Here is a 56,529-nt window from a genome sequence, read left to right on the forward strand (position 1 = left end):
GCCAACTCGCGCAAGACTTGCAGGGCATCGCTGGCCAGCACCTGGTATTGAGCGAGGATGTCGGCCATGCCGATCCAGACGATCACCAGGCCCAGGGCCAGGGTCAGCGGGAAACCGATGGAGAAGATGTTCAGTTGGGGCGCGGCGCGGGTCATCACGCCGAAGGCCAGGTTGACCACCAGCAGCGCCGTGATCACCGGCAGCGACAGCAGCAGGCCCGCGCCCATTACCCAGCCGAGCTTGCCCGCCACTTCCCAGTACTGGCTGGTCAGCAGGCCGCCGCCCACCGGCAGGGTCACAAAGCTTTCCGCCAGCACCTCGAACACCACCAGGTGGCCGTTCATGGCGAGGAACAGCAGGGTCACCAGCATCAGGTAGAACTGGCCCAGCACCGGCACCGACACGCCGTTGGTGGGGTCGACCATGGAGGCGAAGCCCAGGCCCATCTGCGTGGAAATGATCTGCCCGGCCACCACGAAGGCATGGAAGAACAGCTGCAGCACGAAGCCGAGCAGAACGCCCACCAGCACCTGCTCCGCCACCAGCAGCAGGTTGCGCAGATTGATGGCGTCCACTTGCGGCATGGGTGGCAGCGTGGGCACCAGCACCACGGCAATCGCCAGGGCGAGGTAGAGGCGCACCCGCGTCGGCACCAGCTGCGTGCCGATCACGGGCATGGTCATCAACAGCGCAGCGATGCGGAACAGCGGCAGCACGAAACTGCCTACCCAGCCTCCGATCTGCGCGTCGCTGAGCTCGAGCATGTCAGCCGATCAGCAGGGGGATGTTCTGATAGAGCGTCGTGATGTACTCCATCAGTTGGCGGGTCAGCCAGGGGCCGGCCCAGATCAGGGTGCCCAGCATCACCAGCAGGCGCGGCAGGAAGCTCAGCGTCTGTTCGTTGATCTGGGTCGCCGCCTGGAACATGGCGACGATCAGACCGACCACCAGACTCGGCACCACCAGGATGCCGACGATCAGGCAGGTCAGCCAAAGGGCCTCACGGAACAGGTCGACAGCGATTTCCGGGGTCATCGCAAGCCTCCTACACGCCGCCGAAGCTGCCGGCGAGGGTGCCGATGATCAATGCCCAGCCATCCACCAGGACGAAGAGCATGATCTTGAACGGCAGGGAAATGATCAGCGGCGAGAGCATCATCATGCCCATGGCCATCAGCACACTGGCGACCACCAGGTCGATGATCAGGAAGGGAATGAAGATCATGAAGCCGATCTGGAATGCGGTCTTCAGCTCGGAGGTGACGAAGGCCGGCACCAGGATGGTCAGGGGCGCGGCGTCCGGGCTGGGGATGTCGATGCGCTTGGACAACCGCATGAACAGCTCCAGGTCACTGGCGCGGGTCTGCGCCAGCATGAAGTCCTTGATCGGCACTTCAGCCTTGACCAGCGCATCCTGGGCCGACATCTGTTCGTTGAGGTAAGGCTGCAAGGCGTCCTGATTCACCCGGTCGAACACCGGCGCCATGATGAACAGGGTCAGGAACAGCGACAGGCCGATGAGGATCTGGTTCGACGGTGCCTGCTGCAGACCCAGCGCCTGGCGCAGGATGGAGAAGACGATGATGATCCGGGTGAAGCTGGTCATCAGCATGACGAACGCCGGGATGAAGCTCAGCGCCGTCATGATCAGCAGGATCTGCAGGCTTACCGAATATTCCTGCTGTCCTTGCGGATTGGTGGAGAGGGTGATCGCCGGCACCGACAGCGGATTGTCGGCACCCAGGGCGAACGGCGCGGCCAATGCCAGCAGCAGCGCAATGAGGAGGCGGGGCATCAGTGCTTGTCCTTGCCGAGCAGTTCCATCAAACGTTTGGCGAATTCCGGGCTGGCGGCTTCTGCCTCGGCCAGCGGGACGGGTTCCTTCATCACATGCAGCGGCGCGATGCGGCCGGCGCTGATCCCCAGCAGGACCTGCTCGCCACCTACCTGCACCAGCACCAGCCGGTCACGCGGGCCCAGGGCCTGACTGGCCACCAGCTTGATCACCTGCCCGCCACGGGGGCCGAGTTGCTGAACCCGGCGTAGCAGCCAGGCCAGCAGGAAAATGAGCCCTACCACCAGCAGCAGGCCAACGGCCAGTTGCCCCAGTTGCGCAGCCATGCCGCTGCCAGCCTGGGCCGCGGCGGCAGCCGGCGCCTGCGCCGCAGTGGTGGCGGCGGGTTCGGCCGCGAGACCGGCCAGGGGCAGCGGGAGCAGCCCCGCAGTGAGAAGGCGGCGCATGGTCTCAGCGCAGCTTCTTGATGCGTTCGCTCGGGCTGATCACGTCGGTCAGACGGATGCCGAACTTCTCGTTCACCACCACCACTTCGCCGTGGGCGATCAGGGTGCCGTTGACCAGCACGTCCAGCGGCTCACCGGCCAGGCGGTCGAGCTCGATCACCGAGCCCTGGTTGAGCTGCAGCAGGTTGCGGATGGTGATGTCGGTGTTGCCCACCTCCATGGAGATGGAAACCGGGATGTCCAGGATCACGTCCAGGTTGGGGCCATCCAGGCTCACCGGAGCGTTGGACTTCGGCACGCTGCCGAACTCTTCCATCGGCGCACGCGGCGAACTCGGCGCGACGGCTGCCCCCTGGTTCATCAGCGCGTCGATGTCGTCCTGGCTGGCATCGCCAGCCTCGGCCAGGGCGGCAGCCCATTCATCGGCGAGGGCCTGTTCCTCGGGGGTGGGGGTGTCCATGTCGTTTGCCATCGGTTGACCTCGGCTGGCTCTGGATTCGTGGGTGGCGCGCAATCAGCGCTGGCGTTCGATTGGCTCGAGGATCTGCAGGGACAGGTTGCCCTTGTGCGATCCCAGCTTGGCCTTGAAGGCCGGCACGCCATTGGCGCGCATGATCATGTGTTCGGGCAGCTCCACCGGAATGACGTCGCCGGGCTGCATGTGCAGGATGTCCCGCAGCTTGAGCTGGCGGCGCACCACGGTGGCGCCCACCGGCACGCTGACGTCGAGGATGTCCTCGCGCAGGGCCTTGATCCAACGCTCGTCCTGGTCGTCGACGTCGGACTGGAAGCCGGCGTCGAGCATCTCGCGGATCGGCTCGATCATCGAATACGGCATGGTGATGTGCAGGTCGCCGCCGCCGCCGTCCAGTTCGATGTGGAAGGTGGACACCACCACCACTTCGCTGGGGCTGACGATGTTGGCCAGCGCCGGGTTCACTTCCGAGTTGATGTACTCGAAGTTCACGTCCATCACCGCGTGCCAGGCCTCGGCCAGGTCGACGAAGGCCTGGTCCAGCACCATGCGCACCACCCGCAGCTCGGTGGGGGTGAATTCGCGACCCTCGATCTTGGCATGGCGGCCGTCACCCCCGAAGAAGTTGTCCACCAGCTTGAACACCAGCTTGGCGTCGAGGATGAACAGGGAGGTGCCGCGCAACGGCTTCATCTTCACCAGGTTGAGGCTGGTGGGCACGTAGAGCGAATGCACGTACTCGCCGAACTTCATCACCTGCACACCGCCCACTGCCACGTCCGCCGAGCGGCGCAGCAGGTTGAACATGCTGATGCGGGTGTAACGGGCGAAGCGCTCGTTGATCATCTCCAGGGTCGGCATGCGTCCCCGGACGATGCGGTCCTGGCTGGTCAGGTCATAGCTCTTGACGCTGCCAGGTTCGGCATCGGTTTGGGTTTCCACCAGGCCGTCGTCGACACCGTGGAGCAGCGCGTCGATCTCGTCCTGGGACAGCAGGTCTTGAACAGCCATGGTCGTACCTTGCCTACTGCAATACGAAGTTGGTGAAGAGCACTTGTTCGACGGTGACGGCGCCGGTTTCCTGCTTCGCCAGTTCCTGCACCGTGGCGGTGGCCTGCTGGCGCAGCATTTCTTTGCCCACCGGCGTGATCAGGGTGTCGAAGTTCTGTCCGGAGAAGAGCATGACCAGCTTGTTGCGCAGCACCGGCATGTGCACCTTGAGCGCATCCAACTGGGCCTGGTCACGGGCCATCAGCGAGACGCTGACCTGCATGTAGCGCTGGCGGCCGTTCTGGCTGAAGTTGACCACGAAGGCCGGCGCCAGGTCCTGGTAGATCGCGGGTTGCCGGGCCGAGGCGGCCGTGGCGCCCTCTTCCTTGGCCGGCTCGGCGGACTTGTCGCCACGGCTGAGGAAGAACCAGGTAGCGCCCACCGACAGGGAAATCGCCAGCAACAGTGCGACCACCACCAGAATGATGAGCTTCAGCTTGCTCTTGCCGCCGGCTCCACCCTCTACCGGGGCCTTCGCTTCTTTCTTCGCCATGCCAATAATCCGTCGCCGAGCGGGAAAAGCCCGCCTTTTCCAGGGGAATGAGCAAGTGTTATGCCAGCTCGCCGGCCAACCGGCGGCTGCTGGCTACTGCTTCAGGGCTGCGGATATACCAGTGTCGGGGGGCGGCTGTCACGGGGGATTGCCGGAAATGTTGGCGCGGGGGCTTGCCCTCTCCCCCGGCCCCTCCAGGGAGCCGGGGGAGAGGATTGTCAGGCGTAGAAATCCACCAACCCGCGCCCACCACCCGCCGAGGCCGGGCGGATTTCGCTGTGGCTCACGGTGATCTCTTCATCGCCGCCGCCAAAGCTGGAACGACCGCCAGAGGACCGGCGCTCGCCATCACCACCCTGCCCTTGCCAGCCACGGTTGAGGGACTGGTCCGAAACGTTCACGTCCAGCTGGTTCATGCCCTGCTGGGCGAACAGGTCGCGCAGGCGGTGCATCTGCCCTTCCAGGGCGTCGCGAACGTTGGCGTTGGGGCTGGCGAAGGTCACCTGGGCCTGGTCCTGGGTCATGTGCACGCGCACTTCCAGGCGCCCGAGTTCCTGTGGGTCGAGCTGGATCTCGGCGGACTTGAGGTTCTGGCTGGAGAGCCACATCACCCGGTCCACCACCGCCTCGCTCCAGCCGCCCTGGTTCATTGCCACGGGCTGACCGGGCACCAGTGCCGGAGCACGTTGCGCCTGGGTGGTCTGCTGGCTGATGGCCTGGCTCAGGGCGTTGAGGCGGCTGGCGAGCATCTCGCTGCGCGCCTCGCCCTTGTTCTCGCCGAGGCTTTCCGTCATCCGTGCCGAGAGTTCGCCTACCGGCAATTCGCTGTCCAGCTTGCCCTCTCCGGCTTCCAGGGGCTTGTCGGCGAAGGCTTCCAGAGCGCTGGCAAAGTCCTGCTCCGCACTGGGCGCGGCCTGCGTCGCCTGGGCGGCATTCTGGGCCTGCTGAGCGGCCGCCTGGGCGGCCTGAGCTCCCTGGTCCAGGGCCATCTTCACCGCCGGCATGCCATTGAGCTGGTCCAGGTCGGGGTCGAGGCTGGCTTCGCTGAGGGTAGCCGGCGCTGCGCTGTTCACCTGCGGCGCGGCAGTCAGGGCCGACAGCTCTTCGGTGGCGCCTTCGGCGTCCGCCGGCACGGCATCAGCCGGGAGCTGGCCGGTCATGGCTATCAGCAGCATCGGGTCGACCACGGGTTCGTCCTGGGCCTCGGTGGCCTCCCCTTCCTCAGTCGGCAAGGGCTTGCCGCTTTCGGCAACGGCGGCCTGGCTGGCGGCAGGATCGGCCGCCGGCTGGTCAGCCTTTGCCGCTTCGTCTGACCTGTCCTTGGCCGATTTGGACGATGCCTCGTGGCGTTCGGCGGCCTTGGTCTGGCGTTCTTTCGCGTACATTTGGGCGAAGCTGGAAGCCTCGCCCTTGCTGGTTTCCGCCGGTTTCTCCGGGGCTTTTGCGGCCGGTGCTTTCGGCTTCACTTCAGGCCGGGCCTGAAGAAGCAGATCGGGGGCAACGGGCATGGGCACTCTCCGCTCGGTTTGGTTCGTGCCGTTGGGTTTGCAAGGGGCGGGCCAACATTCTGGCCAGTCGGTGAAGGCGCCGATCGGCGGGACTAGCCCCGGTGCTCCTGCTGGAGCAGGTCATGCACGACGAGGAATTCCTCCTCTATCTGCACGAGCAGGGCTGGCACGTCGGTGAGTTGCTCGCGCCGGGCCATGTCTTCCAGCTGCTTGCACAGACCGGCCAGAGAGGGGGCGCCCATGTTGCTGCAGCTGCCCTTGAAGCTATGGGCGGCAAGCCGCAGGGCCTGGCTGTCAGCGAGGTCACTGGCCTGCTGGATCTGCCGCAGGCGCTCGGCGGAGTCCGCCAGGAAGGTATCGAGCAGGACCGGAAATTCGTCCTCCATGACGTCCCGCAGGGCAGAAAGCACAGAATGGTCGAGATGGATATCGGACAAACCCGTCGCTCCCGTACTGAATCTGAACGTCCGAAAATTATGCCTTAACGGGCCAGCGGAATTCGACGTGGATACCTTGGCCACCCTCGGCGGACTCGCAACGCGCCGTGAGCTGGCTGACCAGGGTCAGGCCACGGCCACTGAGGCTATCCATCGACGGGCGGGCGGCAAGGACCTCGCTCAGGTCAAACCCCTTGCCGCTGTCTTCCACGCGGACCACCAGGCGCCCTCCCCGGCCTTCGGGGATCAGCTGCAGGTGAAAACGCACGTAGCCTTCTTCCAGGCTGGCCAGGCGCTCGGTGCGCTCCCGGTAGTAGCGGGCGAAGCCTTCGGCATTGCGCTTGAGGGAGGAATCCAGCCCCAGCACGCCGTGCTCCAGGGCATTGGAGTAGAGCTCGGCGAGCACGGTGTAGAGTGCGCCGCCCTGGTCACGCAGGCCCTGGACCTCCAACAGCAGCTGCAACAGGAAGGGCAAGGGATTGAAGCGTTTGAGGGTCTGTGCGCGGAATTCGAAGGTGGCCGACCAGTCCAGTGGGCTGGACTGGCCGCTGTCGGTGAAGGCCAGCTTGGCACGCTCGGTGACCTCCTCGAGCATGCGCAACTCGATCATGCTCACGTCGTCCTGGGCGTGCCCCCGGAAGGCGCTCAGGGCCAGTTGGATCTCGTCGAAGAGGCGGTTGCCGTCGCTGTTGGCATCGAACACGGCGCGCAGGCGCTGGTCGCCGAAGACCTCGTCGCTGTCGTTGCGGGTTTCCAGCACACCGTCGGAGACCAGCAGGATGCGATCATCGGTTTCGACGGGGAAGGACTCGAAGTGGGCATTGAAGCTGTTCTGGTCCAACACTCCCAGCGGCAGGTGGCGGGACACCAGCGGCACCAGCTCACCGCCGTCGGCACGCCGCAAGTAACCATCGGGCAGGCCGCCGTTCCATACCTCCACCATGCGCCGCTGGAAGCTCAGGTTGAGGAAGGTGGCGCAGCAGAACACGCCCACCGGCAGGATGCGTTTCAGCTTGGCGTTCATCTCCCGCAGGATGTCCGGCATGGCATAACCCTTGGCGGTCATGCCGTAGAACACTTCAGCCAGGGGCATGGCGCCGATGGCCGCCGGCAGGCCATGGCCAGTGAAATCGCCGAGCAGCACATGCATCCCGCCCGAGGGCTTGTAGGCAGCCAGCAGCAGGTCGCCGTTGAACAGCGCATAGGGCGATTGCAGGTAGCGAATGTTCGGGGCACTCAGGCAGCCGGAGTGGGCCACCTTGTCGAAGACCGCCTTGGCCACCCGCTGTTCGGTGACCAGGTGCTCGTTGTGCCGGGCGATCAGGTCGCGCTGCTGCAGCACCGTGTCCTGCAGCCGGCGCAGGCGGTCCAGGGCCTTGATCTTGGCTTCCAGGATGACCCGGTTGTAGGGCTTGGCGAGGAAGTCGTCGCCCCCCGCCTCGAGGCAGCGCACCAGCGCCTCGTTCTCGGTCAGGGAGGTGAGGAAGATGATGGGGACCAGCGCCTCGCCCGCCAATTGCTTGATCCGGCGAGCGGCTTCGAAGCCATCCATCACCGGCATCAGCGCATCCATCAGCACCAGCTGCGGCTGCTCCTGCTGGAACAACGCCACGGCCTCTCGGCCATTGGCGGCGGTCAGGGCGCGGTGCCCCTGGCGACTGACGATGGTGGACAGCAGCAGCCGGTCCGCCGCGTTGTCCTCGGCAATCAGGATCGTCAGCGGCGACGGCATGGCAGCAGACCTCAGGCGATCTGGAACAATTGTTCGAAGTTGGAAATGGCGAGGATCTTGCGAACGTCGGGGTTGCAGTTGGCAAGGCGGATCTGCGCGCGCTCGCCACCGGCGTGGTCACGCAGCAGGAGCAGCATGCCAAGGGCAGAACTGTCCAGGTAGGTCGTGCCCTTGAGGTCGACGACATAGCGCTTGGGGGTCACATTGATGCGCTCGTAGGCGTCGCGGAATTCCTGATGGGCGCCGAAATCGAAACGTCCCTGGATGTAGATGGTCAGCTCCTGCCCATCTTCAGAGGGCATCGAGGTGATGGCCATGCAAAGCTCCTTGTTCAAGTTCGGAATGCGCGTGGTGAAGATTTAGCACCGGCATCGGTGCTGGGCAACTGGAAAGCGGCAGTGGCGGAGAATTTATGGTTCTGAGATGACGTGCTGAAGAATGCATTCACTCGCTGGCGCAGGGTGCGCGGCACGCCAGCACTCACGCCCGATCGGTTGACGCGCGGGTCGCCCCCTACTCCCCACGCCGGGTCGGAAGGCGCTGGACCAGTTCATCCAGCAGCTTCTGTTCGCGCTTGTCTTCCGCCGCGCGGGCTTCGTCGAGGTAGCGCTGCACCAGTTTGCGCAGGCCCTCCAGGCGCGCATAGCGCTGCTGCCAGGTGGCGCGGGCCTTGTCGAGGTTATCGCGGCTCCATTTGACGCTCTGCATCTGCTGGCCGATGGCGGATTCCAGCTGGGAGAGGAAGCGCTGGTAGTTCATCAGCCACTGGCCGGAGACACCGCGCCGGCCTTCTTCGATCCATTGCTGCTGGTAGTCGGACCGGTAGCGCTCCAGTTCACCGAGCTTCATCTCAGCCTGGGTCAGAAGGCCCTGGCAGCGGCCAAGCACACGCGCCGCTTCGCGTTCGGCGCGCTCGGCCATCTCCACCACCGGCGCCAGACGCGCCGCGCGATTGCGAGACATGGGTTATCAGCCCTGGATGCCGAGGCTGGCGGCCAGGCGCTGGGCGCTCTGGGCGAGGCCTTCGCTTTCGTCCAGCCCCTGGCGCAGGAACGCGCTCATGGTCGGTTGCCGGGCGATGGCCAGATCAGTGTCGGGATCGCCGCCAGCGACATAAGCGCCGACGCTGATCAGGTCGCGGCTCTGCTGGTAGCGCGACCAGAGCTGCTTGAAGCGCTGGGCCATCTTCATGTGATCGGGGCTGACCACCTGGGGCATCACCCGGCTGATGGAGGCTTCGATGTCGATGGCCGGATAGTGCCCTTCCTCGGCCAGACGCCGGGACAGCACGAAGTGGCCGTCGAGCACGCCCCGCGCGGAGTCGGCGATGGGGTCCTGTTGGTCGTCACCCTCCGACAGCACGGTGTAGAAGGCGGTGATGGAGCCCCCGCCCTGCTCCGCATTGCCGGCACGCTCCACCAGCTTCGGCAGCTTGGCGAACACCGACGGCGGATAGCCCTTGGTGGCGGGCGGTTCGCCGATGGCCAGGGCGATTTCGCGCTGGGCCTGGGCGAAGCGGGTCAGGGAATCCATCAGCAACAGGACGTTCTTGCCCTTGTCACGGAAGTATTCGGCGATGCGCGTGCAGTACATGGCAGCGCGCAGGCGCATCAGGGGCGCATCGTCCGCCGGGGACGCCACGACCACGGAACGCTTGAGGCCCTCTTCGCCGAGGATGTGCTCGATGAATTCCTTCACTTCGCGGCCCCGTTCGCCGATCAGGCCGACGACGATGATTTCCGCCTCGGTGAAGCGGGTCATCATCCCCAACAGCACGCTCTTGCCCACGCCGGTACCGGCGAACAGGCCAAGGCGCTGACCACGGCCAACGGTGAGCAGGGAGTTGATGGAACGGATGCCCACATCCAGGGGTTCACTGATGGGGTGGCGCTTCAGCGGGTTGATGGTGGGACCGTCCATGGGCACCCAGTCCTCGGCCCTCATCCCGCCCTTGCCATCCAGGGCACGACCGGCGCCATCCAGCACGCGGCCGAGCATGGACATGCCCATCGGCAGGCGGCCGGTATCCGGCAAAGGCACCACACGGGCGCCGGGGGCGATGCCGGAGAGGCTGCCCACCGGCATCAGGTAAATCTTGCTGCCGGAAAAGCCCATCACTTCGGCTTCCACCTGCACCGGGTGGTAGCTGTCGTCGTTGATCACCACGCAGCGGCTGCCCACTGGCGCGCGTAACCCCTCGGCTTCCAGGGTAAGCCCCACCATGCGCAGCAGGCGGCCTTCCACCACCGGCTGCGACGGCAATTCGATGACTTCGCTGTAACCCGCCAGGCGCTTGGCGAAGCTGGCGCGCTCAATACGCATGGTCGAGGCTGTCCGGAGCGTCCAGGTCCAGCACCAGGTCGGCCGATGGCGGGTGGACCTTCTGTTCGCGCTGCTGCTCGAAGAGCTGCTTCATGGCCTGGTTCAGGCGGGTCTCGATGCTGGCGTCGATACGCGAATGCTCGGTTTCGACCCGGCAGCCGCCCGGCTCCAGGGACTCGTCCTCAAGGATGCGCCAGCTTTCCTCGTGACGATCGCGCAGGGCCTTCACCTGTTCGAAGTCCTGCGGGTTGACGTGGATGCGCACGTTGTTCGCGCCCATGGGCAGCAGCTTCAGCGCCTCGCGCAGCACCGTACGGATCTGGCTGGAATCCAGACGCAGTTCGCGCTGGATCACCTGGCGAGTGATCAGGCTGGCGAGGTGCACCAGCGACTCTTCGATCTGTCGATCCTGATCGGCGATGGGTTCCAGCAACTGGCCCATCAGCGTCTCCAACTGGGCCAGGCGTGCGGCCAGGGCCACATCGGCGTCCTGCTTCGCCTTGAGCTGGCCGGCATGGAAGCCGTCACGCTCGCCGGTGGCGAAGCCTTCGTTGTAAGCGTCCTGGCGGATGGCTTCCAGCTCATCCAGCGTCAGCGGCTTGACGGCCTCGATCGGCACTTCCTCGATCTGCGGCTCGGGTTCGGGTGCCGCGTCCACCACCTCTTCCGGCTCGGGCGCCTCGGGCTCCGGGGCGTCCGGGTCGAAACTGGGCAGGGACCAGCGATCGAAGACGTTGACGTCCTTGGCGCGGATCAGTTCGCTTGCCGATTCCTTGCTGGCCATGACCACCGCCTCAAATCATTTCTTCGCCGCCCTTGCCGCCGAGGACGATTTCCCCGGCTTCGGCCATACGGCGGGCAATGGTGAGAATTTCCTTCTGCGCCGACTCCACGTCGCTGACGCGCACCGGGCCCTTGGCTTCCAGATCGTCGCGCAGCAGTTCGGCGGCGCGCTTGGACATGTTCTTGAAGACCTTTTCCTTGATGGCGTCGTCCGAGCCTTTCAGGGCCAGCACCAGCACATCGGAGGACACCTCGCGCAGCAGGGCCTGGATGCCACGGTCGTCGACATCGGCCAGGTTGTCGAAGACGAACATGAGGTCTTCGATCTGGGTCGAGAGGTCCTCGTCCACTTCGCGGATGGAGTCCATCAACTGGCCTTCGACCGAGCTGTCGAGGAAGTTCATGATGTCCGCCGCACGCTTCACACCGCCCATGGTGGTGCGGGTGGTGCTGGCATTGCCGGCGAACTGCTTCTCCAGGATCAGGTTGAGTTCCTTGAGCGCGGAAGGCTGCACGGTGTTCAGCGAAGACACACGCAGGACGATGTCCAGGCGCACCTTGTGGTCGAAGTGGCTGAGCACTTCGGCCGCCTGGTCCGGGTCCAGGTAGGCCACCACGATGGCCTGGATCTGCGGGTGCTCGTAGCGGATCACGTCGGCCACGGCACGCGGCTCCATCCACTTCAGGCTGTCCAGGCCGCTGGTGCTGCCGCCGAGGAGAATGCGGTCGATCAGGTTGTTGGCCTTGTCCTCACCCAGGGCCTGGGTGAGCATCTTGCGGATGTAGCCATCGGCGCCGACGCCCAGGCTGGTCTGGTCGCCGACAATATCGACGAACTCGCTCATCACCTGCTCCACCTGTTCGCGGTGGATGTTGCGCATCTGCGCCATGGCAACGCCGACCCGCTGCACTTCCTTCGGCCCCATGTGGCGCAGCACCTGGGCCGCGTCAGTCTCGCCCAGGGACAGCAGCAGGATGGCGGCCTTGTCGACCTTGTTCAGCTTGGCGGGGGCGCGGTTATCACTCATCGGCGTTGATCCACTCTTTGACTACAAGGGCCACGCGGCCAGGATCTTCGGCCACCAGATTCTTGATGGCGTTGAGTTGCGCATCATACCCGTCGCTCGGACTGGGCAGGAGGATGCTTTGCGGGCCGCCGAGGCTGACGCGGTCATCCGACAGCTCGCCGGCAATCCCCATCTCGCCCAGGTCGACGTCGCCAACGCGGCCGCCTTCCAGTTCCCTGGCCTTGTTGGCACCGCTGATGTTGTTCAGCACCGGACGCAGCACGCCGAACACCAGCACCAGGATGAAGAGCACGCCGAGCACCTGCTTCACCACGTCCCAGAACCAGGGCTGGGTGTAGAAGGGAATGTCGATCACTTCTTCGCTGTTGTCGGCCATGAACGGGGTGTTGATCACGCTGACGCTGTCGCCACGGCTGGCGTCGTAGCCCACCGAGTCCTGCACCAGGCGGGTGAAGCGCGCGATCTCGTCGGCGGTCCAGGGCACACGGGTGGTCTCGCCGGATTGCGGGTCGACCTTCACCTGGTCATCCAGCACGACCGCGACGGAAAGCCGGCGCAGGCGGCCCTGTTGCTGCTTGGTGTGGCTGATGGAGCGGTCCAGTTCGTAGTTGCGGGTGGTCTGGTCGCGCTTGTCAGTGGGGTACGGCGCGAGCATCGGCTTGCCGGTGGCCGGGTCGATGATCTGCTGGCCGTTGTCATCCAGGATCGGCTGGCCCGGCTGCACGCTTGCGGTCGCGGTGCTCGTGGCCTGCTGCGGTGCGGCGCCGGGTGCCGGCGGCTGGTTCGACAGCGCGCCGGGTACGCCCTGGGGACCGCCGTTGTTCTGGCGCTCCTCGGCCATCTTCTGCTCACTGCGCAGGGCCGGCTGGTCCGGGTTGAACATCTCGGAGGTGGATTCGACGGCACTGAAGTCCACGTCCGCCGAGACTTCCGCCTTGTAGCGGCCGTTGCCCAGCACCGGCTGCAGGATGCTGTGCACGCGCTGGGTGTAGAGGGTTTCCATGCGCCGGGTATAGTCGTACTGCTTGCCGGCCATGGTCAGCTCGGACAGCTCCTGCTGGTCGGACAGCAGGTTGCCTTTCTGGTCGACGACGGTGACCTGGGACTTGTCCAGTTCCGGCACGCTGGTGGCCACCAGATTGACGATGGCCATGACCTGGCTCGGCTCCAGGGTGCGCCCCGGATAGAGCTCCACCAGCACGGACGCACTGGGCTTGCGCTCGTCACGAACGAACACCGAGCTCTTCGGGATCGCCAGGTGCACACGCGCACCCTTGACGTTGTTCAGGCTGGAGACGGTGCGTGCCAGCTCGCCTTCCAATCCGCGACGGTAGCGGGTGGCTTCCATGAACTGGCTGGTGCCCAGGCCCTGGTCCTTGTCGAGGATTTCAAAGCCCACGGTGCTGTCGCTGGGCGCCACGCCGGCGGCAGCCAGCTTCATGCGGGCACGGGCCAGGTCTTCGGACTTGACCAGCAAGGCGCCGGAGTTGGGTTCGATCTTGTAGCCGATGTCGGCGGCACCCAGGGCTTCCACCACCTGGTTGGCGTCCATCCCGTTCAGGCTGCCGTAAAGCGGCCGGTAGTCCGGCTGCTGGGACCAGAGCACCACGGCAAAGCCGATCGCGACGCTGGCAGCCAGGCCAACCAGCAGGCCGACCTGGCGCAGCATGCTCATCTGAGAGAGGTTTTCCAGGAAGGACAGGCCGAACAGCGGCTTCTTCTCGTCCTGAGTGCCCGCCGCCTCTGCCTTGGCGGGGACTTTTGCAACAGCTGCTTCAGCCATTTCTCAATCCGTCCTCAAACCGGCATCTGCATGATGTCTTGGTAGGCCTGGACCAGCTTGTTACGCACCTGGGTCATGGCCTCGAACGAAACGCTGGCTTTCTGCGACGCGATCATGACGTCGGTGAGGTCCACGCCCTTCTGGCCCACCTCGAAGGCGGTGGCCATGTCGCTGGCAACCTGCTGGGTATCGGCCACCTTGTTGACGGCCTGCCCGAGCATGTCAGCGAAGGATGGCGCGCCGGCCTCCGGGGCTGCGGTGGGGGCCGGTTTTGCACGAGCCATGGCATCCATCTGCATGGCTCGCATTTCCAACATCAGGCGATTGAACTCGATACCCTGACTCATGACATTCCTCCAACTGCCGCGATTTTTTGACGCTACGCGGTTCGATGAAGGGGTATCTGCAACAAGGGTGCCAAGAGTCAGAAGATAGAGGGCTTGGCGAGACATTGCGGGGCCAAAGGCCTGCCCCGGATGCCTCTCCGCAGGATGGGTCGGGCGGCGTCCTGCGAGCGAAGCGAAACCCATCAGCCACGATCGAGGGGTTTCGCAGGCTCCTCCATGCTACGGACTACGCCAAGGCGACAGCGCTTAGCTGGCGTAGAGGTACGCTTCCACATCCATGCCGGCATCGCGCATCTGCGCCAGCTTGTAGCGGAGGGTGCGCGGGCTGATCCCCAGGCGCTCGGCGGCTTCCTTGCGGCGACCGCGTTCGGAACGCAGGGTGTCGATGATCATCTGGAACTCATGGCGACGCAGGTCGTCGCCCAGGGCACTGGCCGTTTCGACCGGCGCGGCAGCCACCGGCAGCGGCACCACCGGCGCAGCCATCAGCGCCGGGGCCGGCACGACAGGCGCAATGGCCATGCCGATGGGCGCGGTGAGGCAGAGGTCATGAGGCTGGATCAGTCCACCCTGCTGCAGGATCAGCGCGCGCTGCACGGCGTTGTCCAGTTCACGCACGTTGCCGGGCCATGTGTGGGCCAGCAGCGCTGCCTGGGCGTCGCTGGAGAAGCGCACGGCACCGTGATTCATTTTTTTGACGTGCTTGGCCAGCAGGCGCTCGGCCAGCGGCAGGATGTCCGCCGGACGATCGCGCAGCGGGCGCCAGGCCAGTGGGAAGACGGAAAGGCGGTAGTAGAGGTCTTCGCGGAAGCGCCCTGCCGCCACTTCGCCGGCGAGGTCGCGGTTGGTGGTGGCGAGCACGCGGATATCCAGGCTGATGGGACGACGGGCACCCACGCGCTCCACCTCGCGCTCCTGCAGCACTCGCAGCAGCTTGGCCTGCAGGCCGAGGGGCATTTCGGAAATCTCGTCCAGCAGGATGGTGCCGCCATCGGCCATTTCGAACTTGCCGGGCGCGCTGGCGATGGCGCCGGTGAAGGCGCCCTTCTCATGGCCGAACAGGGTGGCTTCCAGCATGTTGTCCGGGATGGCCGCGCAGTTGATGGCGATGAAGGGGCCATTGGCGCGCGGCGACTGCTGATGGATGTACTGCGCGAGCACTTCCTTGCCGGTGCCGGACTCGCCGGAAATCAGCACAGTGGAATCGCTGCGCGCGACACGCGCCGCCAGTTCCAGCAACTGCCGGCTGGCCGGTTCCAGGGCGACCGGGCCGTCGCTGGCGAGCAGGCTCATGCGGCCAAGGGCATGGCGCGCCACCAGCTCCAGCAGGGTATTGGGTTCGAAGGGTTTCACCAGGTAGTCGGCGGCGCCCTGGCGAATGGCATCCACCGCACGCTCCACCGCACCGAAGGCCGTCATCAGCAGTACCGGCAGCTGCGGATAGCGCTGGCGGACAATGCCCAGCAACTGGTGACCATCCATGCCCGGCATGTTGACGTCGCTGACCATCAGGCCAAAGGATTCCTCGCCCAGCGCCACCAGGGCAGCCTCGGCGCAGTCCACCGCACGGTAGTCGTAGCCGCCGATCAGCAGGGTATCCGCCAGCGCTTCACGCAGCGCGCGGTCATCTTCGACCAGCAGAATCTTGGCAGTCATCGTCCTTTACTCCTGTGTAACCGACTGCGCCGCGGGAATCAGCGGCAGGACCAGGGTGGCGCAGGTGCCGCGGCCAGGCCGCGAGCGCAGCCGCAGTTTCCCCTGGTGGGCGCGCGCCACCGCCTTGACTACGGCCAGCCCGAGGCCGGTGCCGGTGGTCTTGGTGGTGAAAAAGGGTTCGCCCAGGCGCGCCAGAGTGGCGGCGTCGATGCCGGGGCCGTTGTCGCTGATGGAAAGGCGCAGATCGCCCCCGCGACGGTAGAGGTGCACCTTCAGGCGCAGGTCACGACCGGCGGCCTGGATGGCGTTTTCGATCAGGTTGAGCATCGCGCCGACGAGGGTGTCGCGATTGCACAGCAACTCGCCCTCGGCAAGGTCGCATTGCCAGCGCACCTGCCTGCCTTCCACATGGGATTCGGCGGCGCCGCGCAGGGCACTGAAAAGCGACGAGGGCGCCAGGCGGTCCGGCAGCGGCAGTTCGCCTCGGGCGAAGACCAGCATGTCGCGCACCTGGTGTTCCAGTTCGTGCAGGCGTTCCTTGAGGCGGCCGGCGAAGCGCTGCTGCTGGTCCGTCGGCAGCACCTGCTGGGTCAGGTGACCGGCATAGAGCAAGGCGGCGGAGAGCGGTGTGCGGATCTGATGAGCCAGGGACGCGACCATGCGGCCCAGGGCGGAAAGGCGTTCGTGGCGCGCCAGTTGATCCTGCAGGCGACGGGTTTCCGTCAGGTCGGTAAGGAGGATCAGTTGGCCCGGCTCGCCGTTCAGGGAGCGGATGGCGATGGAAAGGCGACGCCCGTCCTTGAGGGAGATTTCGTGGCCATCGTCTTCACGGGGAGCGAAATTGCGGGCGATGACTTCGCGCCAGAGCATGCCCACCAAGGGCTGGCCGAGCAGGCTGCGCGCCACGGGATTGGCCTCGCGCACCACGCCCTGCCCATCGATCACGATGACGCCACCCGGCAGCAGGTCCAGCACGCTCTGCAAGCGGTTGGCGAGGCGTTCTTTCTCCGCCAGTTCCTGCATGCGCTGGGCGCTGACCAAGGCCAGTTCGCCTTTCAGCTCGGTGACCCGGGCCTCCAGCATGCTGTAGGACTCGTTGAGCTGGGCCGACATCTGGTTGAACAGCGAAAAGGCGTGTTCGAGGCCAGCACGGCTGGCCTGTTCGGCGGGGGCAACGTCCGGGTTCTGCGCGGGGATGACGGCTTGGTTCATGCTCTTCTCTCGCTCCATCAACCGTCAGCAGACGGTCGGTCGAGGGAGATATAGCAATACCCGTGCCTAAAATTTAATCCTTTAAAAACAACAACTTGGAAAAAGCGGAGTTATTCTTCCGCCAATTCCTCGTCGCGACGGCTCATGCCGTACTTGCGCATCTTCTCCACCAGGGTGGTGCGGCGGATACGCAGACGCTCGGCGGCTCGGGCCACTACGCCGGAGGCATCGTCCAGCGCTTGCTGGATCAGCCCCTGCTCCAGGTTGCCGAGGTAGTCCTTGAGGTCCAGGCCCTCCGGCGGTAGCAGCGCCTGGGAAGCGACACCTGGCAGGCCGGCACCGATGGCCGAGCGCTCTTCGATCTCTTCCCGCAGGGTGGCCTTGAGCTGCTCGTCCTCGTCATCCACATGGCGGAATTTCTTCGGCAGTTCACTGACGCCGATGACACCGTAGGGATGCATGATCGCCATGCGCTCCACCAGGTTGGCCAGCTCACGGACGTTGCCCGGCCAGTCGTGGTTGCACAGGGACATGATGGCGGCGGAGTTGAAGCGGATGGAGCCACGCTTCTCGTGCTCCATGCGCGAGATGAGTTCGTTGATCAGCAGCGGGATGTCTTCCACCCGCTCGCGCAGGGGGGCCATATCGATGGGGAAGACATTGAGGCGGTAGTAGAGATCTTCACGGAAGCTGCCAGCCTCGATCATCTGCTCGAGGTTCTTGTGGGTGGCTGCGATGATGCGCACATCCACGTTCTGGGTCTTGTTGCTGCCGACCCGCTCGAACGTGCGCTCCTGCAGCACACGCAGCAGCTTGACCTGCATCGGCAGCGGCATGTCGCCGATCTCGTCGAGGAACAGGGTGCCGCCATTGGCCAGCTCGAAACGCCCTGCCCGGCTGGTGATGGCGCCGGTGAAGGCACCCTTCTCGTGGCCGAAGAGTTCGCTTTCCAGCAGCTCCGCCGGAATCGCGCCGCAGTTGACCGGCACGAAGGGCGCTTCGCGACGCTTGGAATGGTAGTGGAGGTTGCGGGCGACGACTTCCTTGCCGGTGCCGGACTCGCCGAGGATCAGCACGCTGGCGTCGGTATCGGCCACCTGCTGCATCATCTGCCGCACCTGCTGGATCGCGCGGCTGGTACCCACCAGGCTGCGGAACAGGTTGGGTTCGCGCTGGCGGCCACGCTCGCGGGCGTGGTCGTACATTTCGCGGTAGACCTGGGCGCGATGCAGGGAGTCGAGCAGCTTGTTGTAGCTCGGCGGCATCTCCAGGCTGGCCAGCAAGCGACGGCGGAGATCTTCCGGCCAGTCCGCCTGGACCTGGTCGCCGATCAGCAGGACCGGCAGGAACTCGTCCCAGGCCAGCAACTGCTTGATCAGTTCGAGCGCGCCACCCTTGGCGTTCACCTCACCCAGCATCACGCACAGAACATCACGGCTGGAGTTCAGGGTACCGGTCACATCGCGCCAATCCTGGCTGCCACAGGCCAGGTGCTCTTCCCCAAGGAAACTCAGGATCACCGCGAAATCGCGGCGGCGATCGCTGGTGTCGTCGATCAGCAGAATTTTGGTTTCACGCCACATTTTTGGATTCTTGCTTTTAGGGCTGAACGCCGTAATCCACGGCGTATGGGCAGACGGCGTATCCCTGACTCGGGAGTGACCGGCAATTGGCCACTAGTAAAGTGAAAAACCCTTGCCGAGTCAATTTTATGGCGTGCTTTTTTTGTTTGAGCCGACGGAATGGCTAAGCGATTGTCGGCGCAATATCGAGGTAGTGGCAGATGGAGGTCGAGTGGCCATCAGCCAAACAACTGATAGACCTTGGCGCCCTGCTGGGCCTGGTTGAGCTGGACCAGCTCGCCGGCGATGCGCTGCTGCTCGGCCTGGCAGAGGGTGACCAGCTCGCGATAGAGCGCCAGCAGGTCCTGCATCCGACGACCGAGCAGTTCGGTGTCATCAACGGCGTCGACCATGGCGTCGTCCACAGCCTGGCGGCAAAGCTGGTCAAGCTCGCCGATGGCTGCCCAGTCCTGACGGGCCAGCGCTTCGCGAAGGGCGCTGCCGGTGGCCTCAAGACGCTGGACTGATGCATTCATTGAAATTCTCCTGCCAACCCGGAAGGCATCACTGGGCGATGCCATCCCACCCGGTTTTCACATTGCGCAGCAACCCTGCCACTTCGTCCACCAGCGCGATGTCGCACTTCAGGTTCGCTTCCAGCAGGCGGGACACCATGTACTCGTAGAGCGAGTCCAGGTTAGCCGCGATCTCGCCGCCCTGCTCGAAGTTCAGGCCGTCGCGCAGACCGCCGATAATAGCGATTGCCTTGCCGATCAGCTCGCCTTTTTGCGCCATCTGGCCACGCTCGATGGCACCACGGGCCTGGGCCAGGCGGGTCAGGCCACCTTCCATGAGCATCTGGATCAGTCGATGGGGACTGGCATCCACGGCCTGGGCCTGGGTGTTCACGGACTGGTACTGCTTGAGGGCCGCCATCGCGTTCATATTCGCTCTCGCTCATGTGTCGGGCTGTGATACCCAAGGTATCGGCAGCCCTGGCGAGAGCTTTAGCCCGGCCTTTTGCGGAATTCAGGAAATTTCCGCAGGAGCCGGTGCTTCTACTTCCGGACCTATGCCATCCCAGGCCTGCTTGATGTTCAGCAGCAGCGCTTCGACTTCCTCGATGGGCCGCGGCGAGTTGTCCAGGGCCACGCGGGAGAGCCGGCGAGTCATGTAGTCATAGAGGGCATCGAGGTTCTCGGCGATCTCGCCGCCGAGCTGCTTGTCCAGGCTGGCCTGGAGCACGCCGATGATGCTGAGGGTGGAACCCACGGCCATGCCACGCACTTCGGGGCTGCCGATCTCCAGGCCGTGACGGGCCAGGGAAAGCCGTTCCAGCGCGCCGTCGAGGAGCAGTTGTACAGCGCGGTAAGGGCTGACTTCCTGGCTGGTCTTGACTTGCTTGTAGGTGTCGATCGGATTGGCCATTGCTTAGCTCTGCTTGACTACACCGGGAAGGTTGGAAAGGGCCTGGCTCATCCGGTCGCTGGTCTGCTTCAGGCTGGCAATCAGGGAGTCCATGGCGTTGTACTGGGCATACAGGCGGGTCTGGACCTTGGCGATACGCAGATCGAGCTGGGTACGTTGGTCCTTCACCGAACTGAGGGTTTCCTGCAGACCATCCTGGCGCTGGGACAGGATGCCCCCGGACTGGCTGTAGACGCTCAACTTATCGTTCAGGCGGGAGGTCAGGCCTGTGTCGCCGGTGAAGAAACTGGCAACGGATTCGTACTGGGTGCTGAGAACCTTGTCGAGCTTGGTGTCGTCGATTTTCAGCGTGCCGTCCTTCTGGGTGGTAATACCCAGGTCCGACAGGATGGAAATGCCGCCCTTCTGGCCAGACGGGTTGACCAATTCATTGCGCACGGTGGACAGCATCGAACGCACCGAGGAATCCCCCACCAGGGCGCCGGTCACCGGAGCACTGTCCTGGCCGACGGCCGTGACGGATGTCAGGGTCTTGGTCACGCCGATCATCTTGTTGTAGGCGTCGACGAACTTCTTGACGTTGGTCTTCACGGTCGACGTGTCCTGGTCGACCGTCACCGTGAATTTCTTGCCAGGCTCGGCACTGACCAGATCGAGGGTGACTTCGGAAATCGCACCGGACACCTTGTTGCTGGCGCTGTGCAGCGTCAGACCGTCGACGGTGAATTCTGCATCCTGGGCCAGGTTGATGTAGCCGCTGCTGGCTGCATTGGTACCGTCGAGCGCGGTCAGGGCGCCACTGGGGCTGGACGCCGCGTTGTTGTCGGCGAAGTTGCCGATGCGAAAGGCTTCGAGGCCGGCGGATGCCTGGACATAGATATCCTTGCCCGCCCCGGTGGTCTTGGAGCTGAGCACCAGGCGAGAGGTACCGTCCGCCGGGTTGCTGACAATGTTGGCACTGACGCCCTTGTCCTTGAGTGCAGTATTCAGGCTGTCGCGGATTTCGGAGAGGGTGGCGCCGGCAGCAACCTGCACATCGACGCCGCGATCATCGGCGCCGAGCTTGACGGTCAAGGTCCCGGAAGTCGCAGCGGTGGCGTCCTTGGCGAAGGTGGCGGTCCCCACCTTGCTGGCGGCAGCGAGCTTTTCCACCGTTACCTGGTAGGTTCCCGCACTTGCCTTGGTCGTGGCAGAGACGGTAGCCAGATCGGTATTGCTCGACTTGGCCGAACGCTTGGTGAACAGGTCGCTGGAGTTGAGATCCTTCAGCGCGGTCTGGAACTCGCTGATGGCGCTCTTGAGCTGGCCGACGGCAGAGAACTTCGAAGTCGCGGCCTTTTCCACACGAGACAGCTGCGCTTCCTTGGGCGCTCGTTCCGCGTCCACCAGGGCCTTCACGATGTCGTCGATGTTGATGTTCGAACCGAGTCCGGTTATGCCAGCCATTTTTCCGTTACCTCGCCAATCGTCTGACGCCTGCTCCAATAGTCGATAAAGCAGTCAAGAAACGTGCCATGCAACACGGAGGTACCAGCCTGTGCGTCAGGCTTCTGCCTTGAACAACAGACTGCGCATTTCCGACAGGCTTTCCGCCAGTTTCAGTGCATCCTCAGACGGAATTTGACGGATCACTTCTCCGGACTCTGAATCGGTCACCTGGACCACGACCCGGCCGCTGCTGTCGTCAACGTTGAAGTTCAAGTTGCGACGAATGCTCTGGACGAACTCCTGGATGCTGGACGCGGCCGCCTCCAGTGGTTCGCGATCCGCGGTCTCACTCTCGACCTTCTGCTGCGCCTGTTCGGCGACCTTGTCGGAGGCCGCTTTCAGCGCAGTGCCGCGTGCCTGCCCATCGACGCCAAGAGAAGTCGTCATGCCCTTGGCCGACAAATTGACTATGCCGATCTCCATCGCACTCACCTCACAAATGGCAAGAAGGGGGGAAGCGCCAAGCACTTCCCCCCGCGTTCAACGCCTTGCCTCGTCCGGGCCTTAGCCCAGGAGGCTGAGGACCGCCTGCGGCAGCTGGTTGGCCTGGGCCAGGATCGAGGTACCTGCTTGTTGCAGGATCTGGTTCTTGGTCAGGTTAGCGGTTTCCGCGGCGAAGTCAGTGTCCTGGATACGACCGCGGGCGGCCGACACGTTCTCCGAGATGTTCTGCAGGTTGCCGATGGTGTTCTCGAAGCGGTTCTGCACCGCACCGAGGTCGGCGCGCTGGGAGTCGATCATCTTGATCGCCTGGTCGATCACCAGCACGGCTTCCTGCGAGTTCTGCACCGTAGTCACGTCAATGTCGGAGATCTTGTCTTCGGTCACTGCGGTGGCAGCGGTGTAGCTGCCCGCGTTGATGCCGGCCGGTGCGTTGGCGAAGCTCAGGGCGGTCAGTTCGTTGGCACCGTCCTTGTCCTGGGACACGATCTTCATCGCGCCGGTGTCGTCAACGAAGGCACCCACGCCGAGGTTGGCGTCGTTGATCGCAGCGCCCAGGGCGCGGGAAGCTTCGACCGCAGTGGCGCCGCTGGCGATGTTGGCCTCGACGGTCATGGTCTTGCCGTCAACGGTCAGGGTGACCGAAGCGGTACCGGAAGCAGTGGCGGTGCCGGTGGCGGCGGTGACGCTGCCTTCGTAGTACTTGCCGGTCAGCGAGTCGGTGCTCATCTCGTCGATGTTGACGCTGATGGTCTCGTTCGCGGCGCTACCCACCTGGAAGGTGGTGGTGCCGAAAGTGCCGTCCAGCAGCTTCTTGCCACCGAAGGTGGTGGTGTTGGAAATACGGTTCAGTTCTTTCTTCAGCTCGGTCACTTCCGAGTTCAGGGCCTTGCGCTCGTCGTCGCTGTTGGAGCCGTTGGCCGACTGCAGGGACAGGTCACGCATACGCTGCAGGATGCTGGTGGACTGCTGCAGGGCGCCTTCAGCGGTCTGCGCCATGGAGATGCCGTCGTTGGAGTTCTTCACTGCAACGCCCAGACCGTTGATCTGGCTGCTCAGACGGTTGGAAATCTGCAGGCCGGCGGCGTCGTCCTTGGCGCTGTTGATGCGCGAACCGGTGGACAGACGTTGCAGGGAAGTGTCCAGAGCCCGGGAGGAGGTGTTCAGGTTCCGCTGGGTGTTCAGGGACGCGATGTTCGTGTTGACGGTCAAAGCCATGGTGTTTGTCCTCCATCGGACCTAACGAGTTTGCCTATGCTTGCGCCCCTGGGCTGCATCGCTCAGGCAACCATTGAGTGCGCTGTCATATTCCTTATCGGCCTCTTCGGAGAGAGCTTTAGGGGTGATTTGCATTTTTTTCACCCCTGCCCTTCGGGGCGCGCACAGCGCGCTATTTCCGGCGAGTTGACAGGTTTTCGGCAGGATCGGATGGATCTTTAACGCGGCTTCGTTCTGAGCCCCGGCGAAGGTCCGGCGTGAAGGCCGGACCCGTTGTCGGCGTCAGTCGGGCATCCAGGCCCGGTACCACTCGGCAAGATTCTCGCCCTCCAGCATCCAGCCGGTATGGACGGCCTCGCGCAACACGTCCCCGGCCCTGGCGGATGCGTCCAGGTCGTTGATGTGCATGCGGATGGCATCCACCCAATCCTTGAATCGGTTCTTCACGCGGGTCACCGGCAGGCCGTCCTGGTAACACAGCACATCGCTGCAGATCACCGGGAAGCCACAGGCTCCGTATTCGAGCAGGCGCAGGTTGCTCTTGCACTCGTTGAACAGATTCTGCTCCACGGGCGCCAAGGCCAGATCCAGGTTCAGGGAAGCGAGTGCCTGCGGGTACTGATTGATCTCCACCCCGACGTGGACCTCCTTGACGTAGGGACGAATCGCTTCGGGGCACATGCCGAAAAACACCCAGTCCACCTCGTTCGCCAGTTCCTTGACGACGTCGACGATCATTTCCAGGTCGCCCGAGTGGCCGGCGCCGCCCGCCCAACCAACGCGTGGGCGAGCGCTGACCCGGCGCTGGCTTTCAAGCCCACCCCACCAATGGGTCGGCAGACGGTTGCGCACCACGCGAATCTGCTCGTGCATGCCGGCGAAGGCTTCCGCCAGCGGCTCGGTGGAAACCACGAAACGGTCCACCAGGCCGAAGCCGCGGCGCAAGGAACGCAGAACGTCCTTGGGCATGTGCTGGCGGTGGGCGTTCTTCATCGGCAGGTTCGGCAGGTAGTCATCCAACTCATAGACCTTGAATGCCGAGGAGAAGGACTGCATGCGCCGCATGGCCTCCAGGCGTTCATCGCCAATCTGGCGCTGCAGCAGAATGACATCCGGCTCATAGCGCTCAAGATCGACCACCGGCAACAGGCTGGTGGACATGGCCCCCTCGATCAGGCCGCTGCTTTCCAGCGCCTTGAACGGCTGGATCACCCGGTAATGACCGCAGCCATACAGGTCCCCCGGATGGGCCAGCACCCTGGGCAGCGGGCGCCAGGATTGCAGCGGGCGCCAGGCCAGGTTGGGGTCGGCAAGCCTGAACCCCTGCTCCGCCAGGAGCGACAGGCCGGGGTTGTAGGCCGGGTCGCGAGCCAGGATCGGCAGCCATCGGGCATACATGGCGTCTTCCTCGGCGTGGCTGGCCCTGGCCTGGGGCTGCGGCTCCATCAACAACTGCGCGCGAGGCGTCCACACATTGAGGTAACCCGCCTGGCGTATCCGCAGGCAGAGGTCCACGTCGGACCAGGGCGCGAATGCCGGGTCCTCCTCGAAACCGCCCAGCTCCAGGAACAGGTCGCGGCGCAGCATCAGGCATTCGCCGCTCAGCGCCGAGTAGTTCTGCTCCACCTGCAAACGTTGCAGGTAGCCGGAACCGTCATGCGTCATGCCCTCGAATGCGCGGCCGGACGGCCCCCGCAAACCCAGCAACAGGCCGGCATGGCGAATGCGGCCATCGGCGCTGAGCAGTTTTGCCCCCACTGCACCAACTTCCGGGCGCAGGCCATGGTTGAGCAATTGCTGAAGCCAGTCGCGATCGACGATTCCTGCGCCCGCGCCCAGCCAGAGCAGCAGGTCGCCACGCGCCTGGAGCGCAGCCTGGTTGCAGGCCGCCTCTCGGGAAACGCCGGCCGGATAGTCGAGCACCCGCAGCCGGTCCTCACCCATGCCGCCGATAGCCGCCAGCCATTCGCAGGTGTGCGGATCGGTACTGCCAAGATTGATCAGCAGAATCTCGTAATGGGGATACGTGGTGTTTTCCAGCAGTGTTTCCAGGCAACGCTGGATACACACGAGCTGGTCCTTCACTGGCACCAGAATGCTCACGACGCCCGGTTGTGCATGGCCGTAATCCAGCTCGTAGCGCCCCGGAAGCCGAGACTGCACTCGCGGCTCGGTATAACCACGGGCACGCAGGTGACGCTCAATCACCGCGCGCTCCTGGGAATTGTCTTCCAGCCGGAACGCCGAACTCACCAGCAGCGGCTCGCTGATATGGCCAATGCCACCGAGCCCTTGCTGTTCGATCAGACGCAGCAGGAAATCCAGTTCGAAAGCTTCGGCCACCTGCGCGTCAAAGCCCCCCATCGCCAGGAAGTTGTCGCGGCGCAACAACCAGTGGCGGGTCATGCTCGCCGGGAAGCTGAGGAACAGATCAAGGTTGAAATCCGGCCTCAGGGCGACGCCCAACTCTCCGTCCTCGCCACGCATCACGCCATCGGCGTACACCGCCGTACAGGAGTCCGCACCGATGAGGTCCAGTGCGGCAATCAGCAGGCCACTGGTTGTGTATTCCACCCCGGCTTCCACGACCTGCACCCATTGCGCAGCAGCGCGTTCCACAGCCCGGTTCAAGGCCGCCACCTGGGCCTCCGGTTCCGCCGTCAGTGCTTCTCCAGCGCGGCCAGCCAGCGCCGCAGGCGCCGTGGACAACACCTGCACACTGTAATTTCGATAGAGGTTCACCGCTTCCAGGCTGGACAAGGTCCGGCCCACGCCCTCGACATCACCCAGTCGGTCGACCACCAGAATGGCGATCCTGGGGCCTCCATCGGCGACGTTCAGGCGCTCGCCGATCAGCGACATCTGCGGGGCGGACGGGACGCGCTCTTCCAGCCAGGCGCTCAAGGCCATCCCACCATTGCCGGAAGCCCGGCCCAGGGCGGAAAGCAGGTCCATCGAGCGGAACACCCGAGTCTTCAGCCGGGTAATGGGCGCCACTTCGACCTTGCGACTGACGCCCTCGGTGCGGTACCAGCCGAGTTCGCGGATACCCTGGCGGAAGTCCACATGGCCCTGCTCGCCTACGCCCGGTCGGTCACGGCCGATCTGGCTGTACTGCTCGCGCGAGACGCGGAAATCCGTGAGCGGTTGGGCCAGCATCGCCAGGTGGCCACGACGCAGCAACTTGACGTAAAGCGCGAGGTCGGCGACCCAGGTGATGCGTTTGCCATTGAGCACCGACAGCCCGTCGCCGAATTCCAGCAGGTCGGCGCGACGGCAGAGCACGGTGCTGGGCTCGCCGATGAAGTTGATGGTGTAGTCGGCGAAGAAGGTCACCAGTTGTTCGCCATTGACCACCACGTCCTCGCTGAAGGGATGCGCGGTAGCGACGGTATCCGGCAGCGGATTGCTGTCTTCGTCGATACGCCTGCGGCGGGAACTGGCCAGGGTGACGCCCGGGTCGTCGCGCATCACCGCCACCAGTGACTGGATGCAGTCCGGGTGCAGGCGATCGTCGTCGTGGAGGAACTTGACGTACTCACCCGATGCCAGGGAAATGGCCCGCGCTGCGCTGCGGGTCTCCCACAACCGCGTTTCATTGCGTCGGTAGATGACGGGGAAGTTCGCCCGGGCGCCGAAGGCCTCGACCACGGCCTGCACGTCATCACTCCGGCAGTCGTCGCACACGACCAGCTCCAGGGGGCGGTAGGTCTGGCGCTGAATGCTTTCCAGCGCCTCCTCCAGGTACATTGCCTTGTAGGCGGGCATGACAATGCTGACCAGGGGATTGGATTCGTTGAGATTGGCCAAAGCCGCTACTGCCTCTTGTCGATGAGCTGATTCAGGCGTTCCACCACTCGTGCGGAGTTGCGGTCATCCAGGTGCCGGAAGAACAGCTTCTTGGTTTGCCGGTAGCGATCGCCGTCCACCTGGCGGGGCGATTCAAGCTCGTCCTCCAGGGCGCGCAGCAGGTCGCCGAAATCTTTCACCACCGGGCCGGGGAAGGCCAGGTCCATGTCGTAGAGCAGGCCGTTCTGCCTGGCCTGGTAGTGTTCCAGGTCGAAGGCGAAGCTGAACACCGGCTTGTCCAGGTAAAGCGCGTCTATATAGACGGAGGAATAGTCCGTCACGACCAGGTCGGACTCCCGCAGGACCGGTGCAATTTCGTGGATGGCGCCGTGCCCCAGGTCCACCAGTGTGTCGCCGTCGATGAAGCGTTCCATGTTGAACAACTGGTCGCCCTTGCGGAAGTAATGCATGCGGAAGCCGAACACCGCGTTGTGACAAATCAGCAGGGATTTGAGTTGGTCAATTTCAGCTTCGCTGAACTGGTAGCAGGCTGCAGCCGCTACTTCACTCTCGCGAAAGGTAGGCGCATAGGTAATCAGACGCCGGCCGCGCTTGAGACTGCGAATGGCCTGCACATCACGCGAGAGGAAGCTGGGCAACGCCTTGTCGGGCATGCGCAGGAAGTCGTTGCGCGGCAGCCCGGTTATCCACAAGCGGTCGTAGCCGATTGGATGAAAGATGGCCGCCATGGCATAGCTGTCCACATCGGATGAGCACACCAGCCCCCGGTAGTAGGCGCGCTCCAGGCGCCTGAAGGCGACTCGGTCGGCATTCTCCCTCAGCGCAGGATTGGTCAGGGCGAACAGCCGCTTGAGCGGGATGCCGTGCCAGAGATTGACCACGATCCGCCGTTTCAGGCTCGGCCGAAGCACACTGAAGCCGCCCTGCGGCCAGCGCCAGGACATATCCAGTGCGATGGAATTGGTCAGCAGATAGACGCCGCACCGGGCGAGGTGGAACAGCCCGGTCAGGCTCTGCAGGTCCACCAGGCGAGTAGCACAGTGCCCCTCCAGGCCCAGGTCCAGCGGCTTGCCTCCACGGGTGAAGATGTACTTGCAAATAGCCGGGTCGGACTTGACCGATTCGAACAGGGCGCGGGAGTTCTCGACGAACTGATCACTTTTCAACGGGTGAACGAAAAAGGCCCAGCAGTCCATGCGTTTGGGTAGCACACGGTCGAACAGCCACCACAGGGGCAGCAGGAGCCAGTCGGCCAGAGCACGGAAGACACGGGGAAGACTCAAGCGAGCATTCCACCGGGACAGGCGAAGTCCGTCACACTCACGCACCTCGCGCCGAGGCGATCAGCTCGCAGATACCGTGCACCTGATCCAGCCCCAAGTCCGGGAAGATGGGCAGGCACAGCACCTTGCCGGCCATGGCGGTGGCCACCGGCAAGTTGCTCGGCACTGCCGAAGGCAGACCGCGATACATAGGGAAGTCACTGATCAACGGGAAGAAGTAGCGCCGCACCATGATCCCCTGGTCCCGCAGGTGCTGGTACAAGCCATCGCGCGAAAGGGGGAACTCGTCGTCCACCAGGATCGGGAAGTACGCCTGATTGGCGAACACCTGACCACCCGGTTCCAGGCAGCGAACACCAGGTACATCCGCCAGCAGGCGGCGATACAACCGGTCGATGGTCTGGCGCTTCGCGAACGCCTGGTCGATGTGCTTGAGCTGCAGCAGGCCGAAGGCGGCGTTGATTTCGCTCATCTTGCCGTTGATGCCCGGTGCCACTACCGTCGTTTCGTTGACGAATCCGAAGTTCTTCAGGTGGTTGATACGCTGCCGGGTCTTGGCGTCCGGGCAGACGATGGCGCCACCCTCGAAGGTATTGAATACCTTGGTGGCGTGGAAACTGAGGACACTCAGATCGCCATGGCGCAGCACGCTACCGCCCTCGTCGCGCACGGCGAAGGCATGGGCGGCGTCATAGATCACACGCAGGTTGTAGATGTCGGCGATGCGCCCGATGGCCTCCACGTCGCAGGGGTTGCCGTAGCAGTGCACCGGCAGGATGGCCGTGGTCTGCGGCGTGATGGCGGCCTCGACCTTGGCCGGGTCGAGGTTAAGGGTGTGCGGGTCGATGTCGACGAAGACCGGCTTGATCCCGTTCCAGAGCAGCGAGTGGGCGGTGGCGACGAACGAATAGGGGGTGGTGATGACTTCGCCGGTGACGCGCAGCGCCTGCAAGGCGGTGACCAACGCCAGGGTACCGTTGGCGAACAGGGCGATGTGCTCCAGCCCGAGGTACTCGCACAACGCGCTCTCCAAAGCCTGGTGCATGCTGCCACCGTTGGTGAGGATGCGGCTCTCCCAGATTTTTTCCAGGTAGGGCACGAAGTCCTCGAGCGGAGGGAGCAGCGGGCTTGTGACGGGAATGGTCCGGTTCTTCATCTTGAGGTACCCGAAGCGGAATAGGATCAGCCGGCGCCGGGCTCCACGGGTGAGCGCACGTCAGGAAGTCGGCACTCACCGCCCAAATTGGCCTGGCACGGCTTTCCCTGCAATCGTCGTACCGGTTTCCTCAGACCACCCGCATTCCTACGCCACCGAACTCCGGCGAATAGCACACGGGGTACTCGGACGGGCCTGTCACGGGCATCGCTTGAAGCACCTGCTCGGTCATCAAGGCGCGGCCAATGCGATAGCGGCCAGTGATATCCCCGCACCGGTAGTTGAGGATCAGGCCGAACAGGTCACCGCTGGCCCGCCGCGTCATGAAATCGGCGGGCAGCGTCATGCGGTAGGCATAGACATGCGGCCGCAGGCGGCCACGATCTTCGAAGGTGATGACGTCATCGCCGAGGAGCGACTGCATCTCGAACACCACCTCGGTCCCCGCCATCACCGCGTCATGGATATTCAGCTCCAGCTCCAGCGTCTCCCCCACCCGCGCCAGACGGCTGATGTGGAAGAAGCCGATGGTGGGAAAGTCGATCCGCGCCAGTTCTCGGGGAACCACCACTTCCTGGCTGGAGAGGAAAGGCTGCTTCCAATAGCACTTCCCCTCTATCTCGAGGGTCTTGCCCTCGTTCTGCAGGCCGAGCAGGAAACACAGGCCGGCCACCTCACCCTGTTTCAGGAGCTCCAGGTAGACCGAGCGACGCGCGCCGAGGGGGCGGTGATCGAGGTCGCCGTAGAGGGCGAGAATGCGCTGCATTCCCTCCAGGTACACGGCCCGGAAGCTGGGTGAGTCGACAATCGAGTAGACCACGTGCAGCGCGCGCTGGAGGTTGGTCTCGGCGATAAGTCGGCGATACCAGTCGGCACCTTCTACCTGTTCGAAGTCCATCCATTCGATGGTCATCGAACGGATGCGGTCCTGGAAGTTCGACAACGCCGCCTTGTTCTGCGTGATCGACAGCGCCGCGCCCGCCGCCCGGGTGCGCCAGAGGTACACGAGGTCGGTGATGATGGCGGTCTTGCGGCTGAGGTAGTAGGCCTTGTGCACGAAGGGCCGGTCGGCGTACAGCAGGCCGGGCACCATACCCAGGCCGTGCTCACGGAGGAACTCCAGGCGGAACACCTTGTTCCAGTAGAAGCCGTCATGCATCAGGTCGGGGAACTCCGCCACCGACTCCAGCACCCGACGCCGGTTCCAGACGAAGGGTTCGTAGAGGAAGGAAACCGAGTTCACCACGCCATCGGTCAGGCGCGCAGCACGACCGACGACGATGTCCGCGCGCTGGGCCAGGGCCTCGGCCATCAGCAAGGCGTAGCCGTCCGCAGTCACCACATCATCGGAATCCACCAGGGCGACGTACTCCCCCCGCGCCATGGAAATGCCCAGGTTACCCACCACCGCACCGCCCTCATTGGGCTTGGTCAGGCAGCGGAACCTCGGATGGCGCGCCGCGTAGGCCTGGCAGATGGCAAAGCTTTCGTCAGTGCTGCCATCGTCGATGGCAATGATTTCGATGTTCTCGTAGCGCTGGTTCAGCAGGGAATCGAAGCACTCCTGCAGATACTCCGCGGTGTTGTAGACCAGCACGACGATGGAAAGCAGCGGTTGCATCCGGTATCTCCGTCAACCAGGGCAATGGGGAAGCCAGCTCAGGCGCGCCAGTCCAGCAATTGTTCGATGGCATCCAGGTCGAAAACCGGGATGCCCAGGGTCCGGCTCACGTCCAGGCGTTCGCGGTAGGCGTCGTCGATGAAGATGGCGCGCTCCGGGCGATCGATGGCGGCGCTCTTGGGCGAGCCATCCTGGATATGGATGATCCTGGCGAACAGTTCCGGGGCAATGCGGAATCGCGCCAGGGTTTCGCCGGGGCAACCCGCATGGCGGGTGATCAACACGACCTCCACGTTCCGCGCCTGCCACTGGTAGATCAACGCCATCAGCAACGCATTGACCTGCCCACGCAGGATCAGGGTGTCATCCAGGTCGAGGTAGACCCGCTCGTACGCCAGGTCCACCTTGAAACAGTTCTTCAGCGCCCGATCCATCCGAATCGGATGCGTCTGGGCGATTACCGAGAAGGCCAGGCCGGCGTGAGCGTAGAGGCTCAGCAACGGATAGTTGATGCCAAGGTTGCGTGACAGGCCCATGGAGCCGGCAATGCGCGGCGCCACCTCCAACAGTTTGAGGCGGCCGTCACGGGCACGCCGGAGCTGGAAGAACCAGGCACCCTTGAAACGGAAGACCTCGGCCAGTCGCCCGGCGATGACCTCCACTTCCTCTCCCAGGTCCGCCGGCAGCGTCCGCACGCTGATACCGGACTTGACCCGCGCCCGCTGGCGGGGAGAAGCCTTGAGCAATCGTCCCGTGGCGTCGGCAATGCAGTCGACGGTGAATTCCTCGCCCGGAAGGTACTCGGAGAAGACGTACTCGATGCCGGAGTCCAGAAGTTGCCGGTGGCGGGTGACATCGTCTACCCGTTCCGCGCCCTGGCTCCCCTGCCCCACCGCCGGCTTGGCGAAGATCGGATACTCGGTCGCCAGGCCGATCACGGCCTCGGGCACGAAGTCGCAGCCGGCGAGGTGAGCATAGGTAGCGTTCTTGTTGCGGCAGATTCGTGCCAGTTCCAGCTCAGGTACCACGGCCGGGGCCGCCAACCGCTCGGATTCCTCGGCCAGGCGCAGGATCACACTGTCATGGGCCGGCAGGATCCAGTCGATCTGCCACTCATCAATCAACTCGTTCAACCGGTCGATGAAATCCGGCGAATTGACCTGGGCTTCGATCTGCCGGTAGCGGGCATAGACGAACTCCCCGTGGTCGGACACCGAGGACACGCCGTACAACTCGACGTCCTTGCAGTATTTGAGCGCCCCGTGGATTTCGAGACCGATCTCGGAACCGCAGGGAAAGACCAGAACCTTAAACATTGCGGGCATCACCAAACACGGCCTGGACCACGCGCCGGGCGACCCGGCCGTCGTTCAGGGAAGCGAAGCGCTGCTGGAAGGCCTGGTAGCGGGGCTTGTACTCGCGCGCCACACGGTCGAGGTCGCCCAGCAGGGCCAGCAGCTCATCGTTGCTCTGTGCCACGGGACCGGGCAGGTCTTCATGCACGTCCAGGTAAAAACCGCGGATGGCCGATGCGTAGAGTTCCAGGTCGTAGCAATAGAACAGGATGGGACGGCCCGTCACCGCGAAGTCGAAGAAGACCGACGAGTAATCGGTGATCAGCACATCGGCGAGCATGCACAGCTCATTGACGTCGTCCAGGTGCGACAGGTCGCGCACATTCGACGGCAAGGCATTGTGGTCCAGCGTCTCGGCCACCAGGTGGTGGGCCTTGATCAGCAGTACCTGGTCATCGGCCAGGCTGGCGGAGAGGCGGTCCAGGTCCAGTTGCAGGTCGAAGGCGTGCTGCCAGGCACCGATCGCCTTGTGGTCACGCCAGGTAGGCGCATAGAGGATGAAGCGCTTGTCCTCCGGCAGTCCCAGGCTCCTGGCCAGGGCCGGCCGGTCCAGGTTGGCGTCCAGCAACGGATCGGTGAGCGGGTAGCCCAGCTCCAGCACCTCGCCTTCGTAGCGGAAGGCCCGACGGAAGACTTCGCTGGAGTAAGCGTTCTCGCTCAGCAGCAAGGTCCAGGCGCGAGACTCGCGGTAGAAGTTGTCGCGGGCGTCCATTTCCGGGCCGCTCACTTCGATGTCGAACGACAGTTTCTTCAGCGGCGTGCCGTGCCAGGCTTGCAGATAGAGGGTTTCCTCCTTGCGTCCATGCACCGGGAAGATGACGTTGTTCACCCGGTATTTGGCCTGGGCCAGCAAGCGGAAGTACTCCGGCGAGCCGCGCCGGACCACCTCGGGATCACCCGGAATGGGTCGGCTGCCGTTGTACGACCAGACGCAGCGCAGGTCCGGGCGCACGCGGCGCAGCTCTTCGTAGATATAGCGGGGGTTACCCGAGTAGCTCTTGCCGAGGAAGCTCTCGAAAATCACCAGGTTCTCATCCAGCGGCAACTCGGCCAGGTAACGGGCGAATGCTTGCTTGGCGTTCTCTCCCGCCGTGGCACGGGCATGGAATTCCCGCGGCGCACCGTAGAACACCAGGGAGCTGGCGCTATCGCTCAGGTAGGCGGACAGCCCACGCTCGCCGATGGCCTGGTTGAAGAAATGCCGGGGCGTGTCGTCGTCCGGGCGCTGGCCCAGCAGGTGGCACTCGCTGCGGCTGCCGTCGGCCAGCACCAGTTCCACGCGCACATCCCAGCGGGTCTCGTCGTCACTGAAGCAGGCCAGCGGAATCCGCACCGCGAAACCGGTCTCGCCGCGCTGGGCGGCGAACACCGTCGACACCTTGGCGCGTCGCCCGACCAGCAGCAGGCGACACGCCTCGACCTGACCCACGCCGTCGAGCGTCAGGCAAAGGTCCTCGCCGTCCAGACAGATGCCGTCGGGCACCGGCAGCCACAGCAATGCCTCGCCGGTCATGCGTGAGATCCCGTGGCCACCGGTTCAGCCAGCAGCACGGCCTCCCAGCCGTGGGTCAACTGCACCCACTTGAAGCACAAGCGATAGTCCAGCCCCGTTTCCTCAAGGAAGCGCGGGATGGTGATGATGTCGTCCCACTTGTGATAGAGGCAGAGCGCCAGACGCGGGCGGAAGTGCCGGATGGTATTGATCGCCCCCTTGAGCGCGGGCATTTCCGCCCCCTCGATATCCATCTTGATCAGGTCCACGCGCTCCAACCTGTTGCGGATCACGTAATCGTCCAGGGTGATGGTCTCGACCTGCTCTTCCAGCGCGTCGTTGGCCATCACCGAAGTCGCGCCCTGCAGCGCTGCGGGCTTGACCCCCAGGGTCTGGCCGGAACAGTCGGTCAGCGCCAGGCGGTTGACCCGCACTTTGTCGGTGATGCCATTCAGCTCGTTGTTGTAATGGAACAGACGCAGGTTCTCGTCGAGCACCTCGAAGGCATGGACGAAGCAGTCGCCATCGGTTTTCACGCAGAACAGCGCCGCCGTGTCGCCGATGAAGCCGCCGGCATCGATGATGACGTCGCCCGCGCGCACGCGGAATTCCTTGTGCTCGTACTGGTTGTAGTAGATGTCGTGGACACTCAGCACCCAGTTGTAGGCGGCCAGCCTGAAGTCGTAACCCTGCAGGCGCATGTCCTGCAGCTTGTAGCGCCCGCCCTCGATGGACAGCGCCTCGCACTCCTGGGTCTTTACCCTTTCAACCATTTCCAGGTAGCGGCTCATTTCCACCGGGTTCACCTGGTCCAGGCCGCCCCAGCGCTTGAGCAACCAGGTCACGAAACGCTGGCGGTCATCCCCGTCGAGCTTCTCGTAGAGCCTTGTGGAAATCTGCGACCAGTGCGCGGCGTACTTCTTCATCAGGCGGGCAAAGGCCAGAAGTTGCTCGTCGCCCTGGATGGATTCCATGCGCTCGATCAGGTCAGCCAGCAGAACACTCATTTTCATCAGAGATCGCCCTTGAGCGCCTTCAGCAGGTGGAAGGTGTTGGTGATATGGCGGTCGTCGGCCAGAAATTGGCCCAGCGACTCGCGCAGTTCGGTAGAAGAAACGCCACGGGTGCGCTCCAGGTAGACGACCTGACAGAGGTCCTTCAGATGGTCGAAGCGCCCCTGCCAGTCACTGCCCATGACGAAGGTGTCCACCTGGTACTCGCGGATGTCACCGACCTTCTGCTCCCAGGAATGCTCCGGGATCACCAGATCCACGCAGCTCAGCGACTCGATGATCTCCTTGCGCTCGTCAAAGGGGATCAGAGCTTTCTTGCCCTTGAGCGCATTGAACTCGTCGGTGGACACCGCGACGATGGTCCGCTCGCCCAGTTCGCGCATCCGCTTGAGCAGGCGCAGGTGGCCGACGTGGAACACATCGAACGTGCCGTAGGTGATGACTGTTCCCAAGCTTGATTTGCCCATGTGCGGACCACCTGTGTCTAAGCCGCCGGCTCGATGGCTGCGGACGTTGTGTGCACTACTCAATCCCGGGTTTCGTTCCAGTAAGCGGACCTGGCGATGCAGTCGGCGTCGGGCTTCAAGTAGGGCTCGTCGAACGACAGGTGCGGACGCTCCCAGGCGATGTCCTGCCGTACCACCCGCGCCGGGACACCGGCGGCGATGCAGTTGTTCGGCAGGCGCCCCTTCACCAGGGCGTCCATGCCGATCACCGAGCCTTCGCCGATGTCGGCGCCGCCGAGAATCCTGGCGTTGTAGCCAAGCCAGACGTGGTTGCCGATGACGATGTTTCGCGCCGGATTCACACGCTTGCCGGTGCGCACGTCGAAGATCGGGTGCGCATCGTCGGTTCGCAACTGATTGCCCGAGGCGAACATGCAATCCTCGCCGATGGTCACGGTCGCCAGTTCACTGGCATCGATGAAGCAGTGCGCCGTACAGGTGACGTTGTGGCCGATGCGAACGCGGCTGCCCTGCCCTATCCGCACCAGCCCCTTGAAAGCATCGTCCCAGTCGTTGCGGCCCAGCTCGAAATAACCTTCGGAACAATTGAACTCGACGGTGAGCCGCTTGATGCGCGAGCCCGCGTCGATCACCACATGGTTGTTCGCACCGCGGAACACCACCTTCACGCCGTCCAGCAGTGTCGGGCAGTGGATACGGTTGCCGCGGGCATCCTGGTAGTCCTGGACGCCCTCAAGGATCACGGGCTCTTGCATGCTTTCACTCAAGCGATAGGTAAAGGCGGCGGTGCGATCACAGCTTGTTGAACAGCGTCAGTGAAGCGATCTTCACGTAGCTCTGCTGAGAGGCTTCCAGGATGATCGACTGGAACGACAGCCGCGACAGCGCCTCGGCATAGTCCAGCTCCCGCAGGTCGGCCTGCACGCCTTGGTTCACCAGGGTCACGTCCTCGTTGTCGGTCAGCGTGGACTCCACCACGTTCAGGCGCGCGCCGATATTGCCGCGCACCGAATCCACCACCGTCATCCCGTTATCCAGGTTGGTCAGTGCCTCTGCCACCGAATCACGCACCTGAAGGTTGCCCGCTGGGGTATCCGGAGAATTCTCCAGCGCCATGCGCAGGTTGGCGATGGTGTCGAGGATTCCCTGTTTCTGTTCGTTGGGCTGCGGCACCACCTCTACCGTTTCGCCCCCTACCGGAACGCCGTCGAACTTGATGCTCATGCCACGGAACACCACCTGGTCGGCGGTCTTGGTGTCCGTGTCGATGGCACCGCTGCCGAGCACCGGCGTAGTGGTGCCCATCTCGAAGATCTCGTAGCTGTTGGCATTCGGGTTGCCGAACACGATCTGCACGCCAGCATCCGGGAACGGCGGGTTACCGGAGAAGGCGACCTCGTCCTGTACCAGCGGCGCCGAGGGGCTCAGGGTGGAGCCGGCCGGGCTGTTGGTCAGGGCGCTGTCCAGGCGACCGGCATTGATCACGTTCTCGAACACCTGCTTGCCGTTGTCGCTGATCGGCACCTGCAAGGAGCTGGCGATCTGCAGCTTTCGCTGGCCTTCATCGCCCGTGTAGCTGTAGCTGCCGTCGGCGTTTCGCACGAAAGGTTGGGTCTTGCCCTGGAAGCCGGAGAAGAGGTACTCGCCCCGCGCGTTGCGGGTGTTCATCAGGCTCATCAACTCGTCCTCACGCTCCCGGAGCTCGGCGGCGAGGGACTTGCGGTCGTCGGCGCTGAGGGCGCCGTTGCCGGCCTCCCCCGCCAGTTCGCGCACGCGCTGGAGCACCGTGTTCACCGAGTTCAGCGTCACCTCTTCCTGGTTCAGGCTGTTCTGGGCCGCAGTCAGGTTGGAGGCGTACTGCTCCAGCACGCCCTGTTGCTGGTCCAGTTGCAGGAGGCGCACCGAGGCCACGGGATCGTCCGCTGGCGTAAGGATGCGGTTGCCGGTGCTGATCTGTTCCTGCGTACGGGTGACGTTCGAGTAGTTCCGTTGCAGGCCCGACACGCCATTGTTGTATTGCTGGATCGTGGAAATGCGCATGGCGGGCTCCGTTAGCGGAAGGTGCTCATCAAGGTATCGAACAGGCTGCGCGCAACTTGAATCACTTGCGACGAGGCGTTGTAGTACTGCTCGAACTTGATCAGGTTGGCCGCCTCTTCGTCCAGGCTCACCGCCGAGAGCGAGTCGCGGTTGTCCGTCGCCTGTTTGAGGATTGCCGTGCTGGCATCGCTGTCCACCCGCGCCTGGGCCGTCAGGGTGCCCACCCGCTCCACCAGGTCGCCATAGCTGTCGGTGAAACTGGAGCCGGTGCCGGCCACCAGGTCGTCGACGCCGACTGCGGCCTTGGTCTGCAGATCCACCAGCTTGAGGGCGTTGCGGTTGTCGGAAACGCCATTGCTGTTGAAGGCCAGGCTGAAGCTGTCGCCGGTTTCCGCCCGTCCGCTGAAGCTCTGGGTGATCTGGTAATCCTGGGTGGTGGCCGGAGTGCCGGTGGTAACCGAAACGGTGTAGCTCAGCTGGTTGGTCTGCCCCGGCGTCACGTTCAATGTTCCGGAAGACGGCTGGGTGATGGTCACGCCGGCCGGCAAACCGGAGAACGACAGTGTCCCGCTGGGCGAGCCAGCGGTGTAGTTCAGGGTGATGGATGAGATCGCCGCCAGATGAGCCTGGCTCATGGGGGTCAGCGTATTGGTAATGCTGGGCTGACCAATGGCGCCGGTGCCCTTGTTCTGCAGATTGGCTTGCGCCTGCAGCGGTGCGGCGAAGGCCAGTTGGTCCGCCTGGTCCAGCACGGCGGCGATGTCCTTGGCCCCGGTACGCGTGGGCTGCAGGATGTACTTGTCACCGGTGGTGGGCGGCGGTACCCCCAGGGCAATCTGGAAGCCCTGGTCGCGACCGGAGCTGTCCTTGATGGTCAGGGTGCCGGATGGCGTGCTGTCGCTGACCACCATTTGCTGGTTGTCGCTCAGGCGGCGCACCGTGTAAGGCGGCGTTGCCGTGGCGTCGTACTCCATCTGGTAGTCGCTGGTGCCGAGCAGGCTTGTATTGGTGATGTTCAGGGCCGGCTGGGCATTGCTGTTGCCGGCGAAGGCCTTCACCCGCAGGGCCGCCAGGGACGGATCGTTATAGTTGCCGAACAGCGCCGCGCCCACCTGCCCTTTCAGGTCCAGGCCCTGGCCAAGCTGAGTGTTCACCTGGTCGGTGATCGACATGGCCAGGCGGCCCAGGGTGTTCAGGCTGGCATCCAGGGTTTCGCTGCGGTAGCGGATCAGGCCACCCAGTTCACCGCCGCTGAGCAGCGAGGTGACGCCCTGGCGCGAATCGCCGCTGACGAATTCCAGCTCGAAGCGGTTGGGGTCACCCTGGCCGGGTACTGCTTCCAGACGGTTGGCGGAACTGCCGACTACCAGCGGCTGGCCCGTGCCGACGAAGATGCTCTGGGTGCCGTCGCTCTGGGGCACCACGCTCACCCCCACGTAGGTGGAAAGCTGGCGGATCGCCTCGTCGCGGGAGTCCAGCAGGTCGTTGGGCACCTGGCCGCTGGAAGAGGCCACAGCGATGGCATCGTTGAGGCTGGCAATGGAGCCGGCCAGGCGGTTCACCTGGTCTGCTACCGAGGACATCTGCTTGTTCAGCGAGTCGTTCTGGGCGTTCAGACGGTCGTATACGGTGTTGAAGCGTCGTGCCAGGCCGCCCGCTTCGGACAGCACCAGCTGGCGCGCCGGGATGTTGGCGGGGTCTTCGGCAGCAGTCTGCATGGCCGCGAAGAAGCTCTTCAGCGACGGCGTGACGCCGGTGGTGGTGCCGGACAGCAGCGAGTCGAGTTGGTCGATCTGGCTCTTGTAGGCCTCCACATCGCTGCTGAGCGAAGTGGTATTGCGCAGCTGCGCGGTCAGGAACTCGCTGTAGCTGCGTCGAATATCCGTCAGGGTGGCGCCGCTGCCGATATAACCCGCACCGGAAAACTGCGGCAGCGTGGTGGACTGCGTCGCGCTCTGCCGGGAGAAACCGGGCGTGTTGACGTTGGAGATGTTGTGGCCGGTGATGGTGAGCTGCGTCTGGCTCACGCGCAGTCCCGACAAGCCAATGTTCAGTAAGTCAGCCATGACTCAGTCTCATATCCTGGTGGTCGGGGTGTCGACGGAAGCGACAGCCTGGTAGACCTGCATGCCACGTGCGATCTGGGAAATCTTGCGGGCGTACTGGGGGTCGGTGGCGTAGCCGGCCTTCTGCAGCTCGCGAATGAATTGCTCCGGCTTTTCGGCAGAGTCCAGCGCGTCCTGGTAGCGGTCGTTGTTCTGCAGGAAGCTCACGTAGTCGTGGAAGCTCTGCTCGAAGGAGTCGTAGCCACGGAACGACGCCGATTCCTTCACCGCCTTGCCACCCTTGTATTCGGTGGTCATCACCCGCGCGGAATCACCTTCCCAGCCCTTGTGCGCCTTGATGCCGAACAGGTTGTGGCTGCTGTCGCCATCGGCCTGACGGATGATGGATTTGCCCCAGCCGGTTTCCAGCGCGGCCTGGGCCACCAGGTAACGGGGGTCGACGCCGATGCGCTCGGCGGCCTTCTCGGCCATCGGCAGCAGGGTCTGGATGAAATCGTTGCGCGAGGCGAACACACGCTTGCCAACACCCTTGGTGGCCTCGACGCTCTGGCTCTCCGGCACAGTCATGGAAGCGGCCCAGTCGCTGCCGACCAGGGGCTTGCCCGCCACCTGCTCGGGGGACGGCACGATGCCGGCCACCTGACGGTCGCTGAGCCTGCTCGGCAGGGACAGGCGACGCTGGTTGAGCAGCCGGGAGTCGTCGCGGGTCGGGGTACTGGCCTCGGAACTCTTGGCCACCTGCTTGCTGCCCTGGGCCGGCCAGTTCGCCTGGGTATTGGACTGCACCTGGGCGAAGGGATTGGGCCGCTGCGCGTGGCCGGTCTTGGACAGCTGGCGGGCCAGCACATCGGCCAGGCCCACACCACCCTGCTTGGACAGGGTCACGGCCAGCTGCTGGTCGTGCATGTCCTGGTAGGTCTTGGTCTCGTTGCTGTTCAGGTAGTTGCCTTCGGCGAAGGCTTCGCCGGCCTGACGCATGGACTTCATCATCTCGTTGAGGAACAGCGACTCGAACTCCTGGGCCACCTTGCGGATGTTGCCCTCGCTGTCGCGATCCTTGCCGGCCTTGAGCTGGCTGAGCCGGTTCAGGTCGGTGTAGGCGCCGCTGTCCAGTTTGGAGCCGGTGGCGAGGCCTGCGGAGAGTCTGGAGTTCATCGCCCGTTCCTTAAATCACGATCAGGTCAGCTTGCAGGGCACCGGCCTGCTTCAGCGCTTCGAGAATGGCCATCAGGTCGGACGGAGCCGCGCCCACCTGGTTCACCGCACGCACGATCTCGTCGAGGGTGGTGCCCGGACCGAACTTGAACATCGGCTTGGCCTCTTCCTCGGCGTTGACCTTGGAGCGCGGCACCACGGCGGTCTGGCCGCCGGAGAAGGCTTCGGGCTGGCTGACGATGGGGTCTTCGGTGATGGTCACGGTGAGGCTTCCGTGGGTCACGGCGGCCGGCTGCACCTTCACGTTCTGGCCGATGACGATGGTGCCGGTGCGGGAGTTGATGATGACCTTGGCCACGGCCTGGCCGGCCTCGATCTCCAGGTTCTCGATCACCGACAGGTAGTCCACCCGCTGGTTCGGGTCCAGCGGCGCACTGACCCGCACCGAGCCGCCGTCGATGGCCTGGGCCACGCCCGGACCGAGCAGTTCATTGAGCTTGTCGACGATGTTCTTGGCCGTGGTGAAATCCGGACGGTTGAGGTTCAGGGTCAGCGAGTTGCCCTGCTCGAAACCGCTCGGTACCGGGCGCTCGACCGTAGCGCCGGACGGAATGCGGCCGGACGACGGGACGTTGACGGTGATCTTCGAGCCGTCGCTGCCCTCGGCGTCGAAACCGCCCACCACCAGGTTGCCCTGGGCGATGGCGTAGACGTTGCCGTCGATACCCTTGAGCGGGCTCATCAGCAGGCTGCCGCCGCGCAGGCTCTTGGCGTTGCCGATGGAGGAAATGGTGACGTCGATGGTCTGGCCGGGCTTGGCGAACGGCGGCAGGTCGGCATGGATGGACACCGCCGCGACGTTCTTCAGCTGCACGTTGCCGACGCTGGCCGGCACCTTGATGCCGAACTGCGCCAGCATGTTGTTGAAGGTCTGCAAGGTGAACGGCGTCTGGGTGGTCTGGTCGCCGGTGCCGTTCAGGCCTACCACCAGGCCGTAGCCGATCAACTGGTTGGTCCGCACGCCCTGGATGCTCGCCAGGTCCTTCAGGCGCTCGGCCTGGGCGGCGCCTGCGGCGAGCAGCAGGCAGAGGGCGGTGATCAGTCGCTTCATGGTCAGCCTCATCAGAACGGGAACAGCGGGCTCATGAAGAACCGGTCGAACCAGCCGGGCTGGCTGGCATCGGCGAAGGCGCCGGTGCCGGAATAGGTGATGCGCGCATCCGCCACACGGGTGGACGGCACGGTGTTGTCGGTGCCGATATCGTCGGCGCGGACCATGCCGGCGATACGCACCAGCTCGTCGCCGGTGTTCAGGGTCAGCCACTTCTCGCCACGAACCGCGAGGATGCCGTTGGGCAGCACTTCGGACACGGTGACCGTAATGGAGCCGGACAGGCTGTTGCTCTGCCCCGCCTTGGCGTCGCCCTTGGTGTCGCGCGTGGCGTTGTATTCCGCGTCCAGGGACAGGCGCGCGGCATCCAGCGGGTTGAGGCCGCCATTGGGGTTGTTCACCGAGACGCCGCCGCCGAACAGCGAGGTCAGGCCGATATTGGCGTTGCTGTCCTTCTGGATCTGCGAGTTGGCGTTCTTGCTCGCCTGGGTGCGCTCGTTGAGGGTGATGGTGATGATGTCGCCCACCCGGTAGGCCTTGCGGTCATCGTAGAGGTTGGTCTCGAAACCGGCCTGGTAGATGGCTCCGTTGGATTGCGCGGCCGGCAGCGGGGTACGCGGCAGCACGGGGGCGTAGTACGGGTCGTTCGGTCGCGGAGCCGGCTGCACACAGCCCTGGATGAGGGTGATACCGAGCAGCGGGAGAAGAATGATCAGCCGGTTCATGGCGACTACCTCAAGGCGTTACAGGTTCTGCGTGACGAATGCGAGCATCTGGTCGGCGGTGGAGATGACCTTGGAGTTCATCTCATAGGCGCGCTGGGTGGTGATCATGTTCACCAGTTCCTCGACCACGCTGACGTTGGAGTTTTCCAGGGTGTTCTGCAGCACGGGGCCCAGGCCGTTGAGACCCGGAGTACCGACCTGGGGCGCGCCGCTGGAGGCGGTTTCCAGGAACAGGTTGTTGCCGATGGCCTGCAGGCCCGCCGGGTTGACGAAGTCGGCGGTCTGGATGTTGCCGATCACCTGGGCGGCGGGGTTGCCCACGGTGGTCACGGAGACGGTGCCGTCCTCGCCTACGGTGAAGGTCTGCACTTCGCCTGGCAGCACGATGGCCGGCTCCAGGGCGAAGCCCTGGGAGGTGACGACCTGGCCGTCGGAGTTCAGGTGGAAGCTGCCGTCGCGGGTGTAGGAAACGGTGCCGTCGGGCAGCAGCACCTGGAAGAAGCCGCGACCGTTCACGGCCATGTCCAGCGGTTGCTCGGTGGTCTGCAGGCTGCCCTGGGTGAAGATCTTCTGGGTGCCGGCGATGCGCACACCGGTACCCAGTTGCAGGCCGGTGGGCAACTCGCTGTCCTGGCTGCTCTGACCACCCGGCTGGCGGCGGATCTGGTACAGCAGGTCTTCGAACTCGGCGCGGTCGCGCTTGAAGCCCGTGGTCGAGACGTTCGCCAGGTTGTTGGAAATGGTGGTCAGGTTCATGTCCTGGGCGGACAGGCCGGTCTTGCTGACCCAGAGTGCCGGAAGCATCTATTTCTCCTCGGGCGCCGGAATCATGGCGCCGCGTACTGGTGATTAGCTGAACTGCATGACCCGTGCCATCGCCGAGGCGTCGTCCTCGGCGGTACGCATCATCTTCACGGAAAGCTCGAATTGGCGGGACAGCGAGAGGATTGCGGTCATTTCTTCCACGGCGTTGACGTTGCTCGCTTCGAGGAAGCCGGAGGTCACGCGCACGTTGGCATCGGCCTGCACCGGCTGCTGCGGGTCCTTGACCCGGATCATGCCGTCCTCGCCCTTCTGCAGTTGCTTGGGATCGGGGTTGACCAGCTTGATGCGGTCCACCTCGGCCATCACGCTGGGGTTCTCGCCCAGGGCGCGGATGCTGATGGTGCCGTCCTGGCCGATCTCCACTTTCTGCTCCGGCGGAATGGCAATGGGACCGCCATTGCCCATGACCGGCAAACCATTGCCGGTGCGCAACTGGCCGAGGGCATCGATCTTCAGGCTGGCGGTGCGCACATAGGCTTCACTGCCGTCCGGGGCCTGGACGGCGATCCAGCCCTCCCCTTCAATGGCCACGTCCATATCACGACCGGTTTCCTGCAGGGCGCCGGGGGTGAAATCGGTGCCGGGGCGCTCGGTCATGGCATAGACCCGCGACGGAAAGCTGTCACCGAACACCGGCATGGAACGCGCCTGCTCGAAATCGCGGCGGAAACCGGTGGTGGAGATGTTCGCCAGGTTGTTGGCGTGGGCGCGCTGAGCCAGGGTGTTCTGGCTGGCTCCGCTCATCGCGACGTAAAGCATCTTGTCCATGAATTTCTCCGAGTGGGCGTTGCCGCCCTTGGCGCTTTGCTCGCTATCCAGCAAGCGCCGTGCCAAGCAGAAAATTCATTCGCAACAGATTGAATTAAAAGGATTTTTCAAAAAAGAAAAAGGCCCTTCAAAGGGCCTTGTCAAAGTGCTGGCGGCGAGGGGATGCCGCCACCGGCAAGGGAGTTTGCCGCCTGGGGCCGGTAACTCGGCCCCTGCTGGGTGGGTCGGTGAAGCGTGACTCACCCTACGAAACTCAATGACACGGAGAGGTGAGCGAGCTAGAGCCACCTATCAACGCAGGTTGATGATGGTCTGGGTCACCGCGTCTTCCGTCTGGATGGTCTTGGCGTTGGCCTGGTAGTTGCGCTGGGCGACGATCAGGTTCACCAACTGGTCCGACAGCTCGACGTTGGAGTCTTCCAGGGCACCGGCCTGCAGGGCACCCAGGGTGCCGGAGCGCGGAGTGCCCACCACCGGCTCGCCGGATTCGAAGGACTGCACCCAGCCGGTCTTGCCCACCGGGCTCAGGCCCTGGACGTTGGCGAAGTTGGCGAGGATGACCTGGCCCTGCACCTTGGACTGGCCGTTGGTGTAGCGGGCGAAGATCACGCCGGTGTCATCGATTTCCAGTCCCGCCAGTTGGCCGGTGGTGTAGCCGTCCTGGCTGATGCTGTTGACGGCGAAGGCGCTGGAGTACTGGCTGGAACCGCGGATATCGATGCTGATGCCGGTCGCGCTGGCAACCGCGCCGTTGGCCGACCAGTTGGCCGGGGTGCCGCCATCGGACGACGCCGGAACCCAGTCGTCCATGTTCATCAGGCCGGTTGCCGGGTCGTAGTTCAACGCGCCACCCGTCGCCATGCCTGCGGTATCCAGAGAGCCATCGGCATTGAACAGCAGGTTCATGGAGTGTGGGGTGGTGTTGCTCGGGTCGGACGGGTTACGCCCGTCCACCAGCACCGACATGGTCCAGTTGTTGGTCACCGGCGGCGTGGCGGCCGGGTCGGCGTTGTTGATGAAGTACTGGGTCATGACATGGGCGTTGCCCTGGGAGTCATAGATGTTGACCGAGGTGGACGAGGTGTAGGTCGTCGGGTCGCTCGGATCGAACGGCGTATTGGTCGGCGCCTTGGTGGTGGAGTTCAGGTTGAACTTCTGTGCGACCTGGGTAGTGGCTTTCGGCGCCTGGTTCGAGGTCTGGACCTGCAGATCGCTGACCACGCCGTTCTGCACATTGCCGTTGCCATCCACCCCGTAGCCCTGCAGGCGGTAACCGAAGTTGTTGACGATGTAGCCGTTGCGGTCGGTACCGAAGTAACCGGCGCGGGTATAGCTGACCTCGCCGTTGTTGCTGGTCTGGAAGAAGCCGTTGCCGTTGATGGCCAGGTCCAGGGCGTTCTGGGTGTAGTTGATGTTGCCCTGGTTGAACAATTGGGACACGTCACCCAGCGACACACCACTGCCCTGCGCATTCTTGCCGGTGCCGAGCACCGAGGCGGCATAGACGTCGGCGAACTCCGCGCGGGACTGCTTGAAGCCCGCAGTACCGGCGTTGGCGATGTTGTTGCCGGTGACGTTGAGGTCGCTGGTCGCTGCCCGCAGGCCGCTGAGACCGATGTTGAACGCCATTGTTATCTCCTTTGCCGGTGCTTCCCGGCGTTCTGAACCGGGAAGTTACTGACCGATGACCTGGACCTTGGACAGGCCGACACTGCCGATGCCGGCAAGGTTGAGCATCAGCTCACCGCCGTTCTGACCGAGGGTGACGCTGTCGACGTTGGCCGGCAGCATGGTGTACAGCCCCTTGGTCTCGCCGTCGTACTGGGCCTGCGCTTCGAACTTGTACGTGCCGGGCGGCATGAGATTGCCGCTGGAATCCTTGCCGTCCCACATGAAGCTGACAGAACCGGCCGACTGCTGGCCCAGGTTGACGCGGGTCACCATGGCGCCGTTGTTGTCGTAGACATTGACCCAGACGTTGCTGCTGGATACGGGCAGGCTGGCGCTTGCCTTGAAGGTTTCGGACGTATCCACCACTGCCTTGTCGGACGGCACGATCACCTTGCGGCCCACCAGGGATGAAGCCTGCAGCGCCTGGGACGACTGATAGCCGGAGAGCAGCGAGCCCATGCTGGTGTTCAGCTTCTCGATGCCTTCCACCTGGCTGAACTGCGCCAGTTGGGCAATGAACTCGCCATTCTCCTGGGGCGCCAGCGGGTCCTGGTTGTTCAATTGAGCGACCAGCAGTTCGAGGAACTCGTTCTTGCCGAGGTCCTTGCTGGACGTGGTCTCGTTCTTGAGTGCGTACTGATCGAGGATCGACTGGGTGTCGTTCGTCGCGATGTTGCTGATACTCATGCTGTTCCCTCGCGCTATCACTGACCCAGGGTCAGCACTTTCTGCATCATCTGCTTGGCGGTGTTCATCATTTCCACGTTGGTCTGGAAGGACCGGCTGGCGGAGATCATGTCCGCCATTTCCTCGACCACGTTGACGTTCGGGTAGTACACGTAGCCTTCGGCGTTGGCCGCCGGATGGTTGGGCTCGTAACGCGGCGTCAGGGTGCTCTGGTCTTCCACGACGCCGAGCACCTGCACACCGGCACCGGACTCGTCCTGGTCGGCGAACAGCGAGCCGCGGTCGCCATTGCCCAGGTTGTCCTGGAGCACGGTGGCGAATACCGGGTGACGGGCGCGGTAGGTCTGGTCGAGGCTGGAGGAAACGGTTTCGGCGTTGGCGATGTTGCTGGAGATGGTGTTCAGCCGAGTGTTCTGGGCACTCATGCCGGTGCCGGCGATGTTGAAGATGCTGGACAGGGACATGGCTAGGCTCTCCGTTATTCGCCGCGCAGGGCGTTCATCAGCCCTTTGAACTTGCTATTGAGGAAGGTGAAGCTGGCCTGGAACTGCATGGCGTTCTCGGTGTAGTTCGACTGCTCCAGCTGCGGGTCCACGGTGTTCTGGTCGAGGGCGGCTTGGAACGGAACGCGGTACTTCAACGACGCGTCGCCCATGTCGAAGCCTTCCGCGGCGATGTGCTGCTCGTTGGTCCGGGTCGCCTGGAACGCGCCCTGGGACGCTTTCTGTGCCTGCTGAGCCAGCACACTGGCGAAGTCCAGGTCGCGAGCCTTGTAGTTCGGAGTGTCGGCGTTGGCGATGTTGTTGGCCAGCACCTCGCCACGCTGGGCGCGGAAGCCGAGGGCTTGCTGGTGGATGCCGAGGGCCTTTTCGAAGCTGATGCTCATGTCCGGAACCTTTGCCAGTGGCAATGTGGTTTTGCTTGCCAGACATTCAGCAAAGGCCGTGCCACTTTTATTTTTCCTTTATTTTCAATGTCTTGAAGGAAAAACGAGCGGCAATAAGCGGCAATGGGGTTCCGCTGGTCACTCTGGAGCGGCAAAGCGGCAAGGGGTGTTTGCCGCTGGTTGCCGCCTTGCTGGCGGTATCGCGAGGGTCATCTCGTAGGGTGCGCTGTGCGCACCAGCCATTGCGCGCGGGGATTCCGGTGCGCACGGCGCACCCTACCCGGAAATGAAAAGGCCGCCCTTGGGCGGCCTTGCTGCACTCATCGCGCCAGCGGGTACAACCTGTCGTCGAACTGGTCCAGGCGCGGGAACTGGAGCGGTGCCTCCTGCTCCAAGTTCTGCAGGCGTGCCTGGTAGTCGCGCAGGAAATCCTGGCGGGCCTCGTTGCTGATGTAGGGCACATGCCAGCCCACGAAGGGCGGCAGCACCTCCAGGCCGACATAGGCCAGGGTGCCGCGCAGCAGCGGGCGCAGCATGTCTTCCAGCGGACCGTGGATGGCGCCCTCGCCAAACATGTGCTCACGCCCGCCCAGGGTCAGGGTCACCAGGGCCTTCTTGCCGGCCAGCCCGCCCTGGTCGTAGAAGCGCTTGCCGCCGTAGCAGACGCCCGAGACCAGCACCCGGTCGATCCAGCCCTTGAGCATGGCCGGCACCGAGAACCAGTAGAGCGGGAAGTTGAAGATCAGGAGGTCGGCCCAGAGCAGCTTGTCCAGCTCCGCCTGGATGTCCGGGGCGAGGCTGCCGGCCTTGACGCCCTCGCGCTGCTCCAGGGCATAGACCAGGTAGTCCGGGTTGGCCCGCCCGGAAAAGTCGGAGGCCGACGCCACCGGGTTCCAGTTCATCGCGTAGAGGTCGGAAACCTGCACCTGGTGCCCCTGCCCCTGCAGCGTTTCCACCGCCAGGTCGCGCAGGGCGCTGGTGAAGGACTGCGGTTCGGGGTGAGCGTGGACGATCAATACATTCATCGGATTACCTTCTGGATCAAGCGGAAATGGCGGGCCGGCCGCGCTGCATCACCACCACCTCGTCGGCTAGGGCGCGCACCGTGGCGAAATTGTGGGTGAGGTCGTGCGTCTTAATTGTTATCGCGATCGAAACATTAACAATTACTCCGAGCGAACTCCAGTGGTGGCATTCGCGTCTGGACGGGGCATTTACTATTTGTTATCCACTCAATAACCTTTCGCCGTCGCCCACCGCCGCTGCACCCGGAACCTTTCCCATGAGCCAGTCGACCCGCCTGATCACGGCGTCCTACATCCTCTCCTTCGTGGCCGCGAACGCTCCGCAGAAACTGCGTACCGAGACCATCGCCAAATGGGTGAAGGTGCATCCGACACGGGTGCGCAATCTGGTCTCGCAATTGGTCAAGGCCGACATCCTCAAATCCCAGCGCGGTGCCGGCGGTGGACTTACCCTCGCCCGCCCGCCGCAGCAGATCACCCTGCGAGAGGTCTACGATGCGGTGCAGGAAAGCTCCCTGATCGCCGAAAAGATCGACAACCCCTTCTCGGGCATGGAAGACCACTGCAAGGTCTATGACGTCTTTACCCGGCTGTTCGCCCTGCTCGAAGCCAACGTCCGCCTGGATCTGGAAAAGATCACCGCCGACCAACTGTTCGTCGCCTTCGACTCGCCGCTCGAAGCCGAGGACTGAAACCCGCCCCTCAAACCTCCCCTGGAATTGAGCAGAGCCGTCGCCACCTGCAGGAGCAAGGTGGCGAGGTACACGCCATGAAGGCCTGCGCGCTGGATGCCATCATCGCAGCGCTTTCCCGTCAGACCTGGATCGCCTTGGTTTCGACAAACTCCGCCAGTCCCTCCTCGCCCCATTCGCGGCCGTTGCCCGACTGCTTGTAGCCGCCGAAGGGCGCGCGGTAGTTGAAAGCGGCGCCATTGACGAAGCACTGCCCCGCCCGCAACTGCCGCGCCAACTCCAGGGAGCGCTGTCTCGTTGCAGTCCACACCGCGCTGGAAAGTCCGAAGGGCGAGTCGTTGGCGATGGCCACGGCATCCGCCTCATCGGCGTAGGGGATCAGGCAGAGCACCGGCCCGAAGATTTCCTCGCGGGCGATGCGCATCCGGTTATGCACATCGGCGAACAGCGTCGGCTGCACGTAGTAGCCGCGCTCCAGGCCCGCAGGCGCTTCGGCGCCGCCCGCCAGGAGCCTGGCCCCCTCCTCCGCGCCGATGCGGATGTAATCGCGCACGGTGCGCCGCTGCCCGGCCGAGCACATGGGGCCAAGGAAGGACTCGGGGTCCAGGGGGTCGCCGATGCGCAGCGCTTCGGTTTCCGCCTGCGCCAGTTCCAGCGCTTCGGCATAGCGGCTGGCCGGCAGCAGCATGCGGGTCAGCGCCGTGCAGGTCTGCCCGGAGTTGATCATCACGTCCTGTACGCCGTAGCGCACCGCGGCGGCCAGGTCAGCGTCGGCGCCGATGATCAGCGGCGACTTGCCGCCCAGCTCCAGGCACACCCGCTTGACCGTCGGCGCCGCCGCCTCGGCGACACGCACGCCGGCCCCGGTGGAGCCGGTGAACGACACCATGTCGACATCAGGATGCCGCGCCAGCGCTTCGCCGACCTTGGAGCCCGGCCCGCTGACCAGGTTGAACACCCCGGCGGGCAGGCCGATGGCTTCGATCATCTCGGCCAGCAGGAAAGCGTGCAGCGGGGTTTCCTGACTCGGCTTGACCACCACTGTGCAGCCGGCGGCCAGGGCAGGCGCCAGCTTGCCGATCAGCTGGTGCAGCGGGTAGTTCCAGGGGTTGATGAAGGCGCAGACGCCCACCGGCTCGCGCACCACCAGGGAGTTGCCGACCTCGCGTACCTCGTCCATGTGCGCGGCCAGGTCGGCGTAGCTTTCCAGCCCATCGATGGGGCCCTCGACCTGGATGGCCTGGCACCACTGCACCGGCATGCCGAGTTCGGTGGTGATGAGCGCGGCCATCTCCCCGGCACGAGCCTTCAGTTGCCCGGCCAGCGCACGGATGTAGCCGGCACGCACACTGGAGGGTGTGCGTGACCAACTGGCGAAGGCCTTTCGCGCGGCGGCCACGGCGCGTTCGACGTCAGCCTCGGCGCCCAGTGGCACGCGGCCGGCGACTTGCTCGGTGGCCGGGTTGATCACCTCGGCAAGCCCGCTGCCCTGGGGCGCGACCCAGGTACCGTCGATGAACAGGTGGCGGTATTCACGCATAGCGCTTCACCTCCACCAGCTCGGCGGCACAGAGGGCGATGCGGCGGCAGGCTTCCATCAGGGGCGCGCTGCCCAGCACCAGGCCCAGGCGGATATGCCCGGCCGCGCTGGGGCCGAAGGCTTCGCCCGCCAGCACGGAGACGCCATGGTGGTCCAGCAGCCGATCGGCGAAGTCCTGGGCGGACAGGCCGGTGGGACGGATATCCACCATCACGAACATGCCACCGTCCGGCTTCAGGGCACGCAGTCCTGGACAGCCCGCGAGGGTGTCGCAGACCAGATCGCGGCGCTGACGGTAGGCTTCACGCATGGCTTCCAGCTCCGGGAGGCGCGCTTCCAGGGCAACGCAGGCGGCGTCCTGCACGAAGTCCGGCGAGCCGTACAGCATGCACAGGGCGAGATTCTCCAGGTGCTGGGTCAGTTCCTTCGAGCCCACCACCCAACCCACGCGCCAGCCGGTCATGGCGTGGGACTTGGACAGGCTGTTGATGGTTGCGGTGCGCTCGGCCATGCCCGGCAGGCTGGCGGGGCTGATGTGCTCGCCGTCGAACAGCAGCTCGCTGTAGACCTCGTCCGAAATCATCCACAGGTCATGGGCAATGCACAGCGTCGCCAGGGCCTCCCAGGTGGCGCGCGGCAAGCTGGCGCCCGATGGATTGTGCGGGCTGTTCAGGGCCAGGGCGCGGGTGCGTGGCGTGATGGCCGCGGCCACGTCCTCGGCCTGGATGCGGAAACCGTTTTCCGAGCACACCGGCACCGGCACCACCCGTGCGCCGCAGGCGCCGAACACCGCCTCGTAGGTGACATACATGGGTTCGGCCACAATCACCTCGTCGCCGGGGTTGAGCAGGCACTGCACCACGCTGAACAGGGCACACTGGGCACCTGCCAGCACCGTCACCTGATCAGCGCCGACGCTCTGGCCACTGCGCTGGTTGTGCCAGGCGGCGATGCGCTGGCGCAGCGGGAACTTGCCGCGCACGTCGGAGTAATGGGTGTTGCCGTTGAGCAGGCTGTCGATGGCGGCCTGGACGATGGGCTGCGGCGTGTCGAAGTCGGGGTCGCCCACCGACAGCAGGAGGATGTCCTCCCCCTGCTCCTGCCGTTCCAGGGCACGGTAATGGATGTTCCAGGCCGCCGCGCCGTCGCCGGCGATGCGTTGGGTAAGGTCGGAAAAGCGCATGGAAAGCTCCTCGGCCAGCGCTCAACGAGCGCAGGCGTGTTTCAGTTCGATCAGGGTGACGCCGGGGTGGCCGAAGCCGGCTCGCAGGTCGCGCTCCAGGTCGTCGAGACTCTGGGGCTGCCTTACGGTGCAACCGAAGGCGAGGGCCAGGCCGACGAAGTCCGGGTTGCGCGGCAGTACGCCGATGGGCTCGATATCCAGGCCGATCATGTCGTCGCGGATCTGGCCGAGGGCGTCGTTGTTCCACAGCAGCACCACCAGCGGGCTGTCCAACTCTTCGGTGGCGGTGGCCAGTTCCTGGACGGTGTAGAGGAAGCCGCCGTCGCCCACCAGCACCAGGCCGGGCCGCTGCGGCGCGCCGAACTTGGCACCGATGCCGGCCGGCAGGCCGTAGCCGAGGGTGCCGTAGCCGGTGGGGTGCAGCCAGCTGCGCGGCGCCCGGCTGGCGAAGGCGTAGTTGCCGGTATAGGCCAGCTGAGTCATGTCGGAACTGATGAAGGCATTCGCCGGCAGCGCCGCAGCAATGCGGTCGAGGATGGCCTGGTGGATGCCCTGCAGCGGCGCATGGCCGTTGCGGATCGCGTCTCGCAGGCGCGCCACGCGGGCCGCTGCGGACTCCCCTGCCCTGCCCTGTGCAGGCAGGCGCGCCAGCAAGGCTTCGAGGGTCTGCCGGGCATCGCCCTTGAGCGCGACGGCGCAGGGGTAGAAGTCATTGAACTTGCGCGGGTCGATGTCGATGCGCACCAGCTCGCCGGACAGCGGCAGGCGCTCGCGCCAGAAATCCGTGTCGGCCATTTCGGTGCCCACGGCCAGGACCAGGTCGGCCTCGGCGATCATCTCCCAGCCCGGTGCCATGCACAGGGTGGCACCGGCATTGAGCGGCGCCTCGGGCGGCAGCAGGCCCTTGCCAGCCACGCTGGTGAAGACCGGTGCGGCCAGGCGCTCGCTGAGGGCCTGCAGGGCGTCAACGGCCTCCAGCGTACCGCCGCCGGCGATGATCATCGGTCGCTTGGCGGCGGCCAGCCGGGCTGCGGCAGCGCTCAGGGACTCGCTGTCCGGCAGACCACGACCGGGACGCCGGCTCACTTCATGGGTCCAGTCCCGCGCCACGGGAGCGGCCAGCACGTCCAGCGGCACGGAGATATGCACCGGGCGCGGGCGCTCGCCATCGAACACGGCATAGGCTCGGGCCACCAGCTCGGGCAGATCCTCGGGGGTCAGCGCGACCGCCGAGAAGGCCGTGATGGGCGCGGTGATGGCGCGCTGGTCCTGGGTTTCATGCAGACAGCCCCAGCCTTTGCCCAGGCTGGCGGTGTGGTTGACGCTGGAGATCACCAGCATCGGGATGGAGTCGGCATAGGCCTGACCGATAGCCGTCGCAGCGTTGGTGACACCGGGGCCGGTGATGATGAAGCAGACGCCCGGCTTCCCGCTGACTCGCGCATAACCATCGGCCATGAAACCGGCACCCTGCTCGTGGCGGGTCAGGACATGGCGGATGCCGCTGCCGGGCAGGCCACGGTACAGCTCCAGGGTGTGCACGCCGGGAATGCCGAACACGGTGTCCACGCCGTAGTTGGCCAGCAGACGGACCAGGGCCTGGCCGCCGGTGAGGGTTTTCTGGTCTTGCATGAGGTTTCTCCTCGAAGCTTTGCCGTGCCGCAGGAGCGAGCTCTGCTCGCGAAACTCCACGGCACGGTCGTTCGCGAGCAGAGCTCGCTCCTACAGATGCGTCACTTACCCAGGCGGATCAGCGCATCCACCGCCACCGCGCCGTCGGCGCCGACCAGCAGCGGGTTCACATCCAGCTCCAGCAGTTGTCCGGCGTTCTCGCAGGCGTAGTCGGCGACCGCGCGAATGGCTGCCACCAGGGCATCCAGGTCCGCTGCCGGGCGGCCACGGAAGCCGGTGAGCAGCGGCGCGCTGCGCAGGCTCAGCAGTGCGTCGCGGATGGCGCCGTCATTGGTCGGCAGCAGCAGGCTGCGGCTGTCCTTCAGCAGCTCGACGAGGATGCCGCCGGCGCCGATCACCAGGGCCAGGCCGAAACCCTCTTCGCGCTTCACGCCGACAATCAGTTCCGCCAGCGGCGGTGTAGCCATGCGCTCCAGCAGCACCTGGTCGAAGGGCACACCCGGCGCGTAGGCGGCAATGCGTTGCCGCATGTCGCCCAAGGCCCGTTGCAGAGCATCGGCGTCCCGCAGGTTGAGGGCCACGGCGCCCGCCTCGGTCTTGTGGGGCAACTGCGCGCTGACGGCTTTCAGCACCAGCGGGTAGCCCAGGGTCTGGGCGTCTTCAACGGCCCGCTCCGGGGTGCTGAGGACCGCCTGCGGCACCGGCAGGCCGAAGGCGCGCAGGGCCTGCTTGGACTGCCATTCATCCAGCAGCTCGCCGCGGCTCACGGGAGTCGGGCTGAGGGGCACCAGGGCCGATTCGCCACGGGCCAGCAGCGCGTCGCGGCGTTGCCGGTAGTCGGCAATGCGACCCCAGGCGGCCAGGCCGTCCTCCACCCCTTGCAGGGCAGCGACACCCCGGGCGTGCAGGAAGTCCCGGGCGGCGGCAGGCAGCAGTTCAGGGAAGGCGGAGGCGATGAAACCGGTCTTGCCGTGGCGCTCCAGGGCCTCGCAATAGAGCTCCAGCAACAGGTCGCACTGGGGGCGCTCGCCGGTCTCTTCGCCGGGATAGTCCAACACCAGCAGGGCGGCGTCGGCCGCGCTGCGCAGGGCGCTGTCCAGCATGCGCTCCAGGGCCTCGCCGTCGCCCCAGATGGCGGTGGTGAAGTCCAGCGGGTTGGCGACGTTGGCGTAGCCCGGCAGGATCTGCGCCAGCTCGTGGCGCTGGCCGTCATCCAGCTTCGGCAACTGCAAGCCGTTGGCTTCGGCGTAGTCGGCGATCAGCCCGGCATCGCCACCGGAGCAGGCCAGGGCGATCAGCCCCGGACCAGCCGGCAGCTTGCCGCAGGCGGCGGCCTTGAGGGTTTCCATGAAGCTCACCGGGCCGCTGACACGGATCACCCCGAGGCGCTCGAAGAGGCTGTCGTAGAGGGCGTCGGAGCCAGCCAGGGAGCTGGTGTGGCTGAGGGCCAGTTCGGCGCCGATCTGCGACACGCCGGTCTTCAAGGCGATGATCGGGATACCCTTCTCCAGCGCCTTGTGCGCGGCACGGGCGAAGCCCGGCACATTCTTCAGGCCTTCCAGGTGCAGGCCGATAGCGGTGACGCGCGGCTCGTCCAGCAGCACATCCATCAGTTCGGCCACGCCCAGTTGGGCCTGGTTGCCCACCGAAGCCATGTAGGCCACCGGTAGGGAGCGGTCGCTCATGGACAGGTTGTAGGCGAAGTTCCCGCTCTGGGTGAGCACCGCCACGCCCTTCTCCACCAGCTTGCCGCCGTGGGCGACAGGCCAGAGGGCGGAGCCGTGGAGGTAGTCCAGCAAGCCGTAGCAGTTGGGGCCGAGCAGTGCCATGTCGCCGGCCGCGGCCAGCAGACGGGTTTGCAGGACCTGGCCTTCGGCGCCGGTCTCGGCGAAACCGGAGGCGTAGCAGATGGCACCGCCAGCACCCTTGGCCGCCAGGGCGGCGACGCTGTCCAGGGTCTGTTCGCGGTTGGTGGCGATGAACACCGCGTCCGGCCCGCACGGCAGGTCGGCGACGCTGGCCACGCAGGGCACGCCTTCCAGTTCGGCGTGCTGCGGATTGACCAGCCACATCTGGCCGGCGAATCCGCCTTCGGCGCAGCGCTTGAGGGCGCGGGCCATGCTGCGGCCGCCGATGAAGGCGAGGTGCTTGGGCGCCAGCAGGCGCTTGAGGTTTTCGCGTTGGCTCATGGGAACTCCGATCAGCGCAGCAGCGGGCGCAGCAATTCGCGGGAAATGATGTGGCGCTGGATTTCCGAAGTGCCTTCCCAGATGCGCTCGATCCGCGCGTTGCGCCAGATGCGCTCCACCGGGCCTTCGTCCATCAGGCCCATGCCGCCAAAGATCTGCACCGTCTCGTCGGCCACCTTGCCCAGCACTTCGCTGGCGAACAGCTTGGCCATGCCGGCCTCACCGTCGGTCATGCTGCCCTGGTCCATTTTCCAGGCGGTGTGCAGGGTCATCAGCTCGGCGGCGCGAATCTGCGTGGCCATGTCGGCGAGCTTGAAGGAGATGCCCTGGTAGGTACCGATGGGCTGGCCGAACTGCTTGCGGTCTGCCGCCCATTGCAGCGACAGGTCCAGGGCGCGCTGAGCCTGGCCGACGCAGTTGGCGGCCACCATCACGCGGCCGGCGGTGAGCCAGGCGTTGGCCACTTCCCAACCCTTGTCCACTTCGCCGAGGACCTTGGAGGCCGGCACGCGGCAGTCGTCGAAGAACATTTCGTAGGTGTGGTAGCCCTTGTTGCTGACGCATTTCGGACCACGGCGCACGGTCATGCCGGGGGTGCCCTTGTCCACCAGGAAGGCGGTCACGGCGTTGCGCTTCTTGCCGTTGTGTTCGTAGGTGTCAGTCACCGCGAAGACGATGGCGAAGTCGGCGTGGCCGGCGTGGCTGATGAAGTGCTTGCTGCCGTTGATCACGAAGTCGTCGCCGTCACGCACGGCGCGGGTCTTGATGGAATTGGCGTCGGAGCCGGCGCCCGGCTCGGTGAGGGCGAAGCAGTCGATCTTCTCGCCCTGCACGCACGGCAGCAGGTAGTCCTGGATCTGTTCACCCTTGCAAGCCATGAGGATCTTCGAGGGCCGCGCGACGAACACGTGCAGCGCCCAGGAGACCTTGGAC

Annotated in this window: 54 protein-coding genes (2 of these 54 running past the window's edge); 2 read left to right on the forward strand and 52 right to left on the reverse strand. The window is 64.6% G+C overall.

All coding sequences use genetic code 11. The features are described 5' to 3' along the window. From fliR to flgF, 42 genes are all read right to left on the reverse strand, one after another. Nucleotides 1–764: the 5' portion of a flagellar biosynthetic protein FliR gene (gene fliR, locus TQ98_RS18585; protein ID WP_044870379.1), read on the reverse strand. It extends 13 nt beyond the left edge of the window; only the first 764 of its 777 coding nucleotides appear in the window; its start codon is at nt 762–764; its stop codon lies off the left edge, out of view. A 1-nt stretch (nt 765) separates the two neighbouring features. Further along, the gene (fliQ, locus tag TQ98_RS18590; RefSeq protein WP_044870380.1) at nt 766–1,035 is read right to left on the reverse strand and encodes a flagellar biosynthesis protein FliQ; all 270 of its coding nucleotides are present in this window, start codon (nt 1,033–1,035) and stop codon (nt 766–768) included. Nucleotides 1,036–1,045: 10 nt separating this feature from the next. After that, nucleotides 1,046–1,795 (reverse strand): flagellar type III secretion system pore protein FliP, encoded by a 750-nt coding sequence (gene fliP / locus TQ98_RS18595; protein ID WP_044870381.1) that lies wholly within the window; start codon nt 1,793–1,795, stop codon nt 1,046–1,048. Then, a complete protein-coding gene (fliO, locus tag TQ98_RS18600) occupies nt 1,795–2,241 on the reverse strand; it encodes a flagellar biosynthetic protein FliO (protein WP_044870382.1) in 447 nt (148 codons plus the stop codon). Before fliO ends, fliP begins: the two co-directional genes overlap by 1 nt. Before the next feature lie 4 nt (nt 2,242–2,245). Beyond that, nucleotides 2,246–2,713 (reverse strand): flagellar motor switch protein FliN, encoded by a 468-nt coding sequence (gene fliN, locus TQ98_RS18605; RefSeq protein WP_044870383.1) that lies wholly within the window; start codon nt 2,711–2,713, stop codon nt 2,246–2,248. Nucleotides 2,714–2,755: 42 nt separating this feature from the next. Then, nucleotides 2,756–3,727: a flagellar motor switch protein FliM gene (fliM, locus tag TQ98_RS18610; RefSeq protein WP_044870384.1), complete on the reverse strand. Its 972-nt coding sequence runs from the start codon at nt 3,725–3,727 to the stop codon at nt 2,756–2,758. A 13-nt stretch (nt 3,728–3,740) separates the two neighbouring features. Beyond that, nucleotides 3,741–4,259: a flagellar basal body-associated protein FliL gene (gene fliL, locus TQ98_RS18615; protein ID WP_044870385.1), complete on the reverse strand. Its 519-nt coding sequence runs from the start codon at nt 4,257–4,259 to the stop codon at nt 3,741–3,743. A gap of 218 nt (nt 4,260–4,477) precedes the next feature. Next, nucleotides 4,478–5,767, reverse strand: a complete 1,290-nt coding sequence (locus TQ98_RS18620) for a flagellar hook-length control protein FliK (RefSeq protein WP_044870386.1) — start codon at nt 5,765–5,767, stop codon at nt 4,478–4,480. A gap of 92 nt (nt 5,768–5,859) precedes the next feature. Continuing rightward, nucleotides 5,860–6,204 carry an Hpt domain-containing protein gene (locus TQ98_RS18625; protein ID WP_044870387.1) on the reverse strand — a complete coding sequence of 115 codons (345 nt, stop codon included), beginning with the start codon at nt 6,202–6,204 and terminating at the stop codon, nt 5,860–5,862. A gap of 37 nt (nt 6,205–6,241) precedes the next feature. Then, entirely contained in the window at nt 6,242–7,936 is a 1,695-nt protein-coding gene (locus TQ98_RS18630) for a fused response regulator/phosphatase (RefSeq protein WP_044870388.1), read from the reverse strand. An 11-nt stretch (nt 7,937–7,947) separates the two neighbouring features. Further along, nucleotides 7,948–8,253 carry an STAS domain-containing protein gene (locus tag TQ98_RS18635; protein WP_044870389.1) on the reverse strand — a complete coding sequence of 102 codons (306 nt, stop codon included), beginning with the start codon at nt 8,251–8,253 and terminating at the stop codon, nt 7,948–7,950. Between the two features lie 196 nt (nt 8,254–8,449). Next, the gene (gene fliJ / locus TQ98_RS18640) at nt 8,450–8,899 is read right to left on the reverse strand and encodes a flagellar export protein FliJ (protein ID WP_044870390.1); all 450 of its coding nucleotides are present in this window, start codon (nt 8,897–8,899) and stop codon (nt 8,450–8,452) included. Nucleotides 8,900–8,905: 6 nt separating this feature from the next. Beyond that, on the reverse strand, nt 8,906–10,258 hold the full coding sequence (gene fliI, locus TQ98_RS18645; RefSeq protein ID WP_044870391.1) for a flagellar protein export ATPase FliI: 1,353 nt from the start codon (nt 10,256–10,258) through the stop codon (nt 8,906–8,908). Next, entirely contained in the window at nt 10,248–11,042 is a 795-nt protein-coding gene (fliH, locus tag TQ98_RS18650; protein WP_044870392.1) for a flagellar assembly protein FliH, read from the reverse strand. Before fliH ends, fliI begins: the two co-directional genes overlap by 11 nt. Nucleotides 11,043–11,052: 10 nt before the next feature. Then, nucleotides 11,053–12,069, reverse strand: a complete 1,017-nt coding sequence (gene fliG, locus TQ98_RS18655; protein WP_044870393.1) for a flagellar motor switch protein FliG — start codon at nt 12,067–12,069, stop codon at nt 11,053–11,055. Further along, nucleotides 12,062–13,852, reverse strand: coding sequence for a flagellar basal-body MS-ring/collar protein FliF (gene fliF / locus TQ98_RS18660; RefSeq protein WP_044870394.1), 1,791 nt, complete (start codon nt 13,850–13,852; stop codon nt 12,062–12,064). Before fliF ends, fliG begins: the two co-directional genes overlap by 8 nt. 14 nt (nt 13,853–13,866) lie before the next feature. Continuing rightward, nucleotides 13,867–14,199, reverse strand: coding sequence for a flagellar hook-basal body complex protein FliE (gene fliE, locus TQ98_RS18665; RefSeq protein ID WP_044870395.1), 333 nt, complete (start codon nt 14,197–14,199; stop codon nt 13,867–13,869). Between the two features lie 246 nt (nt 14,200–14,445). Further along, entirely contained in the window at nt 14,446–15,855 is a 1,410-nt protein-coding gene (gene fleR, locus TQ98_RS18670) for a sigma-54-dependent response regulator transcription factor FleR (protein WP_044870396.1), read from the reverse strand. A gap of 6 nt (nt 15,856–15,861) precedes the next feature. Continuing rightward, the gene (locus TQ98_RS18675; protein ID WP_044870397.1) at nt 15,862–17,067 is read right to left on the reverse strand and encodes an ATP-binding protein; all 1,206 of its coding nucleotides are present in this window, start codon (nt 17,065–17,067) and stop codon (nt 15,862–15,864) included. A gap of 110 nt (nt 17,068–17,177) precedes the next feature. Further along, complete coding sequence (locus TQ98_RS18680) at nt 17,178–18,650, reverse strand: sigma-54 dependent transcriptional regulator (RefSeq protein ID WP_044870398.1); 1,473 nt, start codon at nt 18,648–18,650, stop codon at nt 17,178–17,180. A 218-nt stretch (nt 18,651–18,868) separates the two neighbouring features. Further along, on the reverse strand, nt 18,869–19,165 hold the full coding sequence (locus TQ98_RS18685) for a hypothetical protein (RefSeq protein WP_044870399.1): 297 nt from the start codon (nt 19,163–19,165) through the stop codon (nt 18,869–18,871). Between the two features lie 28 nt (nt 19,166–19,193). After that, entirely contained in the window at nt 19,194–19,574 is a 381-nt protein-coding gene (gene fliS / locus TQ98_RS18690; RefSeq protein WP_044870400.1) for a flagellar export chaperone FliS, read from the reverse strand. Nucleotides 19,575–19,658: 84 nt separating this feature from the next. Beyond that, a complete protein-coding gene (gene fliS / locus TQ98_RS18695) occupies nt 19,659–20,057 on the reverse strand; it encodes a flagellar export chaperone FliS (protein ID WP_044870401.1) in 399 nt (132 codons plus the stop codon). Between the two features lie 3 nt (nt 20,058–20,060). Continuing rightward, nucleotides 20,061–21,503, reverse strand: a complete 1,443-nt coding sequence (gene fliD, locus TQ98_RS18700; protein ID WP_044870402.1) for a flagellar filament capping protein FliD — start codon at nt 21,501–21,503, stop codon at nt 20,061–20,063. A 96-nt stretch (nt 21,504–21,599) separates the two neighbouring features. Beyond that, nucleotides 21,600–21,968 (reverse strand): flagellar protein FlaG, encoded by a 369-nt coding sequence (locus TQ98_RS18705; protein ID WP_044870403.1) that lies wholly within the window; start codon nt 21,966–21,968, stop codon nt 21,600–21,602. 81 nt (nt 21,969–22,049) lie between these two features. Next, nucleotides 22,050–23,204: a flagellin gene (locus tag TQ98_RS18710; protein ID WP_044870404.1), complete on the reverse strand. Its 1,155-nt coding sequence runs from the start codon at nt 23,202–23,204 to the stop codon at nt 22,050–22,052. A gap of 282 nt (nt 23,205–23,486) precedes the next feature. Further along, complete coding sequence (locus tag TQ98_RS18720; RefSeq protein ID WP_044870680.1) at nt 23,487–26,972, reverse strand: glycosyltransferase; 3,486 nt, start codon at nt 26,970–26,972, stop codon at nt 23,487–23,489. 47 nt (nt 26,973–27,019) lie between these two features. Continuing rightward, the gene (locus TQ98_RS18725; protein ID WP_044870406.1) at nt 27,020–28,297 is read right to left on the reverse strand and encodes a CDP-glycerol glycerophosphotransferase family protein; all 1,278 of its coding nucleotides are present in this window, start codon (nt 28,295–28,297) and stop codon (nt 27,020–27,022) included. A 37-nt stretch (nt 28,298–28,334) separates the two neighbouring features. Beyond that, complete coding sequence (locus tag TQ98_RS18730; protein ID WP_044870407.1) at nt 28,335–29,453, reverse strand: DegT/DnrJ/EryC1/StrS family aminotransferase; 1,119 nt, start codon at nt 29,451–29,453, stop codon at nt 28,335–28,337. A 130-nt stretch (nt 29,454–29,583) separates the two neighbouring features. Next, nucleotides 29,584–31,074 carry a glycosyltransferase gene (locus TQ98_RS18735; protein WP_044870408.1) on the reverse strand — a complete coding sequence of 497 codons (1,491 nt, stop codon included), beginning with the start codon at nt 31,072–31,074 and terminating at the stop codon, nt 29,584–29,586. Nucleotides 31,075–31,112: 38 nt separating this feature from the next. Continuing rightward, nucleotides 31,113–32,390: an ATP-grasp domain-containing protein gene (locus tag TQ98_RS18740; protein ID WP_044870409.1), complete on the reverse strand. Its 1,278-nt coding sequence runs from the start codon at nt 32,388–32,390 to the stop codon at nt 31,113–31,115. Next, nucleotides 32,383–33,942 (reverse strand): CDP-glycerol glycerophosphotransferase family protein, encoded by a 1,560-nt coding sequence (locus tag TQ98_RS18745; protein WP_052659132.1) that lies wholly within the window; start codon nt 33,940–33,942, stop codon nt 32,383–32,385. The genes TQ98_RS18740 and TQ98_RS18745 overlap by 8 nt, the downstream gene beginning before the upstream one ends. After that, nucleotides 33,939–34,934 (reverse strand): FkbM family methyltransferase, encoded by a 996-nt coding sequence (locus TQ98_RS18750; protein ID WP_052659133.1) that lies wholly within the window; start codon nt 34,932–34,934, stop codon nt 33,939–33,941. Before TQ98_RS18750 ends, TQ98_RS18745 begins: the two co-directional genes overlap by 4 nt. Next, nucleotides 34,934–35,401 (reverse strand): adenylyltransferase/cytidyltransferase family protein, encoded by a 468-nt coding sequence (locus TQ98_RS18755; RefSeq protein ID WP_044870410.1) that lies wholly within the window; start codon nt 35,399–35,401, stop codon nt 34,934–34,936. Before TQ98_RS18755 ends, TQ98_RS18750 begins: the two co-directional genes overlap by 1 nt. 59 nt (nt 35,402–35,460) lie before the next feature. After that, nucleotides 35,461–36,156: an acyltransferase gene (locus TQ98_RS18760; protein ID WP_044870411.1), complete on the reverse strand. Its 696-nt coding sequence runs from the start codon at nt 36,154–36,156 to the stop codon at nt 35,461–35,463. Nucleotides 36,157–36,193: 37 nt separating this feature from the next. Next, complete coding sequence (gene flgL, locus TQ98_RS18765) at nt 36,194–37,441, reverse strand: flagellar hook-associated protein FlgL (protein WP_044870412.1); 1,248 nt, start codon at nt 37,439–37,441, stop codon at nt 36,194–36,196. Between the two features lie 11 nt (nt 37,442–37,452). Next, nucleotides 37,453–39,507 carry a flagellar hook-associated protein FlgK gene (gene flgK / locus TQ98_RS18770; RefSeq protein WP_044870413.1) on the reverse strand — a complete coding sequence of 685 codons (2,055 nt, stop codon included), beginning with the start codon at nt 39,505–39,507 and terminating at the stop codon, nt 37,453–37,455. A gap of 9 nt (nt 39,508–39,516) precedes the next feature. Then, a complete protein-coding gene (gene flgJ, locus TQ98_RS18775; protein WP_044870414.1) occupies nt 39,517–40,662 on the reverse strand; it encodes a flagellar assembly peptidoglycan hydrolase FlgJ in 1,146 nt (381 codons plus the stop codon). Nucleotides 40,663–40,672: 10 nt separating this feature from the next. Next, nucleotides 40,673–41,773: a flagellar basal body P-ring protein FlgI gene (locus TQ98_RS18780; RefSeq protein WP_044870683.1), complete on the reverse strand. Its 1,101-nt coding sequence runs from the start codon at nt 41,771–41,773 to the stop codon at nt 40,673–40,675. Nucleotides 41,774–41,784: 11 nt separating this feature from the next. Next, the gene (flgH, locus tag TQ98_RS18785) at nt 41,785–42,498 is read right to left on the reverse strand and encodes a flagellar basal body L-ring protein FlgH (RefSeq protein ID WP_044870415.1); all 714 of its coding nucleotides are present in this window, start codon (nt 42,496–42,498) and stop codon (nt 41,785–41,787) included. 18 nt (nt 42,499–42,516) lie between these two features. Further along, nucleotides 42,517–43,302 carry a flagellar basal-body rod protein FlgG gene (gene flgG / locus TQ98_RS18790; RefSeq protein WP_044870416.1) on the reverse strand — a complete coding sequence of 262 codons (786 nt, stop codon included), beginning with the start codon at nt 43,300–43,302 and terminating at the stop codon, nt 42,517–42,519. 45 nt (nt 43,303–43,347) lie between these two features. Then, nucleotides 43,348–44,091, reverse strand: a complete 744-nt coding sequence (gene flgF, locus TQ98_RS18795) for a flagellar basal-body rod protein FlgF (RefSeq protein WP_044870684.1) — start codon at nt 44,089–44,091, stop codon at nt 43,348–43,350. Between flgF and TQ98_RS27675 the strand changes: the two genes are divergently transcribed. After that, nucleotides 44,090–44,329 (forward strand): hypothetical protein, encoded by a 240-nt coding sequence (locus TQ98_RS27675; protein ID WP_146036029.1) that lies wholly within the window; start codon nt 44,090–44,092, stop codon nt 44,327–44,329. The two genes, flgF and TQ98_RS27675, sit on opposite strands and share 2 nt — an antisense overlap. A 53-nt stretch (nt 44,330–44,382) precedes the next feature. Here the strand turns inward: TQ98_RS27675 and flgE are convergent, their stop codons facing one another. From flgE to TQ98_RS18820, 5 genes are all read right to left on the reverse strand, one after another. Beyond that, nucleotides 44,383–45,720 (reverse strand): flagellar hook protein FlgE, encoded by a 1,338-nt coding sequence (gene flgE, locus TQ98_RS18800; RefSeq protein WP_044870417.1) that lies wholly within the window; start codon nt 45,718–45,720, stop codon nt 44,383–44,385. A gap of 45 nt (nt 45,721–45,765) precedes the next feature. Beyond that, on the reverse strand, nt 45,766–46,449 hold the full coding sequence (gene flgD / locus TQ98_RS18805; RefSeq protein ID WP_044870418.1) for a flagellar hook assembly protein FlgD: 684 nt from the start codon (nt 46,447–46,449) through the stop codon (nt 45,766–45,768). A 17-nt stretch (nt 46,450–46,466) separates the two neighbouring features. Continuing rightward, nucleotides 46,467–46,913, reverse strand: coding sequence for a flagellar basal body rod protein FlgC (flgC, locus tag TQ98_RS18810; protein ID WP_044870419.1), 447 nt, complete (start codon nt 46,911–46,913; stop codon nt 46,467–46,469). Between the two features lie 14 nt (nt 46,914–46,927). Beyond that, complete coding sequence (gene flgB / locus TQ98_RS18815; protein WP_044870420.1) at nt 46,928–47,335, reverse strand: flagellar basal body rod protein FlgB; 408 nt, start codon at nt 47,333–47,335, stop codon at nt 46,928–46,930. A gap of 320 nt (nt 47,336–47,655) precedes the next feature. Continuing rightward, entirely contained in the window at nt 47,656–48,360 is a 705-nt protein-coding gene (locus TQ98_RS18820) for an NAD(P)H-dependent oxidoreductase (RefSeq protein WP_044870421.1), read from the reverse strand. 257 nt (nt 48,361–48,617) lie between these two features. On the opposite strand from TQ98_RS18820, the gene TQ98_RS18825 reads away from it, so the two are divergent. Beyond that, nucleotides 48,618–49,052 carry an Rrf2 family transcriptional regulator gene (locus tag TQ98_RS18825; protein WP_044870422.1) on the forward strand — a complete coding sequence of 145 codons (435 nt, stop codon included), beginning with the start codon at nt 48,618–48,620 and terminating at the stop codon, nt 49,050–49,052. Nucleotides 49,053–49,173: 121 nt separating this feature from the next. On the opposite strand, the gene TQ98_RS18830 is transcribed toward TQ98_RS18825, so the two are convergent. From TQ98_RS18830 to TQ98_RS18850, 5 genes are all read right to left on the reverse strand, one after another. After that, complete coding sequence (locus TQ98_RS18830; protein WP_044870423.1) at nt 49,174–50,592, reverse strand: aldehyde dehydrogenase family protein; 1,419 nt, start codon at nt 50,590–50,592, stop codon at nt 49,174–49,176. Next, on the reverse strand, nt 50,585–51,775 hold the full coding sequence (locus tag TQ98_RS18835; protein ID WP_103103004.1) for a pyridoxal phosphate-dependent aminotransferase: 1,191 nt from the start codon (nt 51,773–51,775) through the stop codon (nt 50,585–50,587). The genes TQ98_RS18830 and TQ98_RS18835 overlap by 8 nt, the downstream gene beginning before the upstream one ends. Before the next feature lie 21 nt (nt 51,776–51,796). After that, complete coding sequence (locus TQ98_RS18840; RefSeq protein WP_044870425.1) at nt 51,797–53,407, reverse strand: 5-guanidino-2-oxopentanoate decarboxylase; 1,611 nt, start codon at nt 53,405–53,407, stop codon at nt 51,797–51,799. Between the two features lie 101 nt (nt 53,408–53,508). Further along, nucleotides 53,509–55,596, reverse strand: a complete 2,088-nt coding sequence (locus tag TQ98_RS18845; RefSeq protein ID WP_044870426.1) for an acetate--CoA ligase family protein — start codon at nt 55,594–55,596, stop codon at nt 53,509–53,511. 11 nt (nt 55,597–55,607) lie between these two features. Beyond that, nucleotides 55,608–56,529, reverse strand: partial view of an acyl-CoA dehydrogenase family protein gene (locus TQ98_RS18850; RefSeq protein WP_044870427.1) — the 3' portion only. The gene runs 239 nt beyond the window's last position; only the last 922 of its 1,161 coding nucleotides appear in the window; the start codon falls outside the window, past its right edge; the stop codon is at nt 55,608–55,610.

This window comes from Pseudomonas sp. LFM046 (assembly GCF_000949385.2).
Classification (GTDB): domain Bacteria; phylum Pseudomonadota; class Gammaproteobacteria; order Pseudomonadales; family Pseudomonadaceae; genus Metapseudomonas.

Bases quoted from the DNA above. Each gene is read 5' to 3' on its own strand.
- TQ98_RS18685 (WP_044870399.1), bottom strand. From the start codon at position 19,165: ATGAATGCATCAGTCCAGCGTCTTGAGGCCACCGGCAGCGCCCTTCGC.
- flgC (WP_044870419.1), bottom strand. From the start codon at position 46,913: ATGTCCCTGTCCAGCATCTTCAACATCGCCGGCACCGGCATGAGTGCC.
- flgD (WP_044870418.1), bottom strand. From the start codon at position 46,449: ATGAGTATCAGCAACATCGCGACGAACGACACCCAGTCGATCCTCGAT.
- TQ98_RS18620 (WP_044870386.1), bottom strand. From the start codon at position 5,767: ATGCCCGTTGCCCCCGATCTGCTTCTTCAGGCCCGGCCTGAAGTGAAG.
- TQ98_RS18750 (WP_052659133.1), bottom strand. From the start codon at position 34,934: ATGAAAATGAGTGTTCTGCTGGCTGACCTGATCGAGCGCATGGAATCC.
- TQ98_RS18820 (WP_044870421.1), bottom strand. From the start codon at position 48,360: ATGAATGTATTGATCGTCCACGCTCACCCCGAACCGCAGTCCTTCACC.
- fliM (WP_044870384.1), bottom strand. From the start codon at position 3,727: ATGGCTGTTCAAGACCTGCTGTCCCAGGACGAGATCGACGCGCTGCTC.
- fliS (WP_044870401.1), bottom strand. From the start codon at position 20,057: ATGGCCAATCCGATCGACACCTACAAGCAAGTCAAGACCAGCCAGGAA.
- TQ98_RS18730 (WP_044870407.1), bottom strand. From the start codon at position 29,453: ATGAAGAACCGGACCATTCCCGTCACAAGCCCGCTGCTCCCTCCGCTC.
- TQ98_RS18825 (WP_044870422.1), top strand. From the start codon at position 48,618: ATGAGCCAGTCGACCCGCCTGATCACGGCGTCCTACATCCTCTCCTTC.
- TQ98_RS18675 (WP_044870397.1), bottom strand. From the start codon at position 17,067: ATGAACCAAGCCGTCATCCCCGCGCAGAACCCGGACGTTGCCCCCGCC.
- fliI (WP_044870391.1), bottom strand. From the start codon at position 10,258: ATGCGTATTGAGCGCGCCAGCTTCGCCAAGCGCCTGGCGGGTTACAGC.
- fliE (WP_044870395.1), bottom strand. From the start codon at position 14,199: ATGAGTCAGGGTATCGAGTTCAATCGCCTGATGTTGGAAATGCGAGCC.
- fliH (WP_044870392.1), bottom strand. From the start codon at position 11,042: ATGGCCAGCAAGGAATCGGCAAGCGAACTGATCCGCGCCAAGGACGTC.
- flgG (WP_044870416.1), bottom strand. From the start codon at position 43,302: ATGCTTCCGGCACTCTGGGTCAGCAAGACCGGCCTGTCCGCCCAGGAC.
- fliN (WP_044870383.1), bottom strand. From the start codon at position 2,713: ATGGCAAACGACATGGACACCCCCACCCCCGAGGAACAGGCCCTCGCC.
- flgF (WP_044870684.1), bottom strand. From the start codon at position 44,091: ATGGACAAGATGCTTTACGTCGCGATGAGCGGAGCCAGCCAGAACACC.
- TQ98_RS18705 (WP_044870403.1), bottom strand. From the start codon at position 21,968: ATGGAGATCGGCATAGTCAATTTGTCGGCCAAGGGCATGACGACTTCT.
- TQ98_RS18845 (WP_044870426.1), bottom strand. From the start codon at position 55,596: ATGAGCCAACGCGAAAACCTCAAGCGCCTGCTGGCGCCCAAGCACCTC.
- flgL (WP_044870412.1), bottom strand. From the start codon at position 37,441: ATGCGCATTTCCACGATCCAGCAATACAACAATGGCGTGTCGGGCCTG.
- flgJ (WP_044870414.1), bottom strand. From the start codon at position 40,662: ATGAACTCCAGACTCTCCGCAGGCCTCGCCACCGGCTCCAAACTGGAC.
- fliS (WP_044870400.1), bottom strand. From the start codon at position 19,574: ATGAACGCGATGGCGGCCCTCAAGCAGTACCAGTCCGTGAACACCCAG.
- TQ98_RS18760 (WP_044870411.1), bottom strand. From the start codon at position 36,156: ATGCAAGAGCCCGTGATCCTTGAGGGCGTCCAGGACTACCAGGATGCC.
- fliO (WP_044870382.1), bottom strand. From the start codon at position 2,241: ATGCGCCGCCTTCTCACTGCGGGGCTGCTCCCGCTGCCCCTGGCCGGT.
- fliJ (WP_044870390.1), bottom strand. From the start codon at position 8,899: ATGTCTCGCAATCGCGCGGCGCGTCTGGCGCCGGTGGTGGAGATGGCC.
- TQ98_RS18735 (WP_044870408.1), bottom strand. From the start codon at position 31,074: ATGCAACCGCTGCTTTCCATCGTCGTGCTGGTCTACAACACCGCGGAG.
- fliD (WP_044870402.1), bottom strand. From the start codon at position 21,503: ATGGCTGGCATAACCGGACTCGGTTCGAACATCAACATCGACGACATC.
- TQ98_RS18740 (WP_044870409.1), bottom strand. From the start codon at position 32,390: ATGTTTAAGGTTCTGGTCTTTCCCTGCGGTTCCGAGATCGGTCTCGAA.
- TQ98_RS18680 (WP_044870398.1), bottom strand. From the start codon at position 18,650: ATGTGGCGTGAAACCAAAATTCTGCTGATCGACGACACCAGCGATCGC.
- fliF (WP_044870394.1), bottom strand. From the start codon at position 13,852: ATGGCTGAAGCAGCTGTTGCAAAAGTCCCCGCCAAGGCAGAGGCGGCG.
- flgK (WP_044870413.1), bottom strand. From the start codon at position 39,507: ATGGCTGACTTACTGAACATTGGCTTGTCGGGACTGCGCGTGAGCCAG.
- fliP (WP_044870381.1), bottom strand. From the start codon at position 1,795: ATGCCCCGCCTCCTCATTGCGCTGCTGCTGGCATTGGCCGCGCCGTTC.
- fliQ (WP_044870380.1), bottom strand. From the start codon at position 1,035: ATGACCCCGGAAATCGCTGTCGACCTGTTCCGTGAGGCCCTTTGGCTG.
- TQ98_RS18630 (WP_044870388.1), bottom strand. From the start codon at position 7,936: ATGCCGTCGCCGCTGACGATCCTGATTGCCGAGGACAACGCGGCGGAC.
- TQ98_RS18755 (WP_044870410.1), bottom strand. From the start codon at position 35,401: ATGGGCAAATCAAGCTTGGGAACAGTCATCACCTACGGCACGTTCGAT.
- TQ98_RS27675 (WP_146036029.1), top strand. From the start codon at position 44,090: ATGAATTTCTCCGAGTGGGCGTTGCCGCCCTTGGCGCTTTGCTCGCTA.
- fleR (WP_044870396.1), bottom strand. From the start codon at position 15,855: ATGACTGCCAAGATTCTGCTGGTCGAAGATGACCGCGCGCTGCGTGAA.
- TQ98_RS18635 (WP_044870389.1), bottom strand. From the start codon at position 8,253: ATGGCCATCACCTCGATGCCCTCTGAAGATGGGCAGGAGCTGACCATC.
- TQ98_RS18840 (WP_044870425.1), bottom strand. From the start codon at position 53,407: ATGCAAGACCAGAAAACCCTCACCGGCGGCCAGGCCCTGGTCCGTCTG.
- fliG (WP_044870393.1), bottom strand. From the start codon at position 12,069: ATGAGTGATAACCGCGCCCCCGCCAAGCTGAACAAGGTCGACAAGGCC.
- flgE (WP_044870417.1), bottom strand. From the start codon at position 45,720: ATGGCGTTCAACATCGGTCTCAGCGGCCTGCGGGCAGCGACCAGCGAC.
- TQ98_RS18780 (WP_044870683.1), bottom strand. From the start codon at position 41,773: ATGAAGCGACTGATCACCGCCCTCTGCCTGCTGCTCGCCGCAGGCGCC.
- TQ98_RS18710 (WP_044870404.1), bottom strand. From the start codon at position 23,204: ATGGCTTTGACCGTCAACACGAACATCGCGTCCCTGAACACCCAGCGG.
- TQ98_RS18720 (WP_044870680.1), bottom strand. From the start codon at position 26,972: ATGCCCGCCTACAAGGCAATGTACCTGGAGGAGGCGCTGGAAAGCATT.
- TQ98_RS18835 (WP_103103004.1), bottom strand. From the start codon at position 51,775: ATGCGCTTTTCCGACCTTACCCAACGCATCGCCGGCGACGGCGCGGCG.
- fliL (WP_044870385.1), bottom strand. From the start codon at position 4,259: ATGGCGAAGAAAGAAGCGAAGGCCCCGGTAGAGGGTGGAGCCGGCGGC.
- TQ98_RS18745 (WP_052659132.1), bottom strand. From the start codon at position 33,942: ATGACCGGCGAGGCATTGCTGTGGCTGCCGGTGCCCGACGGCATCTGT.
- flgB (WP_044870420.1), bottom strand. From the start codon at position 47,335: ATGAGCATCAGCTTCGAAAAGGCCCTCGGCATCCACCAGCAAGCCCTC.
- TQ98_RS18830 (WP_044870423.1), bottom strand. From the start codon at position 50,592: ATGCGTGAATACCGCCACCTGTTCATCGACGGTACCTGGGTCGCGCCC.
- flgH (WP_044870415.1), bottom strand. From the start codon at position 42,498: ATGAACCGGCTGATCATTCTTCTCCCGCTGCTCGGTATCACCCTCATC.